Genomic DNA, 57,671 nt, shown 5'->3' with positions numbered 1-57,671 from the left:
TATTGTATGACTACCGTACAGAAAGACGGCAGAATCCTTACCAGAAAGGATTCAACTGTAAGGGGCTTATTACCGCTGACAAAATAACACGCAAAAAGGCATTTTATGTGCTGCGTGATTTTTATCAGCAGCTCAAAAATGCCGGATCATTAGCGGATTAATCTGCTGTCAGACTTTCTGCCAGGCTCAGCAGCCTGGCAGGATCAAATAACATAGCCAGATAATGGGGCTGCTGTTGTTCTTCTTTATCGAGCCATTCGGAAAGTCGATGTGCTAACAGGCGCAGTTGATTAATCTCTTTGGTTAACTCAAACAAAGAGATGCCACTTTGATTTCCGTAGCGGTCTAACATCATTTTCATTGCGACGCTTCGAGCGACGTCATTAAACATTTCGGTGTAGTAGGGGACGCGTTCCCAGACACGTTTAAACAGATCTCTTTTCTCTTCCGACATCGCAATCGAATGTATTATTTGATGTAACCGATTACGAGAATCTTGTGCCAAAAAGATCGCCCGTTGTTTCTCTAATAATAATTGCTGATATTGTTCGCGCCCGGTGTCGGGATCGCCCATCGGGAATAATACCGACATAGTATAATCGTCAGAATGGCGTAAATGTAACTGAAGCTGTTTTACAGCCTGGGCATAGCTTTCAGGTACCTGGCTGTAGTGGTGTAAAACATGCCCCAAAATATAGGGCGTTTTTCTCATCCATTCGTAGCTACAGGTATACAATTGATGAAAGGTGTTTAATTCAGCCGTTCCTACTTTATGCTCAAGCATATCCGTGAGCCAGCAGTGAAATGCCTGTTTTTCAGACATAAATATTTCACGGCCAAACATGGCTAAACCATGTAAATTCACCGAATTTACCGAGTTGATCAGGGAGCTGTTAGAGATCCACTCCCAACTGAGCCTGCCCGTAATTGCTTCAAGGTGCTCGCCAGCCATGCTTTCGACCCAGCTCAATCGACCCTGAATTTCTTCTAATAAGTAGCAAGGCAGCAGTGTCCAGCCGTACTCCAGACCCCACATATCAAACTCAATCCACTTGATTCGCCCTTCCAGTTGAGTCAATAAAGGATTATTCACAAAACCGGGGCGATAACCATGAGCCACGGCCTTAATTGATACCCGCACATCCGGCGGTAATACCTGTAGCGCATTCACTAATTGCCATGATGCCGCCTCATCCTCCATATAGTCACGCAGGACCATTTTCTTTCCGAGGCTTCGCAGGGTTTGATAAAGGTAAGGGATTGTCGTGACCCAACTGGCTTTGTAGGGTTGATGTCGGGGAAGATTCACAATTATGCCATCAATACCGGATAATTGTTGTAAGGCTTCAAAGAGATCCTGCTGATAAAAGTTTTTCCAGAAAACTTCATCTGCACTACTATTTTCAATCAACGCATATTCGGGATATTTTTCTTGTATTTTTCCATCACGGGGTAGGGCTTCACCTTGTAACCAAACGCTAATGCCTGATGCCCGGCAATAACGGCATAAACGTTGCAGATATAATAAATGTTCCTGACGCTCGCGTAGCAGATTCTCACGGCCAAGCTGACAATAAATGGAGGGTGAGACTAATAAAGATAATAAATTCTGCTGATTAATGACAAGACCATTAAATTGGTCCCGAACCATCACCGCAATGGCACTCTGCAAATATGGCCAGTGCCAGATCAGCGAAGAATTCACTTCTAATAAACGAAGCGGAATAGAAGTCTGCACTTAAAGAAACCACGCGAGAAATGTTAATCGTACCTTCTATTTTATAGCCGTTGCTTCTGTCGCACCAGAGTTAGTTAGGGCCAACAGCAGATTAAAACGCTGCGGAAAAGTCGAATGAAAATCAAAAATAGCGTGAGCCCCGGAGGATGTTCTCAAGTTTGATAATATCATTTTGGTGAATGTGTCGTAGTCACCAGACGCGCACAGGACTATGCTTTGTCTCGACACCCTAAAAACAACAGAGGCAATGTCATGGATAAAGAATTACTGGAAGCGGGGTACCGGGCTTATACCGGTGAGAAAATAGATGTCTACTTCAATACGGGGATTTGCCAGCACTCGGGGAACTGCGTGCGCGGGAGCGCGAAGCTTTTTAACCTGAAACGCAAACCGTGGATTATCCCGGATGAAGTGGATGTCGCTACGGTGGTCAGAGTGATTGATACGTGCCCGAGCGGCGCGCTGAAGTATCGGCAGAAATAAGCGAGGGACGAATGGAAATACTCGAAGGTCATAACAAATTTTATGTTAACGATGCTGAAGGCAATCAGGTTGCGGAGATTGTATTTGTACCCACAGGGGAGCATTTGAGCATCATTGAGCATACCGATGTCGATCCCAGTCTGAAAGGACAGGGGGTAGGTAAAAAACTGGTGGCGAAAGTGGTGGAAAAAATGCGCCAGGAAAACCGCAAGGTCATTCCGCTCTGCCCGTTTGCGAAACACGAGTTTGATAACACTCGTGAATATGACGATATCCGCGCCTGAGTACGGTTTCCCGCCGGATGGCGCTTCGCTTATCCGGCAAACCGTAGGCCGGATAAGGCATAGCCCCCGTCCGGCATATCACTCCCGGTGCAGCAGATCCTGATAAATTCCCGTCAGTACACCGTGTGGGCCAAACTCTTTTTTAATCCACTGGGTCACACGGCCTGTAGCCGAATGCTGAGTCGCCAGCAACATACGTGAGTCCTGACGAGGGTTGTGGATCTGACGGGTCACCAGCAGCGATTTTTCCATCGCTTCCCGCACCATGTAGTCTGGCAAAAAGCCAATCCCTTCCCCCAGAATCTGACATTGGCACTTGGTGTTGAAATCGGGCACCAGAATCGACTCCTGACCATGCAGCAGCCAGCCCACTTTTTTATTAATCGTGTGCGCCGTATCTTCGACCATGATGTTTGGGTACAAGCGCAGTTGGCTCTCGGAAATGGGCTCCGGCATAAAGGCCAGCGGATGATCCGGGGCGATTGCAAATGCCCAACGGATGGCGCCGATTTCGGTGTAGTCGATACCGCCGCCGTCGAGCAGCGTGTCCGGTGCGCCAATCGCGATGTTGGCCTGGTTATTGATAATGGAATCCCAGACGCCGTTGTACACCTCTGTCGTCACCGTTATCTGGCAGGTTGGAAACTGCTTTTTCAGCACCTGCAACAGTCGGGCGGTATGTTTTGGGGTATAGAGCAACTGGTTGATGCAAATGCGCACTCGCGCTTCGATGCCCTGGGCAATCGTGTCAATACTGCGCTTGATGGCGTGGAAGTCGTTCAGCAGATCGGTCGCTTTGCGAAAGAAATAGCGGCCGGACTCGGTTAACTCAATGCTGCGCGTGTTGCGGGTAAACAGAACAACATCAAGTCCCATTTCCATCCGCTTGATGGTGTAACTAATGGCTGAGGTGGTTACGCCAAGCTCCTCTGCCGCCTTACTAAAACTGCCATAGCGGGCAGCCATCGTGAAGGCCAACAGATTCTCCTCGGTAAAAATTGAATTCATCTTTCTCCCCCATGCCCTGCGTTTGTCGTCTGTCATGCAGCGATTGTTGAATGTATTTGTAATCCTTATGGCAGGCAATCAGTTTTGAACGAAATTTAACACTAAAGTTACATTTGATTTGAAGAGAATCACACTTCTGAGCTTTAGTGACAGGCCACACGCTGTGCTGCCTGGAGAGAGGGGGGCGCGCATTACAACCCGGGATAGAAAGGAGGCTAACCATAAGAGAAAGATTGCTCTGCCGCACATTTTGTCTTTATTGTGAAATTTATTTCAATAATCGACGCGCTTACGATGAATGAAATTTAAGCGGATGTTTTTCTCATCACTCTGTTGCTATTCTCAGGCTATCGGAATTGCAAGAAGTCTAAAAACTGCAGGAGAGGGAATATGTCTGAGAACGAACTCATCACAGAATTTCTGCTAGCAGCAGAGCAGGGCAATGCTGAAGGATTAAAATCCTGTCTGGAAAATAATGTGGATATTAACGCCACTAATCGTCAGGGACGAACTGCGATTATTATTGCCAGTCTGAATAAACACTACGAGTGTGTGTCTTTATTGATTGCGGCGGGTGCGGATATTAATAAGCAGGATCAAACCTGTTTTAACCCTTTCCTCATCAGCTGCCTGACCAACGATTTAACCCTGCTGCGTACGGTATTACCTGCCAACCCTGATCTCGACCGTCTGAGCCGTTTTGGCGGTGTGGGAATTACGCCAGCCAGCGAAAAAGGTCACGTCGAGATTGTCCGTGAACTGCTTACACGCACGAATATTAACGTCAACCACACCAATTTTGTTGGCTGGACGCCGCTGCTGGAGGCCATTGTGCTCAACGATGGCGGCGCAAAACAGCAGGAGATCGTCAAGCTACTGCTCGATCACGGCGCAAACCCACACATGACGGACAAATACGGTAAAACCCCGCTGGAACTGGCGCAGGAGAAGGGGTATCACGAGATTGCCAAACTGTTGATTGCCGCAGGCGCCTGACGGAGGAACACCATTATCGCATCGCCATTACGGCAATGCGTCAGGGCGTTAACGGCAGATAGCGCGTTTCTCGCACAGCGAGTGGAGGGACGGGTTGAACAGGTTTTTTCCCGGGCGGTAAACCTGTTCATCCCCGGACAGCAGCGATTACTGACACTCCTCAGTGAACGTTGTGACAACGCACCCAACAGCTGCCGTCTGGCGCTGACGCATTGCAATCACCTGTTCCGCCCTGGTGAGCAGGTCAGATTTACGGCGTCAGGGATAGCAATAGGCGATGATAAATGGATTGAAACCGTTGCCTGCACGCGTTGGTTGATGCCTGAAATATCAATGAGCGCAGACTGTTTTACCGCCATTCCCTGGCGACGCTGGGCCGGGACGCTGTATCAGCATCTCGGATGTGACGACACTCTGTTTTTGTATACCGGCGATAATCCCTTTTATCGCGAATTAGCCAGAGAACTGCAGCAGCGCCGCCAATGTTTACTTTCTGCGCTGCAGCAACAACATAATATGACGGATGCGATTACCCGCCTAATCGGTCTTGGAATCGGGTTAACACCTTCATCCGATGATTATTTAGTGGGTTTGAGCATTATTTTATTTATCCGCGGACATCCGCTGGAAAAATATCAGGAAACATTTTTAACAGCCTTACGAAACGCTGGGGAAAATACCACGCTGTTCAGCAAAATAACGCTGGAGGAGGCTTTTCATCGACGTTATCGGGAAAGTATTACACGACTGGTAAAAAATATTATTACCGGGTCAGATAATTTTTCTACCCACATTATTACCGACATTAAAAATATCGGTTCAAGTTCTGGCTGCGACATGCTTTACGGTATGGCGGACGCCTGCGCTTTGAGCCACTGGTCTGGAGGGAATTATGTCAATCAGGATAGTTGTTAAAAAGAACACGTATTTTGATTCCGTCTCGCTGATGTCCATCTCCACGCGCGCCAATAAGCTGGAAGGCGTGGAGCAGGCGTTTGTGGCGATGGCAACAGAGATGAATAAAGGCGTACTGAAAAACCTCGGTCTGCTGACGCCAGAACTGAACGAGGCAAAAAGCGGCGATCTGATGATTGTGATTAAGGGCGCCAGCGACGCGGCGAACGAGCAAACGCTGGTCGCCATCGATGCGTTATTCACACATAAAGAGCAGGGTGGCCAACATGAAGCGCGTTACGCTACCCTGGCCAGCGCGAAAACGCATGTGCCAGACAGCAACCTGGCGGTGATCTCGGTCAACGGGTTATTCGCAGCGCGCGAAGCCCGGCAGGCACTGCAAAACAACCTTAATGTGATGCTCTTCTCCGACAATGTTTCCATTGAGGATGAACTGGCGCTCAAGCAACTGGCACACGAAAAAGGGCTGCTGATGATGGGGCCTGATTGCGGCACAGCCATCATCAATGGTACGGCGCTGTGCTTTGGCAACGCCGTGCGTCGCGGCAATATCGGTATTGTTGGCGCATCGGGAACCGGTAGCCAGGAACTGAGCGTACGTATCCACGAATTTGGCGGGGGAATTTCCCAGCTTATCGGCACTGGCGGTCGCGATCTGAGTGAAAAGATCGGCGGTCTGATGATGCTGGACGCCATCGGCATGCTGGAAGCCGACCCGCAAACGGAGATTATCGCGCTGATCTCCAAACCTCCAGCACCTGCCGTTGCCCGCAAGGTGCTGGAACGCGCGCGCAATTGTCAGAAACCGGTGGTGGTCTGTTTCCTCGGTCGCGAAGAACCACCCGCAGACGAAAACGGCCTGCTGTTTGCGCGCGGAACCAAAGAGGCGGCGCTGAAAGCGGTGCTGCTGGCAGGGGTGAAAAAAGAGAGCCTGGATCTCCATCCGCTCAACTGGCCGCTGATCGAAGAGGTGCGCGCCCGCCTGACGCCGCAGCAAAAATACATTCGCGGACTGTTCTGCGGCGGCACGCTGTGCGACGAAGCCATGTTCGCCGCGATGGAAAAACATGACGAAGTTTATAGCAATATTCACCCGGACCCGAGCCGCCGTCTGACCGATCTCAACCGCAGCGTGGCGCATACCTTCCTCGATTTTGGCGATGACGATTTTACCAACGGCAAACCGCACCCGATGATCGACCCCACCAATCGCATCAGCCGCCTGTTACAGGAAGCGCGCGATCCACAGGTCGGCGTGATCGTGATGGATTTTGTTCTCGGGTTCGGATCGCACGAGGATCCGGTCGGCGTCATGATCGATGCTGTCAAAGAGGCGAAGGCGATCGCCGCCGCAGAAGGACGCCCGCTGGAAATATTGGGCTATGTGCTCGGCACCGATCTCGATACGCCGTCGCTGGAAAAACAGTGCCAGATGCTGACGGACGCTGGCGTGATTTGGGCAAGCAGCAGCACCAATACCGGATTGCTGGCGCGTGAATTTGTTTGCAAAGGGGAGGAAGCCTGATGAGCCAGTCACTGTTTAACCAGCCACTCAACGTGATTAACGTCGGCATTGCCATGTTCAGTGATGATCTGAAAAAACAGCATGTGCCGGTCACTCAACTCGACTGGACACCGCCGGGTCAGGGCAACATGCAGGTTGTCAGCGCGCTGGATCAGATTGCAGATTCCCCGCTGGCGGAGAAAATTGCCGCCGCTAACCAGCAGGCGCTGGAACGCATTATTCAGTCCCATCCGGTACTGATTGGCTATGACCAGGCGATCAACGTCGTACCGGGGATGACCCGCAAAACCATTCTTCACGCCGGACCGCCGATTCGCTGGGAAAAAATGTGTGGTGCGATGAAAGGCGCCGTGACAGGGGCGCTGGTTTTTGAAGGGCTGGCGAGCGATCTGGAACAGGCCGCAGAGCTTGCCGCCTCCGGTGAAATTACCTTCTCACCCTGCCATGAGCACGACTGTGTGGGGTCGATGGCGGGGGTCACTTCCGCGTCGATGTTCATGCACATCGTGGAGAACAAAACCTACGGCAATCGCGCGTATACCAACATGAGCGAACAGATGGCGAAGATCCTGCGCATGGGCGCTAACGATCAGAGCGTCATCGACCGTCTGGTGTGGATGCGCGATGTGCTGGGACCGATGTTGCGCGATGCCATGAAACTGGCGGGTGAAATCGATCTGCGACTGATGCTGGCGCAGGCGTTGCACATGGGTGATGAATGTCATAACCGCAACAACGCAGGCACCGCGCTACTGATTCAGGCGCTGACGCCGTGGATTATTCAGACCGGGTATCCGGTGGCGCAGCAGCGTGAAGTGTTTGAGTTCGTCGCCAGCAGCGACTACTTCTCCGGCCCGACGTGGATGGCAATGTGTAAAGCCGCGATGGACGCCGCTCACGGCATTGAGTACAGCACCGTCGTGACCACCATGGCACGTAACGGCGTGGAGTTTGGTCTGCGCATCAGCGGTCTGCCCGGACACTGGTTCACCGGTCCGGCGCAGCAGGTGATTGGCCCGATGTTCGCCGGTTATAAGCCGGAGGACTCCGGGCGTGATATCGGCGATAGCGCCATCACGGAAACCTACGGTATCGGTGGCTTTGCCATGGCAACCGCACCCGCCATCGTGGCGCTGGTGGGAGGCACGGTGGAAGAGGCCGTCGATTTCTCCCGTCAGATGAGAGAGATAACGCTGGGCGAAAACCCGAACGTCACCATTCCATTGCTGGGCTTTATGGGGATCCCTACGGCTATCGACATCACGCGCGTCGGCAGTACCGGCATTTTGCCGGTGATCAATACCGCCATCGCGCACAAAGATGCGGGGATCGGCATGATCGGCGCCGGCATTGTCCACCCGCCGTTCGCCTGCTTTGAAAAGGCGATTCTGAGCTGGCGTGACCGCTACTGCCAATAACAACCACAGGGGCTAACACCGTTAGCCCTGGTGTCGCAAAGCTAACAACGTTGTTCACCTGCAGGGCCGGGCGATCGTCGGGATCGCAAATGATGCTTAACCTGTGAAGGATATTCCATGAACAGAATAAAACTAGAGTGGAAACGTGGTGACTGGGCCGCTTACTTCGGGCTGATGACCAACAATCTGACTAACCTGCTGACGATGATGGGACTCCTCATCTTTGTTGTGGGGATCCCCAAAGAGATCGTGTATGGCCGCATTGCGCCTGCTTTTGGTCTGGCGGTGCTGGTGGCGAGTATCTTTTATGCCTGGTTTGCCATGCAGATGGCGAAACAGACGGGGCGTACCGATGTGACGGCGCTGCCGTCCGGACCGAGCGCGCCGTCGATCTTTACCGTGACCTTCCTCGTACTGATGCCGGTTTACCAGCAAACCCAGGATGCCGACTTCGCCATTCAGATAGGCCTGGTCTGGTGTTTTGTTGAGGCGCTGATCCTGGCGGGCGGTTCCTTCCTGGGCGAAACCATCCGTAAGATGATCCCGCGTACCGTGCTGCTCTCCTGTCTCTCCGGACTCGGTTTATTGCTGCTGGCGATGAACCCGATGCTGCAGGCTTTTGAAGCACCAACGGTTTCGTTCATCGTCTTGCTGCTGATCTTCATTAACTGGTTTGGCAAAAAACCGATCTTTGCGCGAATTCCCACTGGTCTTTTGCTGCTGATTGCCGGTACTGCGCTGGCGTGGATTTCCGGTCTGCAAAGCCCGGAAGCGATTAAAGCGTCGATGTCTTCTTTTGGTTTCAACCCGCCGGAAGTCCATGTCGATAGCTTCCTGCAAGGGTTGCCGCATGCGCTGCCGTACCTGGCCTCGGCGGTGCCGTTGGGCCTGGCGAACTACATTTTTGACCTTGAAAACATTGAAAGCGCCCACGCCGCTGGCGATGAGTACAACACCCGCAAAGTGATGCTGGCGAACGGGCTCTCTTCCATGCTCGGCTGTCTGATGGGGAACCCGTTCCCGGTCACCGTTTACGTGGGGCATGCCGGGTGGAAAGCGATGGGCGCCAGCATTGGTTATACCCTGGCGTCGGGCGTCACCATGTTCCTCGTCCCGCTGTTTGGGTTGGGGGCATTTATGCTCGCCATTATTCCGATGACTGCCATCGTACCGATTCTGGTCTTTATCGGCGTAGTGACCGCCAACCAGGTGGTGCGCGAAACGCCAAAAATAGAGGTGCCGGTCATTTTCATCTGTCTGTTCCCGTGGATAGCGAACTGGGCGCTGACCATCGTGAATAGCGTGATGGGTGCCGCAGGGACGTCGGCGGCGAAGCTGGGCAGCGATCTGTTGCACAGTAAAGGCGTCTATTACGACGGACTGGTACATCTTGGCAGCGGTGCGCCGCTCGCCAGTATGCTGTGGGGGTGTATCGCCATCTTCGCGATTATCAATAAACCGCTGCGGGGCGCGGTGGCTGCCGCCTGTGGCGCGCTGCTGTCGCTGTTTGGGGTCATCCATTCGCCGATGGTGGGGATTGCCGAAGGCACTTCACTGATGTTCGTCCTCGCCTACCTGATGGTGAGCGGCGTGTTTGTACTGAAGCATTTTCTCGACAGTCGGGAAGCGGTGACTGATACCGCGCAGGAACCGACGAAAACCACCTGAATACGTTGATGGGATGAAGACACGATGAAAGAACTTGTGGTCGTTGCCATTGGCGGCAACAGCATTATCAAAGATAACGCCAGCCAGTCGATTGAACATCAGGCTGAGGCGGTGAAAGCAGTGGCGGATACGGTGCTGGAGATGCTGGCATCGGATTACAACATTGTGCTGACCCACGGTAACGGACCGCAGGTTGGGTTGGATCTGCGACGTGCGGAAATCGCCCATGAACGCGAAGGGCTGCCGTTAACCCCGCTAGCGAACTGCGTAGCTGATACTCAGGGCAGTATCGGTTATCTGATCCAGCAGGCGTTGAACAATCGCCTGGCGCGTCATGGGGAGCAGAAAGCGGTGACCGTCGTGACGCAGGTGGAGGTGGACAAAAACGACCCTGGTTTTGCCCATCCCACTAAACCCATCGGGGCATTTTTTAACGCCGCCCAGCGCGATGAACTGCAGCGGGCGAATCCGCAATGGCATTTTGTGGAAGATTCCGGTCGCGGCTATCGTCGGGTTGTTGCCTCACCGGAACCGAAATGCATTGTCGAAGCGGATGCCATTAAAACGCTGACCCAACAAGGCTTTGTGGTTATTGGCGCGGGCGGCGGCGGGATCCCGGTGGTGCGAAGCCCGCAGGGCGATTATCACAGCGTGGACGCCGTCATTGATAAAGATCTCTCTACGGCGTTGCTGGCCCGTGAGATCCACGCCGACATTCTGGTGATCACCACCGGCGTTGAGAAAGTCTGTATTCACTTTGGCAAACCTGAGCAGCAGGCGCTGGAGCGGGTGGATATCCCCACCATGACCCGCTACATGCAGGAAGGGCATTTCCCGCCCGGCAGCATGTTGCCCAAAATTGTCGCCAGCCTGGCGTTTCTGCAACAGGGCGGTAAACGGGTGATCATCACCACGCCGGAATGTCTGCCCGCCGCACTGCGCGGCGAAACGGGCACCCATATCGTCCATTCATAAAAGGAAGATGCGATGAAGGAAAACAAAAGCCGCCGTGAGTTTCTGAGTCAGAGCGGCAAAATGGTCACCGCCGCCGCACTGTTTGGCGCGGCGGCGCCGGTCGCGTATGCTGCTAATTCTGTCGGGACAACCGGTGACGCGAAAGGCGCTATGACCATCAACGACACACATTACTATCTGGATAACGTTCTGCTGGAAGCAGGCTTCGAGTACGAGAATGCGGTGGCGGTGCATACCCGAACCGAGCTGCAAACCGTTGAGATTCAGGACGGGAAAATGGTTGCGCTACGCGCCAATAAAAGCCATCCGGATGCGACGCTGGCGCATTACGATGCGGGCGGGAAGTTGATGTTGCCTGCGATGCGCGACATGCACATCCACCTGGATAAAACCTTCTATGGCGGGCCGTGGCGATCGCTGAATCGCCCGGCGGGTACCACCATTCAGGATATGATCGCGCTTGAGCAAAAGTTGTTGCCTGAGCTACAGCCGTATACCCAGGAACGGGCAGAAAAGCTGATTGACCTGTTGCAGTCAAAAGGGACCTCTGTGGCGCGAAGCCACTGCAACATTGAGCCGGTATCCGGGCTTAAAAACCTCGAAAATTTGCAGGCAGTGCTGGCACGCCGCAAACCGGGCTTTGAGTGTGAAATTGTGGCCTTTCCACAGCATGGTTTGCTGCTGTCAAAATCAGAACCGTTGATGCGCGAAGCGATGCAGGCAGGAGCGCACTACGTTGGCGGGCTTGACCCAACCAGCGTGGATGGCGCGATGGAGAAATCCCTCGACACCATGTTCCAGATTGCGCTGGATTATGACAAAGGCGTCGATATTCACCTGCACGAAACAAGCCCGGCGGGCGTTGCGGCGGTGAATTACATGGTTGAACGGGTAGAAAAAACGCCACAACTGAAAGGGAAGTTAACCATCAGCCACGCCTTTGCGCTCGCTACGCTGAATGAGCAACAGGTGGATACACTGGCAACCCGAATGGCCGCTCAGCAAATCACCATTGCCTCGACGGTGCCGATTGGTACGTTACATATGCCGCTCAAACAGTTGCGCGACAAAGGCGTGACGGTGATCACCGGTACGGACAGCGTGATCGATCACTGGTCGCCGTATGGGCTGGGCGACATGCTGGAGAAAGCGAACCTGTACGCCCAGCTCTACATTCGTCCTAATGAGCAAAACCTGTCGCGTGCGTTGTTCCTGGCGACGGGGGATGTGTTGCCCTTGAATGATAAAGGTGAGCGCGTCTGGCCGAAGGCGCAGGATGAAGCCAGTTTCGTGCTGGTGGACGCTTCCTGTTCTGCCGAAGCGGTGGCGCGGATTTCGCCGCGTACCGCGACATTCCATAAAGGCAAGCTGGTGTGGGGGAGCGTCGCCAGCTAATGTCTGCGCCTACCGTGGAACCGTGCGTTCCACGGTGGGTTTCTCCCACAACCCATGCCTTAACTGACGATCCCCATATAGCCATGGATGCCCATATAGATGCCGACCAGGCCGATTAACAGGCTGGAAAAGTAAGGGGCTTTTCTGGCGAGGCGATTAAATCCGCTCCAGCGTTTAGCCGCTTGCTGGACACTGATTGCCGCTCCCACGCCAACCGTGACCAGCGTTAACGCCAGACCAACACTGAAGCAAAGCACCATCGTGGCCCCCAGGGTGAAGGCTTTAAGCTGGATGCAAATCAGCAGCACGGTGATTGCCGCAGGACAGGGGATAAGCCCGCCGGTCAGGCCAAATAATACTATCTGCCCGTTTGTCACTTCTCTGCCGTGAAAGCGGCGCTGGATGTCACTGGCATGCGCGAGTTCATGGGCATCCTGATAGTCTTTTGAACCTGCGGTTACCCCTTCCAGTCCTGCATGGTCATGATGGTCATGATCGTGGTGATGGTGTTCATGCTTATGGTGATGGTGGTGATGCTCATGCTCATGCTCATGATGGTGATGATCGTGCTCATGGTGATGATGGTCATGCGCTTCCGTCAGCCAGTTTCGCTCACCTTGCCATGTGCGCCAGAACATCCAGGTCGCAGTGCCCAGAATAATGATCGCGGAAATAAACTGTAGCCAGGGTTCAACCGATTCTGCGGTAAATGCCCGACTGATATACATGCCCCCAAGCGCGATAAGCCACACAACCGCAGTATGCGAGAGTGTAGCGGCAAGCCCCAGCATCACTGCCTGTTTGACGGTGCCTTTAATAGCGATGATAAATGCCGCCATCATCGTCTTGGAGTGCCCCGGTTCAAGTCCGTGCAATATGCCTAACAAAATCGCACTGGGAATAAAAAACCAGGCGTTACCTTGCTGAAGAAGTGTCGAGAATTCGCCCATGAGAATGATTCTTAGTTTTTATACCTTTTTTCATTCTACTCCCCCCCAGTACCGAATACTACCCCCCAGTAGAATCGCAATGCTATAATCCACAATGATTTATGTTAAGGAGGTATTGTTATGTCACATACAATCAGGGATAAACAAAAGCTTAAAGCGCGTACCAGCAAAATTCAGGGGCAGGTTGTAGCCTTAAAAAAAATGCTGGATGAACCCCATGAATGCGCGGCAGTTTTACAGCAGATCGCGGCGATTCGTGGTGCGGTGAACGGACTTATGCGGGAAGTGATAAAAGGTCATCTGACCGAACATATTGTTCATCAGGGTGATGAAGTAAAGCGTGAAGAAGATCTGGATGTGATCCTGAAAGTGCTGGATTCCTATATCAAATAGTCGGGGCGCCACCCGACTATGGCGGAGTCATTAACAACAAACAGATGTTTGGTTCCGGTGCGTAATATAGCGTTCAACATGTTTAAAACCGCTGATCGACTCCAGTGCCAGTAACAGGCAGGAGACGGCTTGCGCTTCTTGCTGAGCAGATTGATGCGCCAGAGGGACGCTGTGAGCGGCGATATGATTTTGCAGCGCGTTTTCACATAAACGCCGTACCGCTGGAGGAAAAGCCAGCTGATGCAGTGACTGCTCTAATTCGGCAAACGCCTCGTCCGCCTGCATGGTAAAAATCAATAACAATATGGCGTTTAATGCTCGCGTCTCTTCTTCGTAATATCCCATCTGGATGTCCCTGCATGTCCAAAACATAGTGGCTTCAGACTTTCGCTCCTGAAACCCGCTCCTTGTCGATGTTACCGATGCCTTTGCCAATGAATTAGCGAGCTATCAAACTCTTTCTTTACCATCGGAAAGGGCGATTTTCCCTTTGCAATAGGAAGAGAATGAATAAATAGTGTATTTATTTTACCCCCCATTCTTTTTTCGATTCGTTGCTTATACGCATACACGCTGCGTATATCCGTATTTAATGTTTGAGCTATTTGATGTGGGTTTTGCCCTGACACCATATTTCCCATAATGGTAAATTCCATCTGCGTGAGTGTATTTCCTTTCGAAAAAGACAAGTAACGTCCAATGAATACTTGCCGTATTTTTTCGTTGGCGATCTCCAGTCCGTCGTCATGGTAGATGACAGCCGACACGGCAGTATGATTTTTTCGCCAATAGTTCGCTAACGACTGCATATTCCGATCGCTGACCAGAATTATCCCCATTCCCGTGCTGGCGAGATAGTCGATCCATTCGGTATTTAAAAACAGCCGTAGGTAGCTAATTGAAAAATCCACGAAAATATAGCCGCTTAATCTGGCATTGTGATTGTTATTTAAAATGCCATCCATGATCCCACGATTAAAATAAATACTTTGTTCTGGCCACATACAAAAACACGCATTGGCGCAGTACTGTAATCGAGGTGATTTCTCTGGCATGATATTACAACGTAAAGTACAACTGCTGCAGGTAATGTTTTTTAATTTAACATCAAGCCCCATAAAGAACCTCCCTATCCGTAGATAATTTCATAATTTCATCCGTTTTTAAACCTGTCAATACTTCACAACATGCCTTGTTTCTGTCGTGAAAACGTTTAAATATCAAAAATTACTACTTTTCTTACTGACCGTATTTTTTGATTTTTCAAAAAATAATTGAATGCTCGTTAGCGTTTGCACATCCAGTCGAGAGAGAGGCACAAGCTCATAACACATGTACGCGTCGACCAGGATTTTTATCTATGGCACCAGGAATAATTATATTAAAAAAATGTATGAGATTTATCTCTAAATGGCATCAATGGTTAAAGGTTGTGGTTTTGTTAATTTTAACCGTTGATTTGTAACGCGACTATTGAGTTAGATAAAGAGTAATTTATCTGTTTGTTCGGTTTTTAGTCGTGTCGTAATAATATCCAGGGAAGAGTGAATATTCATCAAAAAGAGTCTTAACTAAGAAAAAGTGATCTTATCAACAGTGAAGGTGTTTGATTTATAACTATTTTTGATTGTATTTTTTGATGCTAATCCCATTAGTTAATATTTATAGTGATCTCAATATAAGAATTTTGTAGCATTACATTCATGATATCAATATGAAAAGGAATACCGTGCCTGACGTGTTAAAACATGCTGGATATTACGCTATTAATCATCTGATTTACTTTCATACTGGCAAGCGAACACTATCAAATAGTGTTACAGATGAAGTGGTTACCCTGCAAACGCCCGCGAGCCTGATTCTCTTATGTCTAATAATGAATAATGGGAGTGTCGTTTCGCAGAATCAGCTTATTGCTGCAGGGTGGGGGGAGAAGAACAGTGTGACATCCGCAAATACGTTTTATCAAACTATTCTTATTCTCAGAAATGCATTAGAAGGCATTGGCTTACCACGCGACATTATCAAAACAATTGCTCGCCGGGGGCTGATGATTTCAGCGGATATTCAGGTTTGCGATATCGCACAAACACCCCCAGCGGCAACGGTTTTAACACCACCGGTTGAAATACCGATTGAACCACCTGTTGTTGAACCGATTGTTACGCCGATGGTTGAAACGCAGAAGAGAGCGAAACGTCTGTCGTTTCGTTCACCTCTGTCTGGCCTGTTTCTTTCTTTATCGCTGCTGGTTGCCATTATTGGCGGGGTTATCGGTACCTTTCACCTGCGTCAGGAGTCCTTGCTATCGTCGTATGATATTTTGACTACGGATAAATTTCCCTCCTGCACTGTATTTCAGAAGGGAAATGATGCGCTAAAAAACCATTACCTGCGGTTTATGCAAAATCATAATGAATTATGCCGCGAGAATAACTATATCTTTCTCTCTGGAATGAACAGTGCCAAAAATATTGCAGCCGTGATTTGCCCACAGGATGTCAGGAAAAAGATGTCTACCAAATGCACAACTTACTATTCGATTAATAATGAAAACTAAAATACTCTTGTTCGCAATTATTGTATTGTTCTCTCTGGTCACAGGGGGAAGCATCTGGTATGCCAAGAAAACTAACCCAAGAATAGATTGTAGTGGTTATGCCGTTTGGGATATCGACCATGAGGTTTTCTCTGGTGATATTTCTTATCAAATGCATAACAGTCAGGGGATCATTACCCTTACCGGTATTTTGAAAACGTCTGACTCCCGACTTTATAAAGTGAGTCGCGTCATTTACTTCACGTATAAGAAAATACGTAAGCACTATATTCTCACCAGCAGCAGTATTGTTCAGTTCCCGTCCGATAACCTAAAAGACACCGGTGAGCGCAAAGCACTCCCCGCACTTTATTTAGCGAGTGGCGCTTCATTTTCGCTTCTGATTAACAAGTATCGGGAAGGCTGGGCATTTACCACCGTGGGGTCGCCTTCGCTGCTCTGTATGGATGCGAATTAACGAGAAGCTAAGGGAGATTTAACGGCTCAACCCCTTTCAGATGGGTGAGCCGTTAAAAGGGGCGTTAGCCAAAAAACATCACGGAAACGCAGAGCAGGCCGACAATCAGGGTTATCAGATTACTCAATGAGCGGTAGGGCTTTAGCGTCGGGATCAGATAGGTCGACAGCGTCGGCATGATGAACAAAATCATGGCGATGAGTGGGCCGCTGATCGCGTAAATCATTGAGATTGCATTTGGGTTAATGCAGCAGACAATAAAGGTGATCACCGAAACCAGCATAATGGAAAGCGCGCGATGAAAGGCGCGGCTTTTCTTCACGCCAACCTGCTGTAAGCCGGTTTTCACCACCTCAGTTGCCCCTTCGATCACGCCGAAATAGGTACCGAGGAATGACTTCGACATGGCGACAACGGCGACAATGATCCCGGAAATCGACAGCCAGGCGGGGGCATTTTGCATCATCGACAGCGCTGACAGAATGGTTACGCCCTCATGTTTGGCCGCTTCAATGTAAGCGGGCGGAATCGAGAGCAGACAGCTAAAGACGAAAAACAACACGCTCAGGCTGATGATCAGGTAGGCGACCTTCATGATTTTTTTGCATTTACCCATGGCCTGCTCGCCATATTTTTCACGTCTGTCGATGGCAAACGTGGAAATAATTGGCGTATGGCTAAAAGCGAAAACCATCACGGGGATAGATATCCATACCTGATGAAGCGTGTGCTGATCGAAAGACATCTGGCTGGTCAATAAAGAGGGTTGCCAGCTTCCGGTCAAATAGAACGAAAGAAATAAAAAGTACGCGATGAGCGGAAACACCAGAAATCCCATCACACGAAGTGTGGCATGGCGTCCCATCAGAAAAATCAGGTTCAGCGTCACCACCACACCCAGACTGACCAGCATACGGATGCGGAGGTCTACCTGCAGGTGTTTTGCCACCTGTTCGGTGAGCGAGTTGGTGATCGCCACGGCATAAATCAGCACGACCACAAAGAAGGCAATAAAGTACAGCGAGGTGATCAGGCTACCGATCTTTTTACCGTAGTAGTGTGTTACCGCGCCGGTGATCCCTTCTCCTGCAGAGGTTTTCGACGAGAGGATGAACTGACACAACGCCTTGTGCGGCCAGTAAGTCAATGGCCAGGCGACCAGCGCGGTGATAAACAGAACAATCGCCCCCGCTGAACCCAACTGTATGGGGAGGAAGAGGGTTCCTGCACCTACGGCAGTTCCATATAACGCGAAACTCCAGAGAGTCTCTTCTTTTGACCAAATTTTCGACATTATCTGAACGTATCAACTATAAAATAAACAAAAAAGAAGCACAATTTACCATAAACAGGGGTTATTGAGGGAGGCTTAAACATAGAGGGAGCGAACAGATAAAATGCCGGAATCACAGCGACTCCGGCAAATCAGAGCGTTATCAGGCAGTAACGCGCTGCTGGCGATGTTTGATCACACGATGGCGCAACGTATCGTAGGCCCAGTTATAGAGCATGGTGTAGGGCAGGAAGAACAGGAAGAAACCGATCTCCAGTGTGAATGCTTGTAGCAGACTGACACTCAGCACATACGCCACAATACTCACCCCAATCACGATAAAGCCGCTTTCAAATCCCAGGGCATGAAAGGCGCGGACTTTGGCGGTACGTTTGACCAGATGCGCAGGCCAAAAACGATCAAACAGCGCGTTATAGATGATATTCCAGATCATCGCGGTAGTCGCCAGCAGCACGGTGAGGCCACCCATTTCGAGAACGGAGCGCTGCATCAACCATGCCGTTGTTGGGGCGAGAATAGCCGTTGCGATGCCCTCAAAGCAGACGGCATGAAAAATACGCTCAGGTAAGGAGCGGCGTTGTACAGCATCGTGTTGCATAGCGTGAAACCTTCTTTTATGTTCGGAATAATGTGGAATCCTGGGCATTTTATCGCTTAATGTGATATCTTAAAGATAGTATCCATCGATAAAGTAGATAGTTCATGCGCTACTCTCCTGAAGCATTAACGGCGTTTGTAGAAACCGTCTCCTGCGGCTCCTTTTCTGCGGCGGCGCGGCGGCTGCGTAAAAGCCAGTCCACCATCAGTACGGCGATAGCGCATCTGGAGGCTGACCTTGGCTTCTCGCTGTTTGACCGATCGTCGCGACAACCGGTACTGACGGAAGAGGGAAAGCGGGTGCTCAGTTATGTGCAGGCGATTTTGTCGGCGAGCGACCGTCTGGATGAAGTGGCATTGTCGTTGTCCGGAGAAACGGAAGCACGGCTGACCTTTGTCCTTTCCGACACTCTGCATCCGGATGTTCTTGAAGAACTGATGGTGCAGTTTGATCGGCAATTTCCGCATACCGAGTTTGAATGCCTGATCGGTGAGGATGAGGACGTTATCGATCTGCTGCAAAAAGGACGTGCGCAGGTGGGGCTGATAGAGGCCCGCGACGACTACCCGACCGATATGGGCGTCACGCGTTTGCCGATGCAAACCTGGATGGGACTGTATGCCGCTGAGACGCACCCGCTGGCAACGCAGGAAAAAGTCTCCTGGGATCAACTGCATACCTGGCGTGAGCTGCGACTGAATACCTATTTTGAAAGCGGCGCCAATGTGGCGCGAGGACCGGTCTGGTCCGCGCCTAACTATTTATTATTGCTCAGTATGGCGGTGCAGGGATTCGGCTGGTGCGCGCTGCCCTGTGCGCTGGTCGAAGAATTTGCCGCGGAGAAACCGTTGGTTCAGCTGGATGTGCCCGGCTGGCCCAGGGCTATCTCTATCGATCTCCTCTGGAATAAGAAATCCCCCCCAGGGGCTGCGGGAAGCTGGCTCCGATACCATTTACAACAGGGGCGTGTCGCGTCGTAGCCACAACGATACGAATTTCCTTTGTGATAAAACTCACTTTTTTTAAACATTCAAGGTAACAAGTTTTTAACAATCCTCTACTATTGCGGTGTTATTTTGCGCAGAGGTGGTAATGAAAGAGGTTGTGATAGTTGGGGCATTACGGACACCCATTGGCTGCTTCCAGGGAACGCTGGCGCGTCATTCTGCCGTTGAGCTTGGCAGCGTGGTCGTGAAAGCGTTACTGGCGCGCACGGGTGTTGATGTACATGCCATCGATGAAGTTATCCTCGGTCAGGTTCTCACAGCAGGAGCAGGGCAGAATCCTGCTCGTCAGTCCGCCATCAAAGGCGGGTTGCCGAATACGGTTTCCGCTATCACCATCAACGATGTGTGTGGCTCAGGGCTAAAAGCGTTGCATCTGGCGACTCAGGCTATCCAGTGCGGTGAGGCGGATATTGTGATTGCGGGCGGACAAGAAAACATGAGCCGCGCACCGCATGTCCTCACCGACAGCCGTACCGGAGCGCAACTGGGCAACAGCCAACTGGTCGACAGTCTGGTTCACGACGGTTTGTGGGATGCGTTCAACGATTACCACATGGGCGTAACCGCTGAAAATCTGGCGCGGGAATACGGGATCAGCCGCGAGTTGCAGGATGCCTATGCGCTCAGCTCTCAGCAAAAAGCGCGTGCGGCAATCGATGCGGGCCGCTTTAAAGATGAGATCGTGCCTGTTATCACTCAGCGTAATGGACAATCAAGGGTGATTGATACGGATGAACAGCCGAGGACCGATGCCAGCGCCGAAGGGCTGGCCAGGCTGGATCCCACGTTCGATCGTCTGGGATCGGTCACGGCAGGAAATGCTTCGTCAATTAACGATGGCGCCGCCGCCGTGATGATGATGAGTGAAGCCAAAGCGCAGGCGTTGAATTTACCCATACTGGCGCGTATTCGTGCTTTTGCCAGTGTCGGCGTGGATCCGGCGCTGATGGGAATTGCCCCCGTTTATGCCACTCGCCGCTGTCTGGAGCGGGTTGGCTGGCAGCTTGCAGATGTGGATCTTATCGAAGCCAATGAAGCGTTTGCCGCTCAGGCGCTTTCTGTGGGAAAAATGCTGGAGTGGGATGAACGCCGGGTGAACGTTAACGGCGGCGCGATTGCCCTCGGCCATCCCATTGGCGCTTCAGGCTGTCGAATCCTGGTTTCGCTGGTGCATGAAATGCTTAAGCGTAAAGCGCGTAAAGGGCTGGCGACGTTATGTATCGGTGGCGGGCAGGGCGTGGCATTGGCTATCGAGAGAGACTGAGCATCGCCTTGCCGCTGGCATAAAAAAGCCCTCCACACGGAGGGCAAGACCAGTTACAGAAACACTCGAACAAAGAATAATTTATCAAAACAATGTTTCAATATTTGTGATTCATGACGCAACTTGATGATAAAACGCGTCATAACCGCCTCCGCATTCCCTCTCTGTTTTCTGCACCTGGCCTCTCTGTTGGGCAATAATCGCAATATTTCAATTATCTCTTTGTTTTTAAATGAATTGTTTTTAATTTTTTTGATGCGCTGCGCCTGAGCGTGATCGGGACTGCATTTTTGACAATAATTATCGCAAAAATGAAACGTTGTTTTATTTATAATTGAAAACAGATTCACGGAGGGCTATCATGGCCTCATTAGGTAAAACGGAACAGCGTTTTGCTCTCCGTTCAGGAATTCACGGTCGATTTATCATTGGAGGTAAATATGGACGTAAGACAAAGTATCCACAGTGCGCACGCGAAAACGCTGGACACCCAGGAACTGCGCAATGAGTTTTTAGTTGAAAGCGTGTTTGTGGCTGACGAATACACCATGGTTTACAGCCACATCGATCGCATTATCGTCGGCGGTATTATGCCGGTGGCGAAATCAGTTTCTGTAGGCGGTGAAGTCGGTAAGCAACTGGGCGTGACCTACTTCCTGGAACGTCGCGAATTAGGCGTAATCAACATTGGTGGTCCGGGCACGATTACCGTTGACGGCCAGTGCTATGAAATTGGTCATCGCGATGCGTTGTATGTGGGTAAAGGCGCGAAAGAAGTGGTTTTTGCCAGCGTAGATACGGCAAAACCGGCGAAGTTCTACTACAACTGCGCACCGGCACACACCACCTATCCAACCAAAAAAGTGACGCCAGCCGATGTGGCTCCGGTCACTTTAGGCGACAACACCACCAGTAACCGTCGCACTATCAACAAATATTTTGTTCCGGATGTTCTGGAAACCTGCCAGTTGAGCATGGGGCTGACCGAACTGGCGCCAGGCAACCTGTGGAATACCATGCCGTGTCATACCCATGAACGCCGTATGGAAGTGTACTTCTATTTCAACATGGACGAAGACACCTGTGTCTTCCACATGATGGGGCAGCCGCAGGAAACGCGTCATATCGTGATGCACAACGAGCAGGCGGTGATCTCGCCGAGCTGGTCTATTCACTCCGGTGTGGGCACCAAAGCGTATACATTCATCTGGGGCATGGTGGGCGAAAACCAGGTCTTTGATGACATGGACCACGTGGCAGTAAAAGATCTGCGCTAGTCGCGAACGGCAATGATGCCTGTCCGTGACAGGTACTAAAAAATTAAGGGTTTACAATGATTCTGAATGCATTTTCTCTCGAAGGTAAAGTAGCGGTCGTTACGGGTTGTGATACCGGTCTTGGTCAGGGTATGGCGCTGGGTCTGGCAGAAGCGGGCTGCGACATTGTCGGGATTAACATCGTTGAACCAACAGAAACGATTGAACGCGTTACCGCGCTGGGTCGTCGTTTTTTAAGTCTGACCGCTGATTTGCGTCAGATCGACGGTATTCCGGCTCTGCTGGAACGTGCGGTGGCGGAATTTGGTCATATCGATATTCTGGTCAACAACGCGGGCCTGATCCGTCGTGAAGATGCGATCGACTTCAGTGAAAAAGACTGGGACGACGTGATGAACCTGAACATCAAGAGCGTGTTCTTTATGTCTCAGGCGGCGGCGAAGCACTTTATTGCTCAGGGTAACGGCGGCAAAATCATCAACATCGCGTCCATGCTCTCCTTCCAGGGCGGTATCCGCGTTCCGTCTTACACTGCATCAAAAAGCGGCGTTATGGGCGTAACCCGTCTGATGGCGAACGAGTGGGCGAAGCACAACATCAACGTGAACGCGATTGCCCCAGGCTACATGGCGACCAACAACACGCAGCAGCTGCGTGCTGATGAAGAGCGCAGTGCGGCGATCCTTGAGCGTATCCCAGCGGGTCGTTGGGGTCTGCCGAGCGATCTGATGGGGCCGATTGTCTTCCTGGCTTCCAGCGCGTCTGATTACATCAACGGCTATACCGTGGCTGTTGACGGCGGTTGGCTGGCGCGTTAATTCGCCAACCGTAAATGCCCGATACTGCGAACGCGGGTCGGGCATTTCCCTCTCCTTTTCCCTTCTTCTGTTCTTCTCTTCGTCTTTTCGCTGACCTGGCACACTCAGGCGCTCACCGCATAACAATTGAACTGGAAACTTAATCATAACTTTGTTTCACTGCCATCAGCTTTCAACGAAGGAGTGCGCAATGAAAACGATTGGTTTGCTGGGCGGAATGAGCTGGGAATCCACCATTCCCTACTACCGTTTAATCAACGAAGGAATTAAGCAACGTCTGGGCGGTTTGCACTCTGCGAGCCTGTTGCTGCATAGCGTTGATTTTCATGAAATTGAAGCGTGTCAAAGCCGCGGCGAGTGGGACAAAGCGGGCGATATTCTGGCACAGGCGGCACTGGGCCTTGAGCAGGCGGGCGCTGAAGGGATCGTGCTGTGTACCAACACGATGCATAAAGTGGCGGATGCCATTGAAACGCGTTGCCGGTTACCGTTTTTGCACATTGCTGATGCGACGGGGCGCGCCATTACCCGCCAAAACATGACGCGTGTGGCTTTGTTGGGAACGCGCTATACCATGGAGCAGGATTTCTACCGGGAAAGACTGGCGCAGCAGTTTGCGATTGAAACCCTGGTTCCGGAGGTTGATGCGCGTGACAAAATTAACCAGATTATTTTCGATGAGTTGTGCCTTGGCGAGTTCTCCGCGCGGTCACGCCATTATTACCTGCAGGTGATCGAGAGCCTGGCGGCGCAAGGTGCGCAGGGCGTTATTTTTGGCTGCACCGAGATTGGCTTGCTGGTCCCGGAAGCGGACAGCGCGCTCCCGGTGTTTGATACCGCTGCAATTCATGCCGCAGATGCGGTGGAGTTTATGCTTTCGTCGTCTGCGAAAGAATAGCGTCCAGCGGATCGATAAGGCGCGGTAACGAGGCCTGGAGATGTTCACTGAACGCGTCTACCAGTGCGGACGAAGGGCGGTGTAAGGGGCGGATCAGGCTGACGGTAAAGGGTACGTCGATACTGAAACGCCGCACGGTAACCCCGCTTGCCGCATAATCCAGGGCGGTAAACGGGTTGACGACGGAGATCCCGGCTCCCGCGCGCACCATCGCGCAGACCGAGGCGGCGCTGTGGGTTTCGATAACCATACGGCGCTTAACCTGATGCTCATTGAACAGTGTATCCAGCAGCTGACGGTAACTGTCAGTGCGTGACAGGCTAATGTAATTTTCCCCCTGAAAATCGTCAGGCGTTAGCACGGACTTTGCCGCAAGTGGATGACCTGACGGCAGGACGCACACTTCATTTCGCGTGAGCAACGCGGTGCGTTCAGTCCCCGCAGGTGCATGCAGGGTTTCGGTCAGACCAAGATCGTGACGCTGCGCGGAAAGCCACTCTTCCAGCAACGGCGATTCCTGCGGCACAATGTTCAGGCTGACATCCGGGTAACGGGCAAGAAAAGGCTGCAGCAGCGCCGGTAAAAAGGATTGCGAGAACACCGGCAGACAGACGATAGACAACTCCCCCTGGCGGAATTCACGTAAACTTTCCGCCGCGCTCACAATGCGATCCAGCCCATACCAGGAACGCTGGACTTCCTCGAACAGCCGCAGCCCTTGTACCGTTGGATGTAGTCGCCCGCGAGTCCGTTCAAAGAGTTTTAATCCCAGCACTTTTTCGAACCGCGCAAGTTCCCGGCTGACGGTCGGCTGTGAGGTATGCAGCAGCGCCGCCGCCTCGGTCAGATTTCCGGCAGTCATCACCGCATGGAAGATTTCAATATGACGAAGATTCACGGCGGGCATCGGTTTTCCTTAGTGGGGATAATCCATATCATTTTTGCATAGAGTCAGGATAAAACGATATTTTTTATTCTCTTCAGGTTGTGGCGTAATCATAAAAAATATCTTGCCCGGAGCCCGCTATGCCACATTCGCTGAACTGCACAGAGACCTCGCTTAACGCTGAAAATTTGCTTCACTTACCGGCTGAGTTTGGTTGCCCGGTCTGGGTGTATGACGCGCAGGTTATTCGCCGCCAGATCGCCGCCCTGCAACAGTTTGATGTGGTGCGTTTTGCGCAGAAAGCCTGCTCGAACATCCATATTTTGCGCTTGATGCGCGAGCAAGGGGTGAAGGTTGACTCCGTCTCGTTGGGCGAGATCGAGCGCGCGCTGGCGGCGGGGTACAACCCGCAAACGCATCCGGATGACATTGTATTCACCGCTGATGTGATTGACGCCGCCACCATCGCCCGCGTTAGCGAGTTGCGTATTCCGGTCAATGCCGGGTCCGTGGACATGCTGGATCAGCTCGGTCAGGTTTCTCCCGGGCATCGGGTCTGGCTGCGTGTGAATCCGGGGTTTGGTCATGGTCATAGCCAAAAAACCAACACCGGCGGTGAAAACAGCAAGCACGGTATCTGGCATACCGATCTGCCTGCTGCGCTGGCGGTGATACAACGCCATCAGCTTAAACTCGTGGGCATTCATATGCATATCGGTTCTGGCGTTGATTACGGTCACCTGGAGCAGGTGTGCGGCGCGATGGTGCGTCAGGTTATCGAATGTGGTCAGGATCTGGAGGCGATTTCCGCAGGCGGTGGATTGTCGATACCCTACCGCGACAACGAAGAATCTGTTGATACGCAACACTATTACGGGTTGTGGAATGCCGCGCGTGAGCAAATTGCGCGTCACCTTGGACATCACGTGGCGCTGGAAATCGAACCTGGACGCTTTCTGGTGGCGCAATCAGGCGTCCTGGTAACGCAGGTGCGCAGCGTAAAACAGATGGGGAGCCGACACTTTGTGTTGGTGGATGCCGGCTTTAACGATCTTATGCGCCCGGCCATGTACGGCAGCTATCACCGTATCAGCGCTCTGGCGGCAGATGGACGCTCGCTGGAAACAGCGCCGCAGGTGGATACCGTCGTTGCGGGCCCGCTGTGCGAATCAGGCGATGTGTTTACCCAACAGGAAGGCGGAAAAGTGGAAACCCGCGCGTTACCGGCGGTGGCTCCCGGTGATTACCTGGTGCTGCACGATACGGGGGCGTATGGCGCATCCATGTCCTCAAACTACAACAGCCGTCCACTGTTACCGGAAGTGTTGTTTGATAACGGCGAAGCAAAACTGATTCGCCGTCGTCAGACTATCGAAGAGCTGCTGGCGCTGGAGTTATTCTGATTGGTAATACGGCCCGGTGGTGACGGAATCGCGGAGTACCAGGGTTCCCGTAAAGGGAGGGATGGGCTCCAGCGCCTTACCGCTGACCAGGCGTATGGCCTGATCGATAGCCGTGGTTATCATATTATCAATGGGTAGATAGACCGTAGAAAGCCCCGGCTCAAGCCATTTTGCGCTGGGGGCATCGTCAAAGCCAAACAGTGAAATATCCTGTGGGATCCGAAGTCCAGCCTGATGCAGCGCTTTCGAGGCGCCCAACGCCATATCGTCGTTACAGGCGAAAAGGGCGCTAAACGTCACACCTTCATCGAGCAATTCACGGCACGCATCGTAGCCACGCATCATGCTGGAGTCCCCGTATTTTACCTTTGCTGGATCCCAGGCAATGCCGTTCTTCTCCAGCGCTTTACGATACCCCATTAAGCGGGATTTTCCGGTTGGGGTGTGGATGGGAACGGTAATGCAGGCGATATCGCGATGGCCCTGCGAGATCAGATAATCCACGACCTGAAAGGCGGCGTCTTCTTGTTCGAAAAAGACGGCGCGATCCCGCGCCAGGCTGACGTCGCGATTGATCACCACCAGCGGCATGGCGATGGTATTGATAAGCGCCATGATCGCCTTTTCGCTCATATAGCGGGTATAGAGAATGATGGCGTCACATTGCCTGTCGGCAAGCATCTGTACCGCTTCCTGCTCGCGCTCCGGCGTGTCGTGGCCGTCGGTGACGATCAGTTGCTTACCGTGAGATTCCGTCTGGCGCGAGGCCTGTTGCAGCAGTCGACCGAAGTAGAATCCGTCAAATGTCGACACCACAAGACCAATGCTGTTACTGGTACGGTTCGCCAGCGATCGCGCCAAAAAGTTGGGGCGATAATCCAGAGCCTCCATCGCGTTAAAGACTTTTTGCCGCGTGCTCTCTTTTACCTGTCCTGTCCCGTTAAGCACGCGAGAAACAGTCGCCTTTGATACGCCCGCACGACGTGAAACATCCAGCATTGTTGTCATGACGCTATTCCGGTGATTCGTTTGACGAAGAATTCCCTGACTCCGTCGGCGTCGAAACAGAGTGTCGACGGACCAGAGTGGGGCTAAACACATGAGTGATGTCCGGCACAGGACGCTTTTCCGCCAACGCGAGCGCCAGCTCCGCGGCCTGCGTCGCCATCGTCACAATAGGATAACGAACGGTAGTTAGCCGTGGGCGTACATAGCGGGAAACCAGAACGTCATCGAAACCAATCAGGGAAATCTTCGACGGGACGTCGATGCCGTTATCATTTAATACCCCCATGGCGCCAGCCGCCATGGAGTCGTTATAACAGGCGACTGCGGTGAAGTTTCGTCCACGACCTAACAGCTCTGTCATGGCATGTTCGCCCCCGCTTTCGTCGGGTTCGCCAAAGGTCACCAGCCTGTCGTTACACGGCAGTTGACTCTCTGCCAGCGCGTCGTAGTAACCTTGCAGACGGTCTTCCGCGTCCGAAATAGTGTGGTTTGAACACAGATAGCCGATTCGGGTATGTCCTTGCTGAATAAGGTGGCGAGTGGCAAGCCAAGCGCCATAGCGATCGTCCAGGGCCACGCAGCGTTTCTCAAATCCAGGCAGGATCCGGTTGATCAATACCATGCCGGGAATTTGCTTCATGAGCGACGCCAGCTCGGCATCCGGGAGCATTTTGGCGTGAACAACCAGTGCGGCGCAGCGGTGGCGGATCAGCTGTTCAATCGCCTGACGCTCTTTGTGTTCGTTGTGGTAGCCGTTGCCAATCAGTAAAAAATTACCGGTGTGATAGGCCACTTGCTCAACGGCTTTCACCATCGCGCCAAAAAAAGGATCGGAAACATCGCCCACCACCAGACCGACAGTCTCTGTCGATTGTTGGGCGAGGGCGCGGGCATTGGCATTGGGGTGATAACTGAGAGATTCCATCGCGCTGGTCACCGCAAGACGAGACGCCTCACTGGCTTTTGGGGAATCATTGATCACGCGAGAAACGGTGGCGACTGAAACACCAGCCAGTCGGGCCACATCCTTTATGGTCGCCATGACACTAGTACCTATTGAGGGTAAACGCTTACATCCTGCCAGTGTTACGGAAAAAGAGGGGCTATTCAAGCAGATTGCCCATCCTGACATCGCAAATGTGAGCGCACACCAATGAAGTAAGACAGAAAATAGAGAATACAAACCTTTAGTTACACTTTGCTAAAGGCTGTTTCGATTGTTCGCTGGTGAGGAATTAGCGCGAATTGATAGAGTCGAGATCCCAGAGGTATTGATAGGTGAAATCAGCTTTCGGGTTGATCACACGAATTACACCAACCTGCGCAGATGCGCAGGTTTTTTTTTGCCCCTACGCAATCTGTAAACAGTAACACATAATTTACACAACTCGTTGCATTTGCGTTCATTCCTTTGCGTTTTCGCACTGGCGCACATTCAGCGTGGAGACCACAATCAAGATCCCAGAGGTATTGATTGGTGAGATTATTCGGTACGCACTTCGTACCCTGTCTCTTGCACCAACCTGCGCAGATGCGCAGGTTTTTTTTTGCCTCTGTTTATGCTCACTGTCGCCCCCACTGCCCATCTCGTGTAATCTGCCTCCACTCATTTTTACCGAATTGATGGACAAAGGGAGTGGTAATGCTATTTGGATTTTTTCGTAACCTGTTCCGCGTGCTGTACCGCGTACGCGTCACGGGGGATGCCGGAGCGTTGCAGGGACAGCGTGTTTTAATCACCCCAAACCACGTTTCTTTTATTGATGGCATATTGCTGGCGCTATTTTTGCCGGTTCGCCCTGTCTTTGCGGTCTACTCCTCTATTAGCCAGCAGTGGTACATGCGTTGGCTCACGCCGCTGATTGATTTTGTTCCGCTCGATCCCACCAAACCGATGGCCATTAAACATCTGGTACGTCTGGTTGAGCAGGGACGCCCGGTCGTTATCTTCCCGGAAGGGCGTATTTCGACGAGCGGTTCGTTGATGAAAATCTACGATGGTGCCGGATTTGTGGCGGCGAAATCGGGGGCGACGGTGGTGCCGATCCGGATCGAAGGCGCCGAGTTAACGCGTTTTAGCCGCCTAAAAGGTCTGGTGAAGCAGCGCTTTTTCCCGCAAATTCGCCTGCACATCCTGCCGCCGACGCAATTACCGATGCCTGAAGCGCCGCGTGCGCGCGATCGCCGAAAACTGGCGGGGGAGATGCTGCATCAAATCATGATGGAAGCGCGCATGGCCGTGCGACCGCGTGAAACCCTGTATGAGTCGCTCCTTGCGGCTCAGTATCGCTACGGCGCAGGCAAAAACTGCATTGAAGATATCAACTTCACGCCGGATACCTATCGTAAACTGCTCACTAAGACGCTGTTTGTTGGCCGTATTCTGGAAAAATATAGCGTCGAAGGTGAGAAGATTGGCCTGATGCTGCCAAATGCGGGCATCAGCGCGGCGGTGATTTTCGGCGCGGTTGCGCGTCGCCGTATTCCGGCGATGATGAACTACACGGCAGGCGTCAAAGGGCTGACCAGCGCGATTACCGCCGCTGAAATCAAAACCATTTTTACCTCTCGCCAATTCCTTGATAAAGGCAAACTCTGGCATCTTCCTGAGCAGCTGACGCAGGTTCGCTGGGTGTATCTGGAAGATCTCAAAGCGGATGTCACCACTGCCGATAAAGTGTGGATTTTTGCCCATTTGCTGATGCCACGTCTCGCACAGGTGAAACAGCAGCCAGAAGATGCCGCGATGATCCTCTTTACCTCCGGTTCTGAGGGGCATCCGAAAGGGGTGGTTCACAGCCATAAGAGTTTGCTGGCAAACGTGGAGCAGATCAAAACCATTGCGGACTTCACCGCCAATGACCGTTTTATGTCCGCATTGCCGCTGTTCCACTCATTTGGACTGACGGTCGGATTGTTCACGCCGTTACTGACCGGCGCAGAAGTGTTCCTCTATCCCAGCCCGCTGCACTATCGCATCGTGCCGGAGCTGGTCTACGACCGTAACTGTACCGTCCTGTTTGGCACATCAACGTTCCTCGGCAATTACGCGCGTTTTGCCAATCCGTACGACTTCTACCGTCTGCGCTATGTGGTGGCGGGCGCGGAAAAACTGCAGGACAGCACCAAACAACTTTGGCAGGACAAATTTGGCCTGCGTATTCTGGAAGGGTACGGCGTCACCGAATGTGCGCCCGTGGTCTCGATTAACGTCCCGATGGCGGCAAAACCGGGCACGGTTGGCCGGATCCTGCCTGGAATGGATGCGCGTTTGCTTGCGGTTCCCGGTATTGAAGAGGGCGGTCGTCTGCAGCTTAAAGGCCCCAATATCATGAGCGGATATTTACGGGTCGAGAAACCGGGCGTGCTGGAAGTCCCAACCGCCGAAAATGCGCAGGGTGAGACGGAACGCGGCTGGTATGACACCGGCGATATCGTGCGCATTGATGAAAATGGTTTTGTGAAAATTCAGGGGCGCGCCAAACGCTTTGCTAAAATTGCAGGCGAGATGGTCTCGCTTGAAATGGTGGAACAGCTGGCGCAGGGCGTGTCGGCTGAAAAAATGCACGCTACGGCCATCAAGAGCGACGCCAGCAAAGGGGAAGCACTGGTTCTTTTCACGACCGATGGCGAGCTTACGCGTGAAAAACTGCTGCAGTATGCCCGTGCTCACGGCATTCCTGAACTGGCTGTCCCGCGGGATATTCGTTACCTGAAACAACTTCCGCTTCTTGGCAGCGGCAAGCCCGATTTTGTGACGCTGAAAAGCTGGGTGGATGAACCGGAAAAACATAATGAGTGAGTCAGTGCACACTAACACTTCGATTTGGTCGAAAGGGATGATGTCCGTTATTGTCGCGCAGTTTCTCTCTGCGTTTGGCGATAACGCGCTGCTCTTTGCCACGCTGGCGCTGTTGAAAGCGCAGTTTTATCCGGACTGGAGTCAGCCGATCCTGCAAATGGTGTTTGTGGGCGCTTACATTCTGTTTGCTCCTTTTGTCGGGCAGGTCGCGGACAGTTTTGCCAAAGGGCGGGTCATGATGTTCGCCAATGGCCTCAAACTGCTGGGCGCCGCCAGTATCTGCTTCGGGTTTAACCCGTTTGTCGGCTATACGCTGGTCGGGATTGGTGCCGCCGCTTACTCTCCGGCGAAATACGGCATCCTCGGTGAGCTGACGACGGGCGACAAGTTAGTGAAAGCCAACGGCCTGATGGAAGCATCGACCATTGCGGCTATCTTATTGGGTTCTGTTGCAGGTGGTGTGCTGGCTGACTGGCACGTGATTGCTGCGCTGGTTGCCTGCGTCCTGGCGTATGGCGGCGCGGTGGCGGCGAATGTCTTTATTCCTAAACTGGCTGCCGCGCGTCCGGGGCAATCCTGGCACCTGGGCAAGATGGCGCGTAGCTTTTTCCGCGCCTGTATCTCACTGTGGCGCAATGGCGAAACGCGATTCTCTCTGGTAGGCACCAGTCTCTTTTGGGGGGCTGGCGTTACGCTGCGTTTCCTGTTGGTGCTGTGGGTGCCTGTGGCCCTGGGGATCACCGATAACGCGACCCCGACCTATCTTAATGCGATGGTGGCGATCGGGATTGTGGTTGGTGCAGGCGCGGCGGCAAAACTGGTCACGCTGGAAACCGTGGCACGCTGTATGCCCGCAGGGATTCTGATTGGCGTAGTGGTACTGATTTTCTCCCTCCAGCACGCGCTGCTCCCGGCCTATGCTTTACTGATGCTGATTGGCGTACTGGGCGGTTTTTTTGTGGTTCCGCTCAATGCGTTATTACAGGAACGCGGTAAAAAAAGCGTTGGAGCAGGGAATGCTATCGCCGTGCAGAATCTGGGCGAAAACAGTGCGATGTTGCTGATGCTGGGTATCTACTCGTTAGCGGTTCTGGTGGGTATTCCGGCGGTCGCGATTGGTATCGGATTTGGGGCGCTATTTGCGTTGGCGATAACGGCGCTGTGGATCTGGCAGCGCCGCCAGTAATTTATGTGCCGGGTGGCGGCTTTGCCGTACCCGGTCAACACATCATGCGTGTTATAGGCCCGAACCGCGTAGCGCCATCAGGCTCTTTCCATCACGGTGCCGGGTAGGTATAAACCTGATGCACCGCTTCAATCTCTACCAGCACCTCTTCCGTTAATTCCAGATGCAGGCTTTCCACGTTAGTTTTTAACTGTTCCAGCGTAGTTGCTCCGAGCAGAGTGCTGGCAACAAATGGCTGACGACGGACAAAGGCCAGCGCCATCTGCGCCGGATCGAGGTTATGGCGTTTTGCGATATCGACATACGCCGCGACGGCTTTTTGCGTCTGCTCGCCGCTGTAGCGCGTAAAGCGGCTAAACAGCGTATTACGTGCGCCAGCCGGTTTTGCGCCATTCAGGTATTTTCCACTCAGCGTCCCAAACCCCAGACAGGAATAAGCCAGCAATTCCACCCCTTCGTACTGACTGACTTCCGCCAGGCCGACTTCAAAGCTGCGGTTGATCAGGCTGTAAGGATTCTGGATGGTGACAATGCGCGGCAGATCGTGTTTATCCGCCAGATGCAGATAACGCATCACGCCGAAGGCCGTTTCGTTGGAAACGCCGATATAGCGAATTTTGCCCGCCCGCTGGAATTCGGTCAGCGCTTCCAGGGTGTCCAGCAGTGAGATAACCGGCGCGGAATCCGTCCAGCTATAACCCAGTTTTCCGAAGCAGTTGGTCGGGCGCTGCGGCCAGTGAACCTGGTATAAATCGATATAATCGGTCTGTAGACGCTTGAGGCTGTCGTGCAACGCCTCGCGGATATTTTTACGATCCAGAGCCTGATTGGGGCGAATACTGTTGTCATTGTTACGTGCTGGACCGCTGACTTTGGTGGCGACGATCAGTTTCTCGCGGCTGCCGTGTCTGGCGAGCCAGTTACCCACGTAGGTTTCTGTTAATCCTTGAGTTTCCGGACGAGGCGGCACCGGATACATCTCGGCAACGTCAATTAAATTGATGCCGTTAGCCACGGCATAATCGAGCTGTGCATGTGCGTCGGCTTCGCTATTTTGTTCACCAAACGTCATTGTGCCCAGCCCCAGTGTACTTATTTCAAGCGAGCTGTGGGGTATACGGTGATATTGCATAGCCGTTTCCTTTTTATTATTACGACATAAGGACTATAAAAATGGCAGAGGGAAGGGAAAAGGGGAAGCGAAAAATCTAAAGGCCAGCAGGAGGCTGACCTCAATCTCGGGGAGGTATGTTAGCGCTCGATAATTTGGGAGACATCATCACGGTTAATCTGCATGGCGTTGCCCTGCTGATCGTGATAGCTCACCAGACCGGTATCGTCATCGATTTCTGGTTTGCCGTCGGTCAGGATCATGCGGCCATCTTTCGTTGCCATGACATAATCACTGCTACATCCAGATACAGCAAAAGCCAGTCCTACAGCGGAAATTACTACTGCCCATTTTTTCATCCATTTATCCTCGCGTGGCTTGGGTCTGATAATAGTCTAGTAATAACGCGAAGTTATGCCTGGCGAAAGCAGGAAAATCTGAAACTGTGAGGATCGGAGAGGGAAGTGAGTCTTCGCTCCTCGAAAGAGGAGCGAAGAGGTCAATCAGAGTGGATTCTTTTTATTGCGCAGCAGGTTCAGAGTCTCTACGGCAATAGAGAAGAACATGGCGAAATAAATGTACCCTTTCGGCACATGTATCTCGAAGCTTTCCAGAATCAGGGTGAAACCCACCAGAATCAGGAAAGCGAGCGCCAGCATTTTCACCGAAGGGTGACGGTCGACAAAATCACCGATTGAGCGCGCGGCAAACATCATCACGCCAACAGAAATGACGACCGCCGTCATCATAATGAACAGATGATCGGAAAGGCCCACCGCGGTGATCACCGAATCCAGGCTGAAGATAATGTCCAGCATCATGATCTGCACAATGGCGCCCAGGAAGGAACTTACGCGGGTTTTAAGTCCCTCTTCTTCACCCTCAATCGATTCATGGATCTCTTTGCTGGCTTTCCAGATAAGGAACAAGCCCCCCAGAAACAGAATGAGATCGCGTGCGGAAATGGATTGACCCATCACCTCAAACAGCGGATTGGTCAGACTGATTACCCAGGAAATTGATGCCAGTAAACCTAAACGCATCAACATAGCGCCCGCCAGCCCAAGACGACGGGCGTAACTGCGTTGTGCTGTCGGGAGTTTTGCGACAACCAGAGAAAGGAAAATGATGTTGTCGATCCCGAGAACGATCTCCAGAATCGTCAGTGTTCCGAGCGCAAGCCAGGCGTTAGGATCGTATATCCATGCAAATAACATCGAACAAAGCCCTGCAAAAAAAATGAAGCGGTGATTATATGCGTCTATCGCGGCAGGGGAAAGGTCATGGCGTGCCTAATCGTTCTGTATTAAAAAATGGCGTTCCAGAAGTGGGCGAGTGAAGCTTTTTTTCAGGTAAAAACCACGCGGTAACGTCAGGATTAGCTGGCCCTGCACGCCAATGGCCTCTGTTAGCGCTTTCGCGTTGGCGGCCTTTGGTCGCAGTTGTAAAAATTCGCCATGGCGGGCGGTGATCCGCTCAACCTGGCCCAGTACGATCATGTCCATTAACTCTTCCCAGTCGAGACGTAACTGCTGCTCTTCTTCTTCATTTGGACTCCAGAGAAGCGGCGAACCGACGCGACGCTCTGCCAGCGGAATGGAGCGCTCGCCCTCAACGGGTATCCACAGTACCCGCTTTAACTTGTGGCGGACGTGGCTTGTCTCCCATGTCACCCCGCTGTTTCCGGTTAGTGGCGCAACACAAACGAAGGTAGTCTCAAGAGGTCGCCCCAGACTGTCCACCGGGATGGTTTTCAGCTCCACGCCTAATTCCGCGAAATCTTGCTCTGGCTTACTGCCTGCGCTGGCACCAAGCCAAATCTCCAGCAGTACGCCGATCCAGCCTTTGTCCCGTTTCAGATCCTTTGGCGTCACGATCCCTGCCAGCGCTGCCAGTTCACCCAATGTGTAGCCTGAAAGCCGCTGTGCCTGAGCCAGCAACAGAGCCTCGGATTCAGGTGGTGAATGTAATGGATGGAGTCCGGACATCGGGTTATCCCTTAGGTGAAAAAATGAACAATGATTTTATACCGTGTGAACAGAGTTTATCTTTTTCCACACGCTATGTTCAATCTCATGATTTATATTGATTTTTAGTTTGCTGATCGACGAGTTGCGCAACGGCGAAATGAGTTTTCCAATTCTGGTCACTGAAAATAAACAGGATCTTACACCATGTTATCCACAGAAAGATGGGATAACTGTGCAAAACCCTCACTACTGTTTCAATTTACAGCCTTGACGTGAGACGAAAATCGAATTTTCACACAAATTGTGCCTAACTTATTGGCACAATCTGTGGATAAAACCGACGCTGGTCGATCTTTCATCAGTCCGATGATCCTGGATGTGACGCCCATCACGATTCTATGCTCTGAGTAGCGAATATGACAGTTAACTCAATGAATATACGCGGCTATTTTTTCACGGTTTTCAGAGTCCCATTCAGACTGTTCCGGGTTTTCCCGTGGTAATTCCATACTTCTTCACAACTATATCCACAGAAAAGGTGAATAAAATCGCCTGCAAGTCCCTCCCTCTGTTTATAACTCGGTCCTTAACTGTGAGTTATTCAATTGTTATTAGAAATGTGTGCGGTTAAGAGAGTGGTTTACCGTCTCTCTGTAGTGTGAAACAATCGTTTATATATAAGGTTTATGTTGAGGTAGTCCGGTGATTGATGACGATGGCTACCGCCCAAATGTAGGGATCGTAATTTGTAATCGTCAGGGGCAGGTTATGTGGGCCCGGCGGTTTGGTCAGCACTCCTGGCAATTCCCGCAAGGTGGAATCAATCCAGGAGAATCAGCAGAACAGGCGATGTACCGGGAACTGTTTGAAGAAGTAGGGTTAAGCCGCAAAGATGTGCGGATCCTTGCATCTACTCGCAACTGGTTGCGTTACAAGTTACCGAAACGTTTGGTGCGTTGGGATACAAAGCCGGTGTGTATCGGCCAGAAACAGAAATGGTTTCTACTGCAACTGATGAGCGGTGACGCGGAAATCAATATGCAAACCAGCAGCACTCCTGAGTTCGATGGTTGGCGCTGGGTGAGTTACTGGTACCCGGTCCGACAGGTGGTATCATTTAAACGCGATGTCTACCGCAGGGTGATGAAAGAGTTCGCAAGTGTTGTGATGGCGCTTCAGGAAAGTACCCCTAAGCCGCAAAGTGCACCTGCTTATCGACGTAAAAGAGGTTAAGCCACGCAAATTATGCTCACCCGCCTGCGAGAAATAGTCGAAAAGGTGGCCAGTGCCCCGCGTCTCAATGAGGCGCTGAATATTCTGGTCACTGACATCTGTCTTGCGATGGACACAGAGGTCTGTTCGGTATATCTCGCCGACCATGACCGACGTTGTTATTACCTGATGGCGACCCGGGGGCTAAAAAAACCACGTGGTCGCACAGTTGCGCTCGCGTTTGATGAAGGTATCGTCGGCCTGGTAGGCAGGCTGGCGGAACCGATCAACCTTGCTGATGCGCAAAAACACCCCAGCTTTAAATATATTCCTTCCGTTAAAGAAGAGCGCTTCCGTGCGTTTTTAGGTGTGCCGATCATTCAGCGTCGGCAGCTTTTAGGCGTGCTGGTCGTACAGCAGCGTGAGCTGCGCCAGTACGATGAAAGCGAAGAGTCTTTCCTGGTGACGCTTGCCACACAAATGGCAGCCATTCTTTCCCAGTCCCAGCTCACCGCGCTGTTTGGTCAATACCGACAGACGCGAATTCGCGCGCTGCCCGCAGCACCTGGGGTGGCGATTGCTGAAGGCTGGCAGGATGCCACGTTGCCGCTGATGGAGCAGGTCTATGAAGCCTCGACGCTGGATGCGGCGCTTGAGCGAGAACGACTGACCGGGGCGCTCGAAGAAGCAGCAAATGAATTCCGCCGTTACAGCAAGCGTTTCGCTGCCGGTGCGCAGAAAGAGACGGCGGCAATTTTTGATCTTTACTCGCATCTGCTTTCGGATGCCCGACTGCGTCGGGAATTGTTTGCCGAGGTCGACAATGGATCGGTCGCCGAATGGGCCGTCAAAAAGATCATCGAGAAGTTTGCCGAACAGTTTGCCGCATTAACCGATGTGTACCTCCAGGAACGCGCTGGCGATTTACGTGCGCTGGGTCAGCGACTGCTGTTCCATCTCGATGATTCCATTCAGGGACCCAACGCCTGGCCCGAACGCTTTGTACTGGTAGCCGACGAGCTTTCCGCGACAACGCTGGCGGAACTGCCCCAGGACAGGCTGGTTGGCGTCGTGGTGCGTGACGGCGCGGCCAACTCGCATGCGGCGATAATGGTGCGTGCGCTCGGCATTCCGACCGTCATGGGCGCGGATATTCAACCGTCAGTTTTGCACCGGCGTACGCTGGTGGTTGATGGTTATCGCGGTGAATTGTTGGTGGATCCTGAACCGATATTGATTCAGGAATATCAGCGCCTTATCAGTGAAGAGATTGAGCTGAGCCGTCTGGCGGAAGATGACGTCAATCAGCCCGCGCAACTGAAAAGCGGCGAGCGGGTGAAGATCATGCTCAACGCCGGTCTGAGTCCGGAACATGAAGAAAAACTGGGTGCCCGGATCGACGGTATTGGGCTTTATCGCACCGAAATCCCCTTCATGTTACAAAGCGGATTTCCCTCGGAAGAAGAGCAGGTTGCACAGTATCAGGGCATGCTGCAGATGTTCAACGACAAACCGGTGACGCTGCGTACGCTAGATGTCGGAGCGGATAAGCAATTGCCCTACATGCCGATCAGCGAAGAAAATCCGTGCCTGGGCTGGCGTGGGATCCGCATAACGCTCGATCAGCCAGAGATCTTTTTGATCCAGGTTCGCGCTATGTTGCGTGCCAATGCGGCGACCGGAAATTTGAGCATTTTGCTGCCGATGGTAACCAGCATTGATGAAGTGGATGAAGCGCGCCGCCTAATTGAACGTGCCGGACGCGAAGTGGAAGAGATGATCGGTTACGCGATCCCGAAACCGCGCATTGGCATCATGCTGGAAGTACCCTCAATGGTGTTCATGCTGCCGCACCTGGCGAATCGGGTCGATTTTATCTCGGTGGGGACCAACGATTTAACCCAGTATATTCTGGCGGTCGATCGTAACAACACCCGGGTGGCCAATATTTATGACAGTCTGCATCCTGGGATGTTACGCGCATTGGCGATGATCGGCCAGGAAGCGGAAAAAAACGGTATCGATCTGCGTCTGTGCGGCGAAATGGCGGGCGATCCTATGTGTGTCGTCATCCTGATTGGTTTGGGCTTCCGGCATTTGTCGATGAACGGTCGTTCGGTCGCTCGTGTGAAATATCTGTTGCGGCATATCGATTTTGACGAAGCGCAAACCCTTGCGCAACGTAGCCTGGAAGCGCAACTGGCGACTGAAGTGCGTCATCAGGTTGCGGCATTTATGGAACGCCGCGGGATGGGAGGCTTAATTCGCGGGGGACTGTGACAGGTACTCTGCCCTTGATTGCCGGATGGCGGCAAAATCGCTTTTTCCGGCCTACACATTGCGGCATTCTTGCGGGATTGCGCTAAGTCTGTGGGCTGATAAGCGTAGCGCCATCAGGTATTCCTGAGTATGTCATTGATAGCCTATACAGATCTTTTACATCTTCCCGGCATCTCCGATGCACCCCTTGTGCTATTATTCGCACCTTTGGAGCGCCTGTAACCTTCAGGCGCGCTTATCAATCGCTGTCTGATTTCAGCGACATAACAAGAAATTGTGGTGATAGATGACCAGTAGCTATCTGCATTTTCCGGAGTTCGATCCGGTCATTTTCTCAATTGGACCCGTCGCCCTTCATTGGTACGGCATGATGTATTTGGTGGGGTTTATCTTCGCGATGTGGCTGGCAACTCGCCGCGCCAATCGCCCAGGTAGTGGCTGGACCAAAAACGAAGTTGAAAACTTACTCTATGCAGGCTTCCTTGGGGTCTTCCTCGGCGGGCGTATTGGTTATGTGCTGTTCTATAACTTCTCGCTGTTTCTGGAGAATCCGCTCTATCTGTTCCGCGTCTGGGATGGCGGTATGTCCTTCCACGGCGGCCTTATCGGCGTGATTCTGGTGATGATTATCTTCGCCAAACGCACGAAGCGCAGCTTCTTCCAGGTTTCTGATTTTATTGCACCGCTGATTCCGTTTGGTCTGGGCGCGGGGCGTCTGGGTAACTTTATCAACGGTGAGCTGTGGGGACGTGTCGACCCTAACTTCCCGTATGCCATGTTATTCCCGGGCTCCCGTACAGAAGATATTTTGCTGCTGCAAACCAACCCGCAGTGGCAGTCCATTTTCGATACTTACGGTGCGCTGCCGCGCCATGCTTCCCAGCTTTATGAGATGGCGCTGGAAGGGATTGTGCTGTTTATCATCCTTAACCTGTTCATTCGTAAACCGCGCCCGATGGGTTCAGTTTCTGGCTTATTCCTGATTGGCTATGGTGCGTTTCGTATCATCGTTGAATTTTTCCGCCAACCGGATCAACAGTTTACCGGCGCCTGGGTACAGTACATCAGCATGGGGCAGATCCTCTCTATCCCAATGATTGTCGCGGGTATCATCATGATGGTTTGGGCGTACCGTCGCAGCCCACAGCAACACGTTTCCTGAGGAACCATGAAACAGTATTTAGAACTGATGCAAAAAGTGCTGGATGAAGGCACACAGAAAAACGACCGTACAGGTACCGGAACGCTGTCCATTTTTGGTCATCAGATGCGTTTCAATCTGCAGGAAGGATTTCCGCTGGTTACGACAAAACGCTGCCATTTGCGCTCCATCATCCATGAACTGCTGTGGTTCTTACAGGGCGACACCAACGTTGCATACCTGCATGAAAACAACGTCTCAATCTGGGACGAGTGGGCTGATGAAAACGGTAATTTAGGTCCGGTTTACGGCAAGCAATGGCGCGCATGGCCAACGCCAGATGGTCGCCATATCGACCAAATCACTACCGTGATTAACCAACTGAAAAACGACCCGGATTCCCGCCGTATTATTGTTTCTGCATGGAACGTGGGCGAACTGGATAAAATGGCGCTGGCGCCGTGCCATGCCTTCTTCCAGTTTTACGTTGCGGATGGCAAGCTCTCTTGTCAGCTTTATCAACGCTCCTGCGATGTTTTCCTCGGACTTCCGTTCAACATCGCCAGCTATGCGTTGCTGGTGCATATGATGGCGCAGCAGTGCGACCTTGAGGTCGGTGACTTTGTCTGGACGGGCGGGGATACCCATTTGTACAGCAATCATATGGAACAGACGCATCTGCAACTGAGCCGTGAACCGCGTGCATTGCCGAAGCTGGTGATTAAGCGTAAGCCGGACTCTCTCTTCGATTATCGTTTCGACGACTTTGAAATTGAAGGCTACGATCCGCATCCGGGCATTAAAGCGCCGGTTGCCATCTGACCGCGGTAACTCTGTCATAACCGACGCCAACGTGCGTCGGTTTTTTTTGCGTTAATTTCTTTGGTTCGACGCGGATTCCCGAAATATTGCAACGCACTGCAACAGCATAAACACTCCCCGTAGCGTCTCGCACAGTCTGAATTCTCCCCTCGTGTTTATTTCTCATCGTTCCATACTGCCGCCATGAAAAAACAGTTGGGTTACACGCTTATTGAAATGATGGTGACGATGATCCTGATTGCCGTCCTCAGCGCTACGGGGCTGTATGGCTGGCAACGTTGGCAGCAACAGCAACGCCTGTGGCAAACCGCCTTTCAGGTGCGCGACTACCTGCTGCAACTGCGTGAGGACGCCAATTGGCATAACCGGGATCATGTCATCAGCATCAACAGGGAGGGGACGTCATGGTGTTTCATCAGTTCGGTTGTCCCACAAAGCACCTGTGCATCAAAGAACGCATTCGTCTTTGCGCCGTTATGGGCCGATGTCGAGGTGGTGGACATAACGCCGTCGCTGGCATTTTTCGGCTTACGCAATACCGCGTGGGCTGGGCATATCTATCTGAGAAATGCCGCAGGCGAGTGGCGAGTGATCGTCTCCGGGATGGGGCGGATCCGACTTTGCGAGCGCGATGAAGGGGATGTATGCCGATAAACGAGCGGGGTTTTTCTCTCCTGGAAGTGATGATAGCCATGGCGATAAGCAGCATTTTACTGATGGGTGCTGCCAGGTTTTTACCTGCGTTGCAGCGTGAGATTTTGTACAACACGCGCAAGCTTTCGCTGGAGGATGAGGTCTGGCAACGCGTTTATACTGTGGCAAAACATCTACAGCGAGCGGGATACTGCCATGGAAAATGTGCAGGTGTTGGGCTGGTGATTACCGCGCAAGGGGACTGCGTCATTGCGCAGTGGGATGCAAACAATAACGGCGTCTGGGATGCGTTACCGGTTAAAGACGCGGAACAAACAGGATTCCGCCTAAAAGACAAGGCGTTGGAAACATTGCGCGGGGCGACGTCATGCGAAGGTAAAGGGTGGGATAAAATGACTGACCCTGAGACTCTCCTGGTAACGACATTTCAGGTTGAACGTCAGAAAATAGCGGGTTTTTCGCCCATCCTCACCGTCCATCTTCAGGGAGCGACTAAATCGGAACCCCGGATAGTCATTGAGGCTGATTACAGTGTCACGGGGTTCAATCAGTGAATCGTGAACAGGGCGTATCGTCGCTGGCAATGGTGCTGTTGCTGCTGATTCTGGGGAGTTTGATGCTCCAGGGGATGAATCAACAGCAGGTGAGTTTCACGAACCGTGTTGCGATGGAAAGTCAGTCATTACAACGCCAGGCCGTTGTGCAGTCAGCAGTGGAGTGGGGGCAAGTACAGCCCTGGCTGCTGCGACCCGCAGTACAGTGTCGGGCGTATTTGTCGACGCAAGCGCGCGTTTGTCTGCGTGTGCTTTCTGATGATGAACTCTTGCTGATTGCACAATACGAGGGCGTTTCCCTTTGGCGTCTTGGAAACATAGTGGAGGGACGCCTGGTCTTTTCCCCGCAGGGCTGGAGTGATTTTTGTCCACTAAACAAGGTATTGCTATGTCAGATGCCCTGAATCCGCAACGTGGTTTTAGCTTACCGGAGGTGATGCTGGCGCTGCTTTTAATGGTGATGGTCGTTACCGCGCTGTCAGGTTATCAGCGCGAGTTAATGAACGGCTTTGCCGTCAAAAATCAGTATCAGCAGCTTTGGCGAAACGCCTGGCAGCAAACGGCGCTGCGTTCATTTTCACCGCCTGAGCACTGGCAGGTTAGCCGAATGCAGACAACCTCGGCGGGATGTGTCAGCATCAGGAGTAAACTTATTTCTCCCCTGGGCAGACAAGGCCAAATGACGCGCTTACATTGCCCAACAAGTCAGTAGCCAGGAGTTTCTATGTTAAGGGTCTACCACTCCAATCGACTGGATGTGCTGGAAGCGTTGATGGAATTTATCGTCGAGCGCGAGCGTCTGGACGATCCGTTTGAGCCGGAGATGATACTGGTGCAGAGCACCGGTATGGCGCAGTGGCTACAGATGACCCTTTCACAGAAATTTGGCATTGCCGCTAATATTGATTTTCCACTGCCTGCGAGTTTTATCTGGGATATGTTCGTGCGCGTACTGCCGGAGATCCCCAAAGAAAGCGCCTTTAGCAAGCAAAGCATGAGCTGGAAGTTGATGACCTTGCTGCCGCAACTGCTGCATCAGGATGATTTTACCTTACTGCGCCACTACCTGATTGACGACACTGACAAACGTAAGCTGTTTCAGCTTTCTTCTCGCGCTGCAGACCTGTTTGACCAGTATCTGGTCTACCGTCCGGACTGGCTCACGCACTGGGAGGCGGGGCGTCTGGTTGAGGGATTGGGGGAAGCCCAAATCTGGCAAGCGCCTCTGTGGAAGGCGCTGGTCGAGTATACAGAGGAACTGGGGCAGCCCCGCTGGCATCGCGCCAATCTCTATCAGCGTTTTATTCAGACGCTGGAAAACGCAACAACCTGCCCGGCGGGGTTACCGTCGCGCGTCTTTATTTGTGGTATTTCCGCGTTGCCGCCCGTTTATCTCCAGGCGTTACAGGCGCTGGGTAAACATATCGAAATCCACCTGTTGTTTACCAACCCTTGTCGCTACTACTGGGGCGATATCAAAGACCCTGCGTATCTGGCAAAGCTGATGGCTCGCCAGCGTCGCCACAGTTTTGAAGACCGCCATTTGCCACTATTTCGCGACGGCCAAAACGCAGAGGGATTATTTAACAGTGACGGCGAACAGGATGTGGGAAACCCCCTGTTAGCGTCATGGGGAAAACTGGGGCGGGATTATATTTATCTGCTTTCCGAGCTGGACAGCGCGCAGGAGCTGGATGCGTTCGTTGATATCACGCCGGACAATCTGCTGCATAACATTCAGTCAGATATCCTTGAGCTGGAAAGCAACGCGGTGGCTGGGGTGAATCTTGACGAGTATTCCCGTAGCGACAACAAACGACTGCTCGACCCGAACGACAACAGTGTGAGCTTTCACGTCTGCCACAGTCCGCAACGAGAAGTTGAAATATTGCATGACCGACTGCTTACCATGCTGGAAGCAGACCCCACGCTGACGCCGCGAGACATTATTGTCATGGTGGCGGATATCGACAGCTACAGTCCGTTTATTCAGTCGGTGTTTGGCAGCGCGCCTGCTGAACGCTATCTGCCTTATGCCATTTCGGATCGTCGCGCCCGTCAGTCGCACCCGGTTCTGCAGGCATTTATCAGTTTGCTTTCGTTACCGGACAGCCGCTTTGTCTCTGAAGATGTACTGGCATTGCTGGATGTTCCTGTTCTGGCTGCCCGTTTTAACATCAATGAAGAAGGGCTGCGTTATCTCCGCCTGTGGGTCAATGAGTCGGGAATTCGTTGGGGGATTGATGATGACAACGTTCGCGAGTTAGCGCTACCCGCCACCGGCCAGCATACCTGGCAATTTGGTTTGACGCGCATGTTGCTGGGATACGCTATGGAAAGCGCGCAGGGAGAGTGGCAGTCGGTGCTTCCGTATGATGAATCCAGCGGTTTAATTGCCGAGCTGGTAGGTCATCTGGCCTCGTTACTGATGCAGTTGAATATCTGGCGTCGGGAGCTGGCGCAGGAACGTCCCCTGGACGCCTGGCTGCCGGTTTGTCGTAATATGCTGAATGATTTTTTCCTGCCAGACACTGAAACCGAAGCCGCAATGACGCTCATAGAGCAACAGTGGCAGGCGATGATTTCCGAGGGCGTTGGCGCTGAGTATGCCGACGCGATACCGCTGACACTGCTACGCGATGAGCTGGCGCAACGGTTAGATCAAGAACGCATCAGCCAGCGTTTTCTCGCCGGGCCGGTGAATATCTGTACGCTCATGCCGATGCGTTCTATTCCTTTCAAAGTGGTGTGTCTGCTCGGTATGAACGACGGGGTATATCCCCGACAACTGGCGCCTCTCGGTTTTGATCTGATGAGTCAGAAACCGAAACGCGGGGATCGCAGTCGCCGTGATGACGATCGCTACCTGTTTCTTGAGGCGCTGATCTCCGCGCAGCAGACGCTCTACATCAGCTATATCGGGCGTTCCATTCAGGATAACAGCGAACGATTCCCGTCAGTGCTGGTTCAGGAACTGATGGATTACATCGGCCAAAGTCACTATTTGCCTGGCGATGCGTTACTGACCTCTGATGAGAGCGAGGCGCGTGTAAAAGCGCACATCGTCCATTTGCATACCCGTATGCCTTTTGATGCGCAAAACTATCTGCCTGGTGAGTGGCAAAGTTATGCCCGTGAATGGCTGCCAGCGGCAAATCAGTCCGGGGAGGCGCATACGAATTTTGTACAACCTATCCTCTTTGTCATGCCTGAAACACTCACACTGGAAGCGCTGCAGCGGTTCTGGGCGCATCCGGTGCGCGCGTTTTTCCAGATGCGCCTGCAGGTGAATTTTCGCTCCGAAGAGAGCGATATTCCTGAAACTGAGCCGTTCACCCTTGAGGGGTTAAGCCGTTATCAGCTCAATCAGCAGTTGCTTAACGCCCTTGTGCAGCAGGAGGATGCCGAACGCCTGTTTCGCCGATTCCGTGCTGCAGGCGATCTGCCCTATGGCGCGTTTGGTGAGATCCTCTGGGAAACGCAACATCAGGAAATGCAAGGGCTTGCGGAAAGGGTCATCGCCTGTCGCCAGCCATGTCAGAGCATGGAAATCGATCTCATCTGTAACGGCGTACACTTGACCGGCTGGCTACCGCAAGTACAGGAGGATGGGTTGTTGCGCTGGCGTCCATCATTAATCAGTGTTGCTCAGGGGATGCAACTTTGGCTGGAACATCTTGTCTATTGTGCGTGCGGGGGAACCGGGGAGAGCCGTTTATTCCTGCGTAAAGAAGGGGAATGGCGTTTTCCGCCGATGGATGCCGGGCAGGCGCAGGGTTACCTGGCGCAGTTAATTGACGGTTATCGGGAAGGTATGTCTTCCCCGCTCTTCGTGCTACCTGAAAGCGGTGGCGCATGGATAAAAACTTGTTACGACGCGGCAAATGATGCCATGTTAGATGACGATGACACGCTGCAAAAAGCCCGGGCTAAATTCCTGCAGGCGTACGAAGGCAACGTGATGGTGCGTGGCGAAGGGGATGACATCTGGTATCAGCGCCTGTGGCGTCATCTGGAGTCAGACACCATGGAAACCATTATCCATACGTCGCAGCACTATTTATTACCGCTATTTCGTTTTAATCAGTCTTGATGGTTGTATAAAAATTGCGCAATTGAGCGTCTTCTACTATCATGCGCTCTCTGTCACGGACTGATTTTTACATAAAGAGAGGCTGACGGGTTCAGCACAAAGTCTTTGCCCTGTTCAATCAGACATCCTCGCGGTGTTGGGTACGAGCAGGAATGAAAGTTAATGATGAGGTTCGTGAATGCCCCGCAGCACCTGGTTCAGAGCGTTATTTTTGTTTGTCGCCCTTTGGGCACCTTTAAGTCAGGCAGATACAGGTTGGCAGCCTTTGGCAGAAACCATCCGTAAAAGCGATAAAGACACCCGCCAGTATCAGGCCGTGCGCCTGGATAATGGCATGGTGGTATTGCTGGTATCCGATCCGCAAGCCGTAAAGTCGCTTTCTGCATTAGTGGTCCCAGTGGGATCGCTGGAAGACCCACAAGCGCACCAGGGGCTGGCGCATTACCTTGAGCACATGAGTCTGATGGGCTCGAAAAAATATCCGCAGGCAGACAGTCTCTCTGAATTCCTCAAGATGCACGGCGGCAGCCACAATGCCAGCACCGCGCCTTATCGCACAGCTTTCTATCTGGAAGTTGAGAACGATGCGCTGGTGGGGGCGGTGGATCGTCTGGCCGATGCCATCGCAGCGCCCTTGCTGGATAAAAAATATGCCGAACGCGAACGCAATGCCGTTAACGCTGAACTGACACTGGCGCGCACGCGAGATGGTATGCGTATGGCGCAAGTGAGCGCGGAAACCATTAACCCAGCGCACCCCGGTTCACGTTTTTCTGGCGGGAATCTGCAAACATTAAGCGACAAACCCGGTAAGCCGGTGCTGCAGGCTTTGCAGGAATTTCATGAGAAATACTATTCAGCCAACCTGATGAAGGCGGTGATTTATAGCAATAAACCGTTGCCAGAGCTGGCGCGTATTGCTGCCGATACCTACGGTCGTGTACCGAACAAAAATACCGTAAAACCCGAAATCACGGTTCCGGTGGTCACTGACGCGCAAAAAGGGGTCATCATCCATTATGTGCCTGCGCTGCCGCGTAAAGTGCTGCGCGTCGAGTTTCGTATCGACAACAACAGCGCTCAGTTTCGTAGCAAAACCGACGAACTGGTGACCTATCTGATTGGCAATCGTAGCCCGGGCACCCTCTCTGACTGGTTGCAAAAACAAGGACTGGTGGAAGGTATTCGCGCGGATTCCGATCCTGTCGTCAACGGTAACAGCGGTGTACTGGCCATTTCAGCCACGCTCACCGACAAAGGTCTGGCGAATCGTGATGAAGTTGTCGCGGCCATCTTTAGCTATCTCAATCTGTTACGCGAAAAAGGCGTGGATAAACGCTACTTTGATGAGCTGGCGCACGTCCTGGATCTCGACTTCCGTTATCCGTCCATCACACGTGATATGGATTACGTGGAATGGCTGGCAGACACCATGATTCGCGTGCCCGTCGACCATACTCTGGATGCGGTTAACATCGCCGATCAGTATGATGCTGATGCGGTAAAAGCCCGTCTGGCGATGATGACGCCGCAGAATGCCCGCGTCTGGTATATCAGCCCGAATGAGCCACATAACAAAACTGCCTACTTTGTTGATGCCCCTTATCAGGTCAACAAAATCGACGACAAAACATTTGCGCAGTGGCAGCAAAAAGCGCAGGCGATTTCGCTCTCCCTGCCGGACCTCAACCCCTACATTCCTGATGACTTCTCGTTGATTAAGAGCGAGAAGCAATATGCGCATCCGGAATTGATCATCGATAAACCGGATTTGCGCGTGGTGTATGCGCCGAGCCGTTACTTTGCCAGTGAGCCAAAAGCCGATGTGAGCGTGGTGCTGCGTAATCCAAAAGCCATGGACAGCGCCAGAAATCAGGTGATGTTTGCGCTGAATGATTATCTGGCAGGCATTGCGCTTGATCAGTTAAGCAATCAGGCCGCCGTGGGCGGGATAGGGTTTTCGACTAATGCCAATAATGGGTTGATGCTGAACGCCAATGGCTACACTCAGCGTTTGCCGCAGCTTTTCCAGGCGTTGCTGGAAGGCTACTTCAGCTACTCTGCAACGCAAGAGCAGCTGGAACAGGCGAAGTCCTGGTATGCGCAGATGATGGACTCTGCCGAGAAAGGTAAAGCCTACGATCAGGCCATTATGCCCGTGCAGATGATTTCTCAGGTGCCTTACTTCTCACGTGATGAACGCCGTAAGTTGTTGCCATCAATCAGCCTGGAAGAGGTTATGGCGTACCGCGATGCGTTAAAAGTGGGTGCCCGTCCGGAGTTTCTGGTTATCGGCAACATGAGCGAAACGCAGGCCAAAACCATGGCGCAGGATATCCAGAAACAGCTGGGTGCGAAGGGCTCAGAATGGTGTCGCAACAAAGATGTGCTGGTCGATAAAAAACAGTCGGTCATTTTTGAAAAAGCGGGCAGCAGTACGGACTCTGCGCTGGCGGCGGTGTTTGTACCTTCGGGATACGATGAACACACCAGCACCGCCTACAGCGCCATGTTGGGGCAAATTGTTCAGCCATGGTTCTACAACCAACTGCGTACCGAAGAGCAGTTAGGTTACGCGGTGTTTGCTTTTCCGATGAACGTAGGTCGCCAGTGGGGGATGGGTTTCCTGCTGCAAAGCAGCGACAAACAGCCGGCGTATCTCTGGGAGCGCTATAAAGCCTTTTTCCCGACGGCGGAAGCGAAGCTGCGGGCAATGAAACCAGCCGAATTTGCACAAATTCAGCAGGCGGTCATTACGCAAATGTTAGAAGCGCCGCAAACGCTGGGCGCAGAGGCTTCGCAGTTAAGCAAAGATTTCGATCGGGGTAATATGCACTTCGATTCGCGTGATAAAATCGTGGCTCAGATTAAACTGCTGACGCCGCAAAAACTTGCCGACTTCTTCCATCAGGCGGTGGTAGAGCCGCAAGGCATGGCGATACTGTCACAGATTTCCGGAAGCCAGAACGGGAAAGCAGAATATGCGACCCTGGAAGGCGGGAAAGTGTGGCAGACCGTCAGCGCGTTGCAGCAAACCTTGCCCCTGATGAGTGAAAAGAATGAATGATGCTGAGTCTCTTGATCCTCTACGCTTGCCCCTCACGGGCGAGCGCCTGATTGAAGCGTCCGCAGGCACTGGCAAAACCTTTACTATCGCAGCGCTCTATCTGCGTCTGCTACTTGGACTGGGCGGCTCTGCCGCCTTTCCCCGTCCGTTAACCGTAGAAGAGTTATTGGTGGTGACCTTTACCGAGGCCGCCACCGAAGAGCTACGCGGTCGAATCCGCAGTAATATCCACGAATTGCGCATTGCCTGTCTGCGGGAATCGACCGATAACCCGCTCTATGCCCGCCTGTTAGACGAAATTAACGATAAAAAGCAGGCCGCACAGTGGTTATTGTTGGCCGAACGGCAGATGGATGAAGCTGCGGTCTTCACCATTCACGGTTTTTGCCAGCGCATGCTGAGTCTGAATGCCTTTGAGTCGGGGATGTTATTCGAGCAACAGCTCATCGAAGACGAATCCCTCCTGCGTTATCAGGCCTGTGCGGACTTTTGGCGTCGTCACTGTTACCCACTCCCGCGTGAAATTGCCCAGGTTGTCTTTGAAACATGGAAAGGCCCGCAGGCGCTGCTGAAAGATATTGACCGCTATCTGCAGGGTGAAGCTCCGGTAATTAAAGCCCCTCCGCCAGACGAAGAGACGCTGGCATCGCGCCATGCGCAGATTCTGGCGCGAATCACCCGGATCAAACAGCAATGGTGTGAAGCGGTTGAGGAACTTGACGCGCTGATCGAATCGTCAGGCATCGATCGCAGAAAATTCAACCGTGGCAACCAGGCAAAATGGATCGAGAAGGTAACCGCATGGGCGCAGGCAGAAACGCAGACTTATCAGTTGCCTGAAGCGTTGGAGAAATTCTCGCAGCGCTTTTTAGAAGAGCGAACCAAAGCGGGCGGTGTTACGCCCGAGCACGCACTGTTTGTGGCAATTGACGAACTCCTTGCAGAGCCGCTGACGATTCGCGATTTGGTTATCACCCGGGCACTGGCGGAGATTCGGGAAACGGTCGCACGGGAAAAGCAGCGTCGGGGAGAGTTAGGCTTCGATGACATGCTCAGCCGCCTTGATGCGGCGCTGCGAAGTGAAAGCGGCGAGGCGCTGGCGTCGGCCATTCGCGGTCGTTTTCCGGTAGCGATGATCGATGAATTTCAGGATACCGATCCGCAACAATACCGTATTTTTCGCCGCATCTGGCAGCATCAGCCGGAGACGGCGCTGTTGCTGATTGGCGATCCAAAACAGGCGATTTACGCATTCCGTGGCGCGGATATCTTCACCTACATGAAGGCGCGCAGCGAGGTGACGGCGCACTATACGCTCGACACGAACTGGCGTTCTGCGCCGGGCATGGTCAACAGCGTCAATACGCTGTTTGATCAGATGGATGATGCCTTCATGTTTCGTGAGATCCCGTTCACGCCGGTGAAGTCCGCTGATAAAAATCAGGCGCTGCAATTTGTATTGAACGGCGAGACGCAACCCGCCATGCGCATGTGGTTAATGGACGGTGAGAGTTGTGGCATTGGCGACTACCAAAGCACCATGGCGCACGTTTGCGCCGCACAAATCCGTGACTGGCTGAAGGCGGGACACTCGGGTCAGGCTCTGCTGAACAGCGGCAAAACCTCGCGACCCGTTCGCGCTTCGGATATCAGCGTACTGGTGCGCAGTCGTCAGGAAGCCGCCCAGATTCGTGATGCGCTGACGCAACTGGATATCCCGTCTGTGTATCTCTCTAACCGCGACAGCGTTTTTGACACCCTTGAAGCGCAAGAGCTGCTGTGGGTTTTACAGGCGGTGATGACGCCTGAGCGCGAAAACACGCTGCGCAGCGCGCTTGCCGCCTCGATGATGGGGTTAAATGCGCAGGACATCGACAGACTTAATAATGACGAGAACGCCTGGGACGCGGTTGTGGAGGAGTTTGACGGCTACCGTCAGATCTGGCGCAAACGCGGTGTGATGCCCATGCTGCGCGCGCTGATGTCGCAGAGAAACATTGCGGAAAACCTGCTGGCGACAGCAGGAGGTGAGCGCCGTCTCACCGATATTCTGCACATCAGCGAACTTTTGCAGGAAGCGGGATCGCAACTGGAGAGCGAGCATGCGCTGGTTCGCTGGCTTTCGCAGCATATTCTGGAACCCGACAGCAATGCCTCCAGCCAGCAAATGCGTCTGGAAAGCGATAAGCATCTGGTGCAAATCGTCACCATTCATAAATCGAAAGGGCTGGAGTACCCGCTGGTCTGGTTGCCCTTTATTAGCCATTTCCGTATTCAGGATCAGGCGTTTTATCATGATCGCCGCTCATTTGAAGCGGTATTGGATCTCAGCGAGGCCGATGAGAGCATTGAACTGGCGGAAGCCGAACGGCTGGCGGAAGATCTCCGCTTGCTCTATGTTGCGCTGACCCGTTCAGTATGGCATTGCAGTCTCGGCGTTGCGCCGCTGGTGCGTCGCCGTAGTGATAAAAAAGGGGAGACGGATGTGCACCAGAGCGCACTGGGCCGTCTGCTGCAAAAAGGTGAACCGAAAGATGCCGCCGGGCTTCGCGCGTGCATTGAATCGTTGTGTGGTGAAGATATCGCCCTGCAAATAACGGGCGCGCCGGACACCGAACGCTGGCAGGTGGCGCAAGCCGCCCGCGCCGAACTGAGCGCGAAAGTGTTACAACGCCCCCTGAGCGATAGCTGGCGGGTAACCAGTTATTCCGGCCTACAGCAGCGAGGCCACAGTGTTGCTCAGGACTTAATCCCTCGCCTTGATGTTGATGCCGCTGGTGTCGCTGAGGTGACGGTTGAGCCGGGGTTAACCCCACATCAGTTTCCGCGCGGCGCATCGCCGGGCACCTTCCTGCACAGCTTGTTTGAAGACCTTGATTTTACTCAGTCTGTTGATGCCGCCTGGGTACAAGAGAAACTGGCGTTGGGAGGTTTCGACGCACACTGGGAACCGGTTTTGACAGCGTGGCTGGAGGCCGTCTTACAGGCGCCGCTTAACGATACGGGCGTGAGTCTGCGTCATCTCTCCGAGCGCGACAAACAGGTAGAGATGGAGTTTTATCTGCCGATAGCCCAGCCGCTGAATGCCAGCCAACTGGATGCGCTCATTCGTCAGTACGATCCGCTCTCTGCCGGGTGCCCGCCGTTGGACTTCATGCAGGTGCGCGGCATGTTGAAAGGATTTATTGATCTGGTGTTTCGCCATGAAGGGCGTTATTACCTGCTCGATTACAAATCTAACTGGCTTGGCGAGGACAGTGCCGCCTACACCCAACAGGCGATGGCTTCGGCGATGCAGGCGCACCGTTACGACCTGCAATACCAGTTGTATACGCTGGCCCTGCATCGGTATTTGCGCCATCGCATCGCGGACTACGACTACGAGCGCCATTTCGGCGGCGTTATCTATCTCTTCCTGCGCGGCGTGGATAGCGAACAACCACAGCAAGGCATTTACGCGACCCGTCCGGACAGCGAATTAATTGCACAGATGGACGAGATGTTTGCAGGCGCGGTACGGGAGGAGGCGTAATGACAATCCAGAAACGCTTACTGGATGCAGTAGAACAAAAGCAGTTAAGACCGCTGGATGCGCAGTTTGCGCTGGCTGTTGCCGGCAATGACGATCCGGCGGTGACGCTGGCGGCGGCGTTGCTCAGTCGTGATGCGGGGGAAGGCCACGTCTGTCTGCCGCTTTCGCGGCTGTCCATCACGGAAGACACTCATCCGCTGTTGCTGACATGGCTCAACGAAGCGCCAGAGCGCATCGACTGGACGCAACGCCTGTTAACGTCTGCCGCGGTTAGCCGTGGCGAACAGCCAACGCCGCTCATTTTGCACGACGATCGCCTCTATCTGAACCGAATGTGGCGTAATGAACGTACGGTAGCGCGCTTTTTTAGCGAGGTGAATCAGGCGATTGAGCTGGATGAGCAGCAGCTAACCCAGACGCTTGATGCGCTTTTCCCTCCCACCGATGAAATCAACTGGCAAAAAGTGGCGGCTGCCGTGGCGTTGACCCGCCGTATCTCGGTGATTTCTGGCGGCCCGGGGACGGGCAAAACGACGACCGTGGCAAAGCTGCTGGCGGCGTTGATTCAGATGGCCGACGGCGAACGCTGTCGTATCCGGCTGGCGGCGCCCACGGGCAAAGCGGCGGCGCGACTGACAGAATCGCTGGGGAAAGCATTACGTCAATTACCGCTTACCGATGAGCAAAAAAAACGGATCCCGGATGACGCCAGTACCCTGCATCGACTGTTAGGCGCGCAGCCTGGCAGTCAGCGTCTGCGTCACCATGCGGGCAACCCGCTGCATCTGGATGTGCTGGTGGTTGATGAAGCGTCAATGATTGACCTTCCGATGATGTCGCGCCTGATCGATGCGTTACCGACGCACGGGCGGGTTATTTTTCTGGGCGATCGTGACCAGCTTGCATCCGTTGAGGCGGGCGCTGTGTTGGGGGATATCTGTGCCTGTGTGAAGGACGGCTTTACGCCTGCACGTGCGCAACAGCTCAGTCGGCTTACCGGATGCCAGGTTTCGGCTGGAGCAGAAACAGAAGCCGCCGCTTCCCTGCGTGACAGCCTTTGTTTGCTGCAAAAAAGCTACCGTTTTGGCAGTGATTCCGGCATTGGCCAACTGGCTGCTGCCATTAATCGCGGCGATAAATCTGCAGTTAAGGCGGTCTTCCAGAAGGAATTTAGCGACATTGAAAAACGGACGCTGATGAGCCGTGAAGATTACGCAGCGATGCTGGATGAGGCAATGGCTGGGTACGGGCGGTATCTTGATCTGGTTCGGGCGGGGGCGGAACCCGATGCCATCATTCAGGCGTTCAATGATTACCAACTGCTGTGCGCGCTGCGCGAAGGGCCATTTGGCGTTAAAGGACTGAATGAACGTATCGAACACGTGATGCGGGAAAAACGCAAAATTACCACGAATGCGCACTCCCGCTGGTATGAAGGGCGGCCGGTAATGATTGCGCGAAACGACAGCTCGTTGGGATTATTTAACGGCGATATCGGCATTGCGCTCGAACGCGGTCAGGGGCTGCGAGTCTGGTTTGCGATGCCGGACGGTGCCATTAAGTCTGTGCAGCCGAGCCGTCTACCGGAACATGAAACGACCTGGGCGATGACGGTACATAAATCTCAGGGTTCGGAGTTTGATCACGCGGCGCTTATTCTGCCCACGCAGCGTACACCGGTTGTGACGCGCGAGCTGGTGTATACCGCGGTTACGCGAGCGCGCCGTCGCCTGTCGCTGTATACCGATGAACGGGTGTTGAGTGGCGCGATAGCGACCCGTACCGAGCGCCGTAGCGGGCTGTCGGCCTTGTTTAACAAGGATAATACGCAGCAGGATTTGTAGGCCGGATAAGCGTTAGCGCCATCCGGCAATGTGCCCGATGGCGCGCGAAACGGTTTTATCAGACCGGCAACGTATTAAGCCGCTACCCCAAATCCGCCATCAACACTTTTGAACGGCGCTGATAGTTGTACATCTCTTTTTTGCTCTCGGGGAGCAGGTCGATATCCACCGGCGTAAAGCCACGCTCCTGAAACCAGTGAATGCTCCGCGTGGTCAGCACAAACAGCTTGCTAAGCCCGATTTGTCTGGCCTGCGCGGCAATCCGCTCCAGCAGGACTTCTCCCCGCGATGAACTGCGATAATCCGGATGTACCGCCACGCAGGCCATTTCGCCGATCTTCTCTTCCGGGAAAGGATACAGCGCCGCGCAGGCGATGGTCAGGTTATCACGCTGAATAATGGTGAATTTGTCGATCTCCATCTCCAGCTGTTCACGGGAACGGCGCACCAGAATCCCTTGCTGTTCCAGCGGGCTGATAAGCTCGAGAATTCCGCCAATATCATTAATGGTGGCGCGGCGGATTTGTTCGGCGCTTTCCATCACGATCTGCGTGCCGATACCGTCACGCGAGAACAATTCCTGTAACAGCGCGCCATCTTCCTGATAGCTGATCAAATGGCAGCGACGTACGCCGCTGCGACAGGCTTTCACCGCACCGCGCAGGAAACGCACGGTGCCGGAGTTGTAATCCTCTTTCTCTTCCTGTGCTTCTACGCGGGCCTGTGCTTCATTCGGGAACAGTTCAGAAACAATGTCGCCATCGTCGTTGGTAACCCCTTGTGAGGAGCAGAAGCCAATCATTTTCTCCGCCTTCAGTTTGATGGCGAGCTGGGTGGCGATCTCTTCTGAGGTCAGGTTAAAACTTTCACCGGTGACAGAGACGGCGACCGGTCCCATCAGGACAATCGCGCCGTTGTCGAGCTGGCGGTGAATCGCCTCTTCATCAATACGACGAATACGCCCGCTGTGGCAGTAATCGACGCCATCATCAACGCCCAACGGCTGTGCGATGATAAAGTTGCCGCTGACCACGTTGATGTGCGCGCCCTGTAGAGGCGTGTTATTGAGGCTCATCGACAGACGGGCGGTGATATCCAGCTGTAATGTGCCAGCCGCCTGCTTGACCAGCTCCAGGGTTTTGGCGTCCGTCACACGCGTATTTTTGTGGTACACCGGCTCATGATGGTGTGCGGCCAGGTTCGCGTCGATTTGCGGACGTGCGCCATACACGACCACCAGGCGAATGCCGAGGCTGTGCAGAAGCCCGATGTCATTGACGATACTGGAGAAATTCTCATGCTCGATGGCTTCGCCGCCCAGCATAATGACAAACGTTTTCCCCCGATGGGTATTGATATAGGGAACAGAATGGCGGAATCCCTGTACCAGTTCGGTTCTACGTTCCTTCACCACGGCACACCCTCTTTGCATGATTATTCGTATTAAGTGTATTTTTATTCTGTTTTTTCTCCGGGCGCAAGTGCAAATTTGCCAGCAGTCGAAGGTATTTATCAGTAATACCGTGAATACAAAAAGAAAGTTTACCGTTTTATAGATGACAGATTATGCGTCATTCGCTAAAGTTTCCGGTCAATTCAGACGTTTTGTAAATCAGCACCGTTAGATTTGTTTTGCTCGGGAGAAGCATGTCGGGATCCAATCCAGCAATCAGCCGCCGTCGTTTACTGCAAGGGGCGGGCGCCATGTGGCTATTGAGCGTAAGCCAGGTCGGTCTGGCTGCGGTCAGTCAGGTCGTTGCGGTTCGTATTTGGCCAGCATCCAGTTACACCCGTGTGACGGTGGAATCGAACCGCGAGTTGAAATACAAACAATTTGCCCTGAGTAATCCTGAGCGCGTCGTGGTGGATATTGAAGGTGTGAATTTGAACTCCGTGCTCAAAGGCATCGGAACCCAGATCCGCCCGGATGATCCCTACATCAAATCGGCACGAGTGGGGCAGTTTGATCCGCAGACCGTGCGCATGGTGTTTGAACTGAAGCAGAACGTGAAGCCGCAGCTGTTTGCCCTCGCGCCGGTGGCGGGTTTTAAAGAACGTCTGGTGATGGATCTCTATCCTGCCAATGCGCAGGACATGCAGGATCCGCTGCTGGCGTTGCTTGAGGATTACAACAAAGGCGATCTGGAGAAACAGGTACCACCCGCGCAGAGCGGCCCACAGCCGGGTAAAGCGGGGCGTGATCGTCCGATTGTGATCATGCTCGATCCGGGGCACGGCGGCGAAGACTCCGGCGCTGTGGGCAAATACAAGACGCGTGAAAAAGATGTGGTGTTGCAGATCGCCCGTCGCCTGCGGGCGCTGATCGAGCAAGAAGGCAACATGAAGGTCTATATGACGCGAAACGAAGATATCTTCATTCCGCTGAAAGTGCGCGTCGCGAAAGCTCAAAAACAGCGTGCCGACCTTTTCGTCTCAATTCACGCGGATGCATTTACCAGTCGACAGCCCAGCGGGTCGTCGGTGTTTGCCCTTTCCACTAAAGGCGCAACCAGTACGGCTGCAAAATACCTGGCGCAAACCCAGAACGCCTCGGATTTGATCGGGGGGGTCAGTAAAAGCGGCGACCGCTACGTCGATCACACGATGTTCGACATGGTGCAATCGCTGACCATTGCCGACAGCCTGAAGTTCGGGAAAGCGGTGCTGAAGAAACTTGGCCAGGTCAACAACCTGCACAAGAATCAGGTAGAGCAGGCCGGGTTTGCCGTGTTAAAAGCGCCAGATATCCCTTCGATTCTGGTTGAAACTGCCTTTATCAGTAACGTTGAAGAAGAGCGGAAGCTCAAAACAGCGACGTTCCAGCAGGAAGTGGCAGAGTCTATATTGGCAGGGATCAAAGCCTACTTCGCCGATGGGGCGACGCTGGCGAGAAGGGGATAATAAAAAAGCGCTGAAAAGCGCTTTTTTTACAGACGTTTTTGCCGACGCCAGAAACAAAAAAACACCCAGAAGGGTGCTTAATGTTGTTGGTTGCGGGGGCCGGATTTGAACCGACGACCTTCGGGTTATGAGCCCGACGAGCTACCAGGCTGCTCCACCCCGCGTCCGTCTTTTACTCTTCCATCGAGTAACTTCTTCTTCACAATGTGTTGGTTGCGGGGGCCGGATTTGAACCGACGACCTTCGGGTTATGAGCCCGACGAGCTACCAGGCTGCTCCACCCC

The 57,671-nt window shown here is 52.9% G+C and carries 49 protein-coding genes and 1 tRNA gene (1 of these 50 running past the window's edge); 34 read left to right on the top strand and 16 right to left on the bottom strand.

The window, feature by feature from the left end; all coding sequences use genetic code 11:
• On the top strand, positions 1 to 161 hold the final stretch of the coding sequence (locus tag AC07NP_RS18465; RefSeq protein WP_494661343.1) for a glycoside hydrolase family 2 protein. Its footprint begins 1,645 nt before the window's first position; only the last 161 of its 1,806 coding nucleotides appear in the window; its start codon lies off the left edge, out of view; its stop codon occupies positions 159 to 161.
• On the opposite strand, the gene AC07NP_RS18460 is transcribed toward AC07NP_RS18465, so the two are convergent.
• Positions 158 to 1,738, bottom strand: a complete 1,581-nt coding sequence (locus tag AC07NP_RS18460; RefSeq protein ID WP_494661342.1) for a hypothetical protein — start codon at positions 1,736 to 1,738, stop codon at positions 158 to 160. The genes AC07NP_RS18465 and AC07NP_RS18460 overlap by 4 nt on opposite strands.
• 252 nt (positions 1,739 to 1,990) lie before the next feature.
• On the opposite strand from AC07NP_RS18460, the gene yjdI reads away from it, so the two are divergent.
• Both yjdI and AC07NP_RS18450 read left to right on the top strand, forming a co-directional pair.
• Complete coding sequence (yjdI, locus tag AC07NP_RS18455; protein WP_203360109.1) at positions 1,991 to 2,221, top strand: 4Fe-4S mono-cluster protein YjdI; 231 nt, start codon at positions 1,991 to 1,993, stop codon at positions 2,219 to 2,221.
• Between the two features lie 11 nt (positions 2,222 to 2,232).
• Positions 2,233 to 2,505 carry a GNAT family N-acetyltransferase gene (locus AC07NP_RS18450; RefSeq protein WP_203360110.1) on the top strand — a complete coding sequence of 91 codons (273 nt, stop codon included), beginning with the start codon at positions 2,233 to 2,235 and terminating at the stop codon, positions 2,503 to 2,505.
• A gap of 78 nt (positions 2,506 to 2,583) precedes the next feature.
• Here the strand turns inward: AC07NP_RS18450 and AC07NP_RS18445 are convergent, their stop codons facing one another.
• Entirely contained in the window at positions 2,584 to 3,513 is a 930-nt protein-coding gene (locus AC07NP_RS18445; protein ID WP_203360111.1) for a LysR substrate-binding domain-containing protein, read from the bottom strand.
• A 390-nt stretch (positions 3,514 to 3,903) separates the two neighbouring features.
• On the opposite strand from AC07NP_RS18445, the gene AC07NP_RS18440 reads away from it, so the two are divergent.
• The 7 genes from AC07NP_RS18440 to AC07NP_RS18410 all read left to right on the top strand — a co-directional run bounded on the left by AC07NP_RS18440 (position 3,904) and on the right by AC07NP_RS18410 (position 12,405).
• Positions 3,904 to 4,509, top strand: a complete 606-nt coding sequence (locus AC07NP_RS18440; RefSeq protein WP_203360112.1) for an ankyrin repeat domain-containing protein — start codon at positions 3,904 to 3,906, stop codon at positions 4,507 to 4,509.
• Between the two features lie 81 nt (positions 4,510 to 4,590).
• Positions 4,591 to 5,424, top strand: a complete 834-nt coding sequence (locus AC07NP_RS18435; RefSeq protein WP_494661341.1) for an oxamate carbamoyltransferase subunit AllH family protein — start codon at positions 4,591 to 4,593, stop codon at positions 5,422 to 5,424.
• Positions 5,402 to 6,949 (top strand): acyl-CoA synthetase FdrA, encoded by a 1,548-nt coding sequence (gene fdrA / locus AC07NP_RS18430; protein WP_494661340.1) that lies wholly within the window; start codon positions 5,402 to 5,404, stop codon positions 6,947 to 6,949. Before AC07NP_RS18435 ends, fdrA begins: the two co-directional genes overlap by 23 nt.
• Positions 6,949 to 8,367, top strand: a complete 1,419-nt coding sequence (locus AC07NP_RS18425; protein WP_276294025.1) for a YlbE family protein — start codon at positions 6,949 to 6,951, stop codon at positions 8,365 to 8,367. Before fdrA ends, AC07NP_RS18425 begins: the two co-directional genes overlap by 1 nt.
• A 117-nt stretch (positions 8,368 to 8,484) precedes the next feature.
• Positions 8,485 to 10,035: a xanthine permease gene (locus AC07NP_RS18420; protein WP_494661339.1), complete on the top strand. Its 1,551-nt coding sequence runs from the start codon at positions 8,485 to 8,487 to the stop codon at positions 10,033 to 10,035.
• Positions 10,036 to 10,059: 24 nt separating this feature from the next.
• The gene (locus tag AC07NP_RS18415; protein WP_494661338.1) at positions 10,060 to 11,010 is read left to right on the top strand and encodes a carbamate kinase family protein; all 951 of its coding nucleotides are present in this window, start codon (positions 10,060 to 10,062) and stop codon (positions 11,008 to 11,010) included.
• Between the two features lie 12 nt (positions 11,011 to 11,022).
• Positions 11,023 to 12,405, top strand: coding sequence for an amidohydrolase family protein (locus tag AC07NP_RS18410; protein ID WP_494661337.1), 1,383 nt, complete (start codon positions 11,023 to 11,025; stop codon positions 12,403 to 12,405).
• 59 nt (positions 12,406 to 12,464) lie between these two features.
• Here AC07NP_RS18410 and AC07NP_RS18405 read toward each other — a convergent pair whose 3' ends face one another.
• Positions 12,465 to 13,355, bottom strand: coding sequence for a nickel/cobalt efflux protein RcnA (locus AC07NP_RS18405; protein WP_494661336.1), 891 nt, complete (start codon positions 13,353 to 13,355; stop codon positions 12,465 to 12,467).
• Positions 13,356 to 13,475: 120 nt separating this feature from the next.
• On the opposite strand from AC07NP_RS18405, the gene rcnR reads away from it, so the two are divergent.
• Positions 13,476 to 13,748: a Ni(II)/Co(II)-binding transcriptional repressor RcnR gene (gene rcnR, locus AC07NP_RS18400; protein ID WP_192613352.1), complete on the top strand. Its 273-nt coding sequence runs from the start codon at positions 13,476 to 13,478 to the stop codon at positions 13,746 to 13,748.
• Between the two features lie 30 nt (positions 13,749 to 13,778).
• On the opposite strand, the gene AC07NP_RS18395 is transcribed toward rcnR, so the two are convergent.
• Complete coding sequence (locus AC07NP_RS18395) at positions 13,779 to 14,093, bottom strand: hypothetical protein (RefSeq protein WP_494661335.1); 315 nt, start codon at positions 14,091 to 14,093, stop codon at positions 13,779 to 13,781.
• Between the two features lie 71 nt (positions 14,094 to 14,164).
• A complete protein-coding gene (locus AC07NP_RS18390) occupies positions 14,165 to 14,866 on the bottom strand; it encodes a helix-turn-helix transcriptional regulator (protein WP_203360120.1) in 702 nt (233 codons plus the stop codon).
• A gap of 596 nt (positions 14,867 to 15,462) precedes the next feature.
• Here AC07NP_RS18390 and AC07NP_RS18385 point away from each other — a divergent pair.
• Entirely contained in the window at positions 15,463 to 16,308 is an 846-nt protein-coding gene (locus tag AC07NP_RS18385) for a winged helix-turn-helix domain-containing protein (RefSeq protein WP_494661334.1), read from the top strand.
• The gene (locus AC07NP_RS18380; protein WP_494661333.1) at positions 16,298 to 16,765 is read left to right on the top strand and encodes a YqeJ family protein; all 468 of its coding nucleotides are present in this window, start codon (positions 16,298 to 16,300) and stop codon (positions 16,763 to 16,765) included. Before AC07NP_RS18385 ends, AC07NP_RS18380 begins: the two co-directional genes overlap by 11 nt.
• Positions 16,766 to 16,829: 64 nt before the next feature.
• On the opposite strand, the gene AC07NP_RS18375 is transcribed toward AC07NP_RS18380, so the two are convergent.
• Together AC07NP_RS18375 and AC07NP_RS18370 are read right to left on the bottom strand one after the other, a co-directional pair.
• Entirely contained in the window at positions 16,830 to 18,059 is a 1,230-nt protein-coding gene (locus tag AC07NP_RS18375; protein WP_494661332.1) for an amino acid permease, read from the bottom strand.
• 142 nt (positions 18,060 to 18,201) lie between these two features.
• Positions 18,202 to 18,657 carry a multidrug/biocide efflux PACE transporter gene (locus AC07NP_RS18370; protein WP_192613346.1) on the bottom strand — a complete coding sequence of 152 codons (456 nt, stop codon included), beginning with the start codon at positions 18,655 to 18,657 and terminating at the stop codon, positions 18,202 to 18,204.
• A gap of 104 nt (positions 18,658 to 18,761) precedes the next feature.
• On the opposite strand from AC07NP_RS18370, the gene AC07NP_RS18365 reads away from it, so the two are divergent.
• The 5 genes from AC07NP_RS18365 (at position 18,762) to AC07NP_RS18345 (ending at position 23,921) form a co-directional block, all read left to right on the top strand.
• Positions 18,762 to 19,637: a LysR family transcriptional regulator gene (locus AC07NP_RS18365; protein WP_203360124.1), complete on the top strand. Its 876-nt coding sequence runs from the start codon at positions 18,762 to 18,764 to the stop codon at positions 19,635 to 19,637.
• A gap of 112 nt (positions 19,638 to 19,749) precedes the next feature.
• Positions 19,750 to 20,928, top strand: a complete 1,179-nt coding sequence (locus AC07NP_RS18360) for an acetyl-CoA C-acetyltransferase (RefSeq protein ID WP_494661331.1) — start codon at positions 19,750 to 19,752, stop codon at positions 20,926 to 20,928.
• Between the two features lie 440 nt (positions 20,929 to 21,368).
• Positions 21,369 to 22,205, top strand: a complete 837-nt coding sequence (gene kduI / locus AC07NP_RS18355; RefSeq protein ID WP_203360126.1) for a 5-dehydro-4-deoxy-D-glucuronate isomerase — start codon at positions 21,369 to 21,371, stop codon at positions 22,203 to 22,205.
• 56 nt (positions 22,206 to 22,261) lie between these two features.
• Positions 22,262 to 23,023 (top strand): 2-dehydro-3-deoxy-D-gluconate 5-dehydrogenase KduD, encoded by a 762-nt coding sequence (kduD, locus tag AC07NP_RS18350; RefSeq protein WP_192613342.1) that lies wholly within the window; start codon positions 22,262 to 22,264, stop codon positions 23,021 to 23,023.
• A 190-nt stretch (positions 23,024 to 23,213) separates the two neighbouring features.
• Positions 23,214 to 23,921, top strand: coding sequence for an aspartate/glutamate racemase (locus tag AC07NP_RS18345; protein ID WP_494661330.1), 708 nt, complete (start codon positions 23,214 to 23,216; stop codon positions 23,919 to 23,921).
• Here AC07NP_RS18345 and AC07NP_RS18340 read toward each other — a convergent pair.
• Complete coding sequence (locus AC07NP_RS18340) at positions 23,893 to 24,828, bottom strand: LysR family transcriptional regulator (RefSeq protein ID WP_494661329.1); 936 nt, start codon at positions 24,826 to 24,828, stop codon at positions 23,893 to 23,895. The two genes, AC07NP_RS18345 and AC07NP_RS18340, sit on opposite strands and share 29 nt — an antisense overlap.
• A gap of 119 nt (positions 24,829 to 24,947) precedes the next feature.
• On the opposite strand from AC07NP_RS18340, the gene lysA reads away from it, so the two are divergent.
• Positions 24,948 to 26,210 (top strand): diaminopimelate decarboxylase, encoded by a 1,263-nt coding sequence (gene lysA, locus AC07NP_RS18335; protein WP_494661328.1) that lies wholly within the window; start codon positions 24,948 to 24,950, stop codon positions 26,208 to 26,210.
• Here lysA and AC07NP_RS18330 read toward each other — a convergent pair.
• Together AC07NP_RS18330 and galR are read right to left on the bottom strand one after the other, a co-directional pair.
• Positions 26,202 to 27,218 (bottom strand): LacI family DNA-binding transcriptional regulator, encoded by a 1,017-nt coding sequence (locus AC07NP_RS18330; RefSeq protein ID WP_494661327.1) that lies wholly within the window; start codon positions 27,216 to 27,218, stop codon positions 26,202 to 26,204. The genes lysA and AC07NP_RS18330 overlap by 9 nt on opposite strands.
• 4 nt (positions 27,219 to 27,222) lie before the next feature.
• Positions 27,223 to 28,260: an HTH-type transcriptional regulator GalR gene (galR, locus tag AC07NP_RS18325; protein ID WP_494661326.1), complete on the bottom strand. Its 1,038-nt coding sequence runs from the start codon at positions 28,258 to 28,260 to the stop codon at positions 27,223 to 27,225.
• 600 nt (positions 28,261 to 28,860) lie between these two features.
• Between galR and aas the strand changes: the two genes are divergently transcribed.
• Together aas and lplT are read left to right on the top strand one after the other, a co-directional pair.
• Positions 28,861 to 31,020 carry a bifunctional acyl-ACP--phospholipid O-acyltransferase/long-chain-fatty-acid--ACP ligase gene (gene aas, locus AC07NP_RS18320; protein ID WP_494661325.1) on the top strand — a complete coding sequence of 720 codons (2,160 nt, stop codon included), beginning with the start codon at positions 28,861 to 28,863 and terminating at the stop codon, positions 31,018 to 31,020.
• Positions 31,013 to 32,206 (top strand): lysophospholipid transporter LplT, encoded by a 1,194-nt coding sequence (gene lplT, locus AC07NP_RS18315; RefSeq protein WP_494661324.1) that lies wholly within the window; start codon positions 31,013 to 31,015, stop codon positions 32,204 to 32,206. The genes aas and lplT overlap by 8 nt, the downstream gene beginning before the upstream one ends.
• A 91-nt stretch (positions 32,207 to 32,297) precedes the next feature.
• On the opposite strand, the gene AC07NP_RS18310 is transcribed toward lplT, so the two are convergent.
• The 4 genes from AC07NP_RS18310 to mutH all read right to left on the bottom strand — a co-directional run bounded on the left by AC07NP_RS18310 (position 32,298) and on the right by mutH (position 35,305).
• On the bottom strand, positions 32,298 to 33,338 hold the full coding sequence (locus AC07NP_RS18310; protein WP_494661323.1) for an NADP(H)-dependent aldo-keto reductase: 1,041 nt from the start codon (positions 33,336 to 33,338) through the stop codon (positions 32,298 to 32,300).
• 119 nt (positions 33,339 to 33,457) lie between these two features.
• Positions 33,458 to 33,676 carry a lipoprotein YgdR gene (ygdR, locus tag AC07NP_RS18305; RefSeq protein ID WP_042288923.1) on the bottom strand — a complete coding sequence of 73 codons (219 nt, stop codon included), beginning with the start codon at positions 33,674 to 33,676 and terminating at the stop codon, positions 33,458 to 33,460.
• 144 nt (positions 33,677 to 33,820) lie between these two features.
• Positions 33,821 to 34,534, bottom strand: a complete 714-nt coding sequence (locus AC07NP_RS18300) for a TerC family protein (RefSeq protein ID WP_494661322.1) — start codon at positions 34,532 to 34,534, stop codon at positions 33,821 to 33,823.
• Positions 34,535 to 34,609: 75 nt separating this feature from the next.
• Positions 34,610 to 35,305 carry a DNA mismatch repair endonuclease MutH gene (mutH, locus tag AC07NP_RS18295; protein WP_494661321.1) on the bottom strand — a complete coding sequence of 232 codons (696 nt, stop codon included), beginning with the start codon at positions 35,303 to 35,305 and terminating at the stop codon, positions 34,610 to 34,612.
• Positions 35,306 to 35,989: 684 nt separating this feature from the next.
• Here mutH and rppH point away from each other — a divergent pair.
• From rppH to recD, 12 genes are all read left to right on the top strand, one after another.
• The gene (rppH, locus tag AC07NP_RS18290) at positions 35,990 to 36,520 is read left to right on the top strand and encodes an RNA pyrophosphohydrolase (RefSeq protein ID WP_162381426.1); all 531 of its coding nucleotides are present in this window, start codon (positions 35,990 to 35,992) and stop codon (positions 36,518 to 36,520) included.
• A gap of 12 nt (positions 36,521 to 36,532) precedes the next feature.
• Complete coding sequence (gene ptsP, locus AC07NP_RS18285) at positions 36,533 to 38,779, top strand: phosphoenolpyruvate--protein phosphotransferase (RefSeq protein ID WP_494661320.1); 2,247 nt, start codon at positions 36,533 to 36,535, stop codon at positions 38,777 to 38,779.
• A gap of 286 nt (positions 38,780 to 39,065) precedes the next feature.
• Positions 39,066 to 39,941, top strand: a complete 876-nt coding sequence (lgt, locus tag AC07NP_RS18280) for a prolipoprotein diacylglyceryl transferase (protein WP_494661319.1) — start codon at positions 39,066 to 39,068, stop codon at positions 39,939 to 39,941.
• A gap of 6 nt (positions 39,942 to 39,947) precedes the next feature.
• Positions 39,948 to 40,742, top strand: a complete 795-nt coding sequence (thyA, locus tag AC07NP_RS18275; protein ID WP_192613329.1) for a thymidylate synthase — start codon at positions 39,948 to 39,950, stop codon at positions 40,740 to 40,742.
• 183 nt (positions 40,743 to 40,925) lie between these two features.
• Positions 40,926 to 41,396: a prepilin peptidase-dependent protein gene (locus AC07NP_RS18270; protein WP_494661318.1), complete on the top strand. Its 471-nt coding sequence runs from the start codon at positions 40,926 to 40,928 to the stop codon at positions 41,394 to 41,396.
• Positions 41,387 to 41,950, top strand: coding sequence for a prepilin peptidase-dependent protein (locus AC07NP_RS18265; RefSeq protein ID WP_494661317.1), 564 nt, complete (start codon positions 41,387 to 41,389; stop codon positions 41,948 to 41,950). Before AC07NP_RS18270 ends, AC07NP_RS18265 begins: the two co-directional genes overlap by 10 nt.
• Positions 41,947 to 42,354, top strand: a complete 408-nt coding sequence (locus AC07NP_RS18260) for a DUF2509 family protein (RefSeq protein ID WP_494661316.1) — start codon at positions 41,947 to 41,949, stop codon at positions 42,352 to 42,354. The genes AC07NP_RS18265 and AC07NP_RS18260 overlap by 4 nt, the downstream gene beginning before the upstream one ends.
• Positions 42,339 to 42,662 carry a prepilin-type N-terminal cleavage/methylation domain-containing protein gene (locus tag AC07NP_RS18255; RefSeq protein ID WP_203360142.1) on the top strand — a complete coding sequence of 108 codons (324 nt, stop codon included), beginning with the start codon at positions 42,339 to 42,341 and terminating at the stop codon, positions 42,660 to 42,662. Before AC07NP_RS18260 ends, AC07NP_RS18255 begins: the two co-directional genes overlap by 16 nt.
• 12 nt (positions 42,663 to 42,674) lie before the next feature.
• Positions 42,675 to 46,043, top strand: a complete 3,369-nt coding sequence (recC, locus tag AC07NP_RS18250; RefSeq protein ID WP_494661315.1) for an exodeoxyribonuclease V subunit gamma — start codon at positions 42,675 to 42,677, stop codon at positions 46,041 to 46,043.
• 178 nt (positions 46,044 to 46,221) lie between these two features.
• The gene (gene ptrA, locus AC07NP_RS18245) at positions 46,222 to 49,110 is read left to right on the top strand and encodes a pitrilysin (RefSeq protein ID WP_494661314.1); all 2,889 of its coding nucleotides are present in this window, start codon (positions 46,222 to 46,224) and stop codon (positions 49,108 to 49,110) included.
• The gene (gene recB / locus AC07NP_RS18240; protein ID WP_494661313.1) at positions 49,103 to 52,642 is read left to right on the top strand and encodes an exodeoxyribonuclease V subunit beta; all 3,540 of its coding nucleotides are present in this window, start codon (positions 49,103 to 49,105) and stop codon (positions 52,640 to 52,642) included. The genes ptrA and recB overlap by 8 nt, the downstream gene beginning before the upstream one ends.
• Complete coding sequence (gene recD, locus AC07NP_RS18235; RefSeq protein WP_494661312.1) at positions 52,642 to 54,486, top strand: exodeoxyribonuclease V subunit alpha; 1,845 nt, start codon at positions 52,642 to 52,644, stop codon at positions 54,484 to 54,486. The genes recB and recD overlap by 1 nt, the downstream gene beginning before the upstream one ends.
• Before the next feature lie 82 nt (positions 54,487 to 54,568).
• Here recD and argA read toward each other — a convergent pair whose 3' ends face one another.
• A complete protein-coding gene (argA, locus tag AC07NP_RS18230) occupies positions 54,569 to 55,900 on the bottom strand; it encodes an amino-acid N-acetyltransferase (RefSeq protein WP_203360147.1) in 1,332 nt (443 codons plus the stop codon).
• 233 nt (positions 55,901 to 56,133) lie between these two features.
• Here argA and amiC point away from each other — a divergent pair, with 233 nt between their 5' ends.
• The gene (gene amiC, locus AC07NP_RS18225) at positions 56,134 to 57,387 is read left to right on the top strand and encodes an N-acetylmuramoyl-L-alanine amidase AmiC (protein ID WP_276294062.1); all 1,254 of its coding nucleotides are present in this window, start codon (positions 56,134 to 56,136) and stop codon (positions 57,385 to 57,387) included.
• 87 nt (positions 57,388 to 57,474) lie between these two features.
• On the opposite strand, the gene AC07NP_RS18220 is transcribed toward amiC, so the two are convergent.
• Positions 57,475 to 57,551, bottom strand: a tRNA-Met gene (locus AC07NP_RS18220).
• Positions 57,552 to 57,671: the final 120 nt, after the last annotated feature.

It is taken from the genome of Citrobacter sp. GW821-FHT07H02 (assembly GCF_059418505.1).
This window is presented reverse-complemented; position numbering and strand designations above follow the sequence as displayed.

Excerpts from the sequence above, each read along its gene's own strand:
- AC07NP_RS18445 (WP_203360111.1), bottom strand. The coding sequence starts at position 3,513 with ATGAATTCAATTTTTACCGAGGAGAATCTGTTGGCCTTCACGATGGCT.
- AC07NP_RS18345 (WP_494661330.1), top strand. The coding sequence starts at position 23,214 with ATGAAAACGATTGGTTTGCTGGGCGGAATGAGCTGGGAATCCACCATT.
- amiC (WP_276294062.1), top strand. The coding sequence starts at position 56,134 with ATGTCGGGATCCAATCCAGCAATCAGCCGCCGTCGTTTACTGCAAGGG.
- fdrA (WP_494661340.1), top strand. The coding sequence starts at position 5,402 with ATGTCAATCAGGATAGTTGTTAAAAAGAACACGTATTTTGATTCCGTC.
- recD (WP_494661312.1), top strand. The coding sequence starts at position 52,642 with ATGACAATCCAGAAACGCTTACTGGATGCAGTAGAACAAAAGCAGTTA.
- AC07NP_RS18330 (WP_494661327.1), bottom strand. The coding sequence starts at position 27,218 with ATGACAACAATGCTGGATGTTTCACGTCGTGCGGGCGTATCAAAGGCG.
- aas (WP_494661325.1), top strand. The coding sequence starts at position 28,861 with ATGCTATTTGGATTTTTTCGTAACCTGTTCCGCGTGCTGTACCGCGTA.
- AC07NP_RS18370 (WP_192613346.1), bottom strand. The coding sequence starts at position 18,657 with ATGCAACACGATGCTGTACAACGCCGCTCCTTACCTGAGCGTATTTTT.
- lplT (WP_494661324.1), top strand. The coding sequence starts at position 31,013 with ATGAGTGAGTCAGTGCACACTAACACTTCGATTTGGTCGAAAGGGATG.
- kduD (WP_192613342.1), top strand. The coding sequence starts at position 22,262 with ATGATTCTGAATGCATTTTCTCTCGAAGGTAAAGTAGCGGTCGTTACG.
- AC07NP_RS18365 (WP_203360124.1), top strand. The coding sequence starts at position 18,762 with ATGCGCTACTCTCCTGAAGCATTAACGGCGTTTGTAGAAACCGTCTCC.
- AC07NP_RS18340 (WP_494661329.1), bottom strand. The coding sequence starts at position 24,828 with ATGCCCGCCGTGAATCTTCGTCATATTGAAATCTTCCATGCGGTGATG.
- kduI (WP_203360126.1), top strand. The coding sequence starts at position 21,369 with ATGGACGTAAGACAAAGTATCCACAGTGCGCACGCGAAAACGCTGGAC.
- AC07NP_RS18380 (WP_494661333.1), top strand. The coding sequence starts at position 16,298 with ATGAAAACTAAAATACTCTTGTTCGCAATTATTGTATTGTTCTCTCTG.
- lysA (WP_494661328.1), top strand. The coding sequence starts at position 24,948 with ATGCCACATTCGCTGAACTGCACAGAGACCTCGCTTAACGCTGAAAAT.
- AC07NP_RS18405 (WP_494661336.1), bottom strand. The coding sequence starts at position 13,355 with ATGGGCGAATTCTCGACACTTCTTCAGCAAGGTAACGCCTGGTTTTTT.
- AC07NP_RS18265 (WP_494661317.1), top strand. The coding sequence starts at position 41,387 with ATGCCGATAAACGAGCGGGGTTTTTCTCTCCTGGAAGTGATGATAGCC.
- AC07NP_RS18300 (WP_494661322.1), bottom strand. The coding sequence starts at position 34,534 with ATGTTATTTGCATGGATATACGATCCTAACGCCTGGCTTGCGCTCGGA.
- AC07NP_RS18450 (WP_203360110.1), top strand. The coding sequence starts at position 2,233 with ATGGAAATACTCGAAGGTCATAACAAATTTTATGTTAACGATGCTGAA.
- recC (WP_494661315.1), top strand. The coding sequence starts at position 42,675 with ATGTTAAGGGTCTACCACTCCAATCGACTGGATGTGCTGGAAGCGTTG.
- AC07NP_RS18360 (WP_494661331.1), top strand. The coding sequence starts at position 19,750 with ATGAAAGAGGTTGTGATAGTTGGGGCATTACGGACACCCATTGGCTGC.
- AC07NP_RS18270 (WP_494661318.1), top strand. The coding sequence starts at position 40,926 with ATGAAAAAACAGTTGGGTTACACGCTTATTGAAATGATGGTGACGATG.
- ptsP (WP_494661320.1), top strand. The coding sequence starts at position 36,533 with ATGCTCACCCGCCTGCGAGAAATAGTCGAAAAGGTGGCCAGTGCCCCG.
- AC07NP_RS18415 (WP_494661338.1), top strand. The coding sequence starts at position 10,060 with ATGAAAGAACTTGTGGTCGTTGCCATTGGCGGCAACAGCATTATCAAA.
- AC07NP_RS18395 (WP_494661335.1), bottom strand. The coding sequence starts at position 14,093 with ATGGGATATTACGAAGAAGAGACGCGAGCATTAAACGCCATATTGTTA.
- AC07NP_RS18410 (WP_494661337.1), top strand. The coding sequence starts at position 11,023 with ATGAAGGAAAACAAAAGCCGCCGTGAGTTTCTGAGTCAGAGCGGCAAA.
- AC07NP_RS18390 (WP_203360120.1), bottom strand. The coding sequence starts at position 14,866 with ATGGGGCTTGATGTTAAATTAAAAAACATTACCTGCAGCAGTTGTACT.
- lgt (WP_494661319.1), top strand. The coding sequence starts at position 39,066 with ATGACCAGTAGCTATCTGCATTTTCCGGAGTTCGATCCGGTCATTTTC.
- AC07NP_RS18375 (WP_494661332.1), bottom strand. The coding sequence starts at position 18,059 with ATGTCGAAAATTTGGTCAAAAGAAGAGACTCTCTGGAGTTTCGCGTTA.
- rcnR (WP_192613352.1), top strand. The coding sequence starts at position 13,476 with ATGTCACATACAATCAGGGATAAACAAAAGCTTAAAGCGCGTACCAGC.
- yjdI (WP_203360109.1), top strand. The coding sequence starts at position 1,991 with ATGGATAAAGAATTACTGGAAGCGGGGTACCGGGCTTATACCGGTGAG.
- AC07NP_RS18425 (WP_276294025.1), top strand. The coding sequence starts at position 6,949 with ATGAGCCAGTCACTGTTTAACCAGCCACTCAACGTGATTAACGTCGGC.
- ptrA (WP_494661314.1), top strand. The coding sequence starts at position 46,222 with ATGCCCCGCAGCACCTGGTTCAGAGCGTTATTTTTGTTTGTCGCCCTT.
- AC07NP_RS18255 (WP_203360142.1), top strand. The coding sequence starts at position 42,339 with ATGTCAGATGCCCTGAATCCGCAACGTGGTTTTAGCTTACCGGAGGTG.
- AC07NP_RS18440 (WP_203360112.1), top strand. The coding sequence starts at position 3,904 with ATGTCTGAGAACGAACTCATCACAGAATTTCTGCTAGCAGCAGAGCAG.
- mutH (WP_494661321.1), bottom strand. The coding sequence starts at position 35,305 with ATGTCCGGACTCCATCCATTACATTCACCACCTGAATCCGAGGCTCTG.
- thyA (WP_192613329.1), top strand. The coding sequence starts at position 39,948 with ATGAAACAGTATTTAGAACTGATGCAAAAAGTGCTGGATGAAGGCACA.
- AC07NP_RS18310 (WP_494661323.1), bottom strand. The coding sequence starts at position 33,338 with ATGCAATATCACCGTATACCCCACAGCTCGCTTGAAATAAGTACACTG.
- AC07NP_RS18420 (WP_494661339.1), top strand. The coding sequence starts at position 8,485 with ATGAACAGAATAAAACTAGAGTGGAAACGTGGTGACTGGGCCGCTTAC.
- AC07NP_RS18385 (WP_494661334.1), top strand. The coding sequence starts at position 15,463 with ATGAAAAGGAATACCGTGCCTGACGTGTTAAAACATGCTGGATATTAC.
- galR (WP_494661326.1), bottom strand. The coding sequence starts at position 28,260 with ATGGCGACCATAAAGGATGTGGCCCGACTGGCTGGTGTTTCAGTCGCC.
- ygdR (WP_042288923.1), bottom strand. The coding sequence starts at position 33,676 with ATGAAAAAATGGGCAGTAGTAATTTCCGCTGTAGGACTGGCTTTTGCT.
- recB (WP_494661313.1), top strand. The coding sequence starts at position 49,103 with ATGAATGATGCTGAGTCTCTTGATCCTCTACGCTTGCCCCTCACGGGC.